The 57,671-nt window shown below is 69.9% G+C and carries 39 protein-coding genes (2 of these 39 cut by a window edge); 13 read left to right on the top strand and 26 right to left on the bottom strand.

What is annotated here, in order from left to right; genetic code table 11:
• Together U5817_RS01150 and U5817_RS01145 are read left to right on the top strand one after the other, a co-directional pair.
• Positions 1-1,146, top strand: the 3' portion of a protein-coding gene (locus U5817_RS01150; RefSeq protein WP_407279436.1) for a calcium-binding protein. 4,722 nt of this gene lie to the left of the window's left edge; the window shows 1,146 of its 5,868 coding nt (coding positions 4,723-5,868); its start codon lies beyond the left edge, outside the window; its stop codon occupies positions 1,144-1,146.
• Between the two features lie 115 nt (positions 1,147-1,261).
• On the top strand, positions 1,262-1,648 hold the full coding sequence (locus U5817_RS01145) for a DUF2145 domain-containing protein (protein WP_407279435.1): 387 nt from the start codon (positions 1,262-1,264) through the stop codon (positions 1,646-1,648).
• A 32-nt stretch (positions 1,649-1,680) separates the two neighbouring features.
• Here U5817_RS01145 and U5817_RS01140 read toward each other — a convergent pair whose 3' ends face one another.
• Both U5817_RS01140 and U5817_RS01135 read right to left on the bottom strand, forming a co-directional pair.
• Positions 1,681-2,541 (bottom strand): SPFH domain-containing protein, encoded by an 861-nt coding sequence (locus U5817_RS01140; RefSeq protein WP_407279434.1) that lies wholly within the window; start codon positions 2,539-2,541, stop codon positions 1,681-1,683.
• Positions 2,542-2,550: 9 nt separating this feature from the next.
• Positions 2,551-2,994: an NfeD family protein gene (locus U5817_RS01135; protein WP_407279433.1), complete on the bottom strand. Its 444-nt coding sequence runs from the start codon at positions 2,992-2,994 to the stop codon at positions 2,551-2,553.
• A gap of 270 nt (positions 2,995-3,264) precedes the next feature.
• Between U5817_RS01135 and U5817_RS01130 the strand changes: the two genes are divergently transcribed.
• From U5817_RS01130 to U5817_RS01095, 8 genes are all read left to right on the top strand, one after another.
• Positions 3,265-5,937 (top strand): hypothetical protein, encoded by a 2,673-nt coding sequence (locus tag U5817_RS01130; RefSeq protein WP_407279432.1) that lies wholly within the window; start codon positions 3,265-3,267, stop codon positions 5,935-5,937.
• Positions 5,934-6,317, top strand: coding sequence for a response regulator (locus tag U5817_RS01125; RefSeq protein ID WP_169132539.1), 384 nt, complete (start codon positions 5,934-5,936; stop codon positions 6,315-6,317). Before U5817_RS01130 ends, U5817_RS01125 begins: the two co-directional genes overlap by 4 nt.
• On the top strand, positions 6,310-9,558 hold the full coding sequence (locus tag U5817_RS01120; protein ID WP_407279431.1) for a poly-gamma-glutamate biosynthesis protein PgsC/CapC: 3,249 nt from the start codon (positions 6,310-6,312) through the stop codon (positions 9,556-9,558). Before U5817_RS01125 ends, U5817_RS01120 begins: the two co-directional genes overlap by 8 nt.
• Entirely contained in the window at positions 9,555-12,137 is a 2,583-nt protein-coding gene (locus U5817_RS01115; RefSeq protein WP_169132537.1) for a hypothetical protein, read from the top strand. Before U5817_RS01120 ends, U5817_RS01115 begins: the two co-directional genes overlap by 4 nt.
• A 142-nt stretch (positions 12,138-12,279) precedes the next feature.
• Complete coding sequence (locus U5817_RS01110; RefSeq protein ID WP_407279429.1) at positions 12,280-13,152, top strand: hypothetical protein; 873 nt, start codon at positions 12,280-12,282, stop codon at positions 13,150-13,152.
• Positions 13,149-18,845: a hypothetical protein gene (locus U5817_RS01105; RefSeq protein WP_407279428.1), complete on the top strand. Its 5,697-nt coding sequence runs from the start codon at positions 13,149-13,151 to the stop codon at positions 18,843-18,845. The genes U5817_RS01110 and U5817_RS01105 overlap by 4 nt, the downstream gene beginning before the upstream one ends.
• Complete coding sequence (locus U5817_RS01100; RefSeq protein WP_407279427.1) at positions 18,842-23,062, top strand: hypothetical protein; 4,221 nt, start codon at positions 18,842-18,844, stop codon at positions 23,060-23,062. The genes U5817_RS01105 and U5817_RS01100 overlap by 4 nt, the downstream gene beginning before the upstream one ends.
• A 346-nt stretch (positions 23,063-23,408) precedes the next feature.
• Positions 23,409-23,612, top strand: coding sequence for a cold-shock protein (locus U5817_RS01095; RefSeq protein WP_015433923.1), 204 nt, complete (start codon positions 23,409-23,411; stop codon positions 23,610-23,612).
• 72 nt (positions 23,613-23,684) lie between these two features.
• Here U5817_RS01095 and U5817_RS01090 read toward each other — a convergent pair whose 3' ends face one another.
• From U5817_RS01090 to U5817_RS00990, 21 genes are all read right to left on the bottom strand, one after another.
• Positions 23,685-24,299: a type II secretion system protein gene (locus U5817_RS01090; protein WP_407279426.1), complete on the bottom strand. Its 615-nt coding sequence runs from the start codon at positions 24,297-24,299 to the stop codon at positions 23,685-23,687.
• Positions 24,300-24,301: 2 nt separating this feature from the next.
• A complete protein-coding gene (locus tag U5817_RS01085) occupies positions 24,302-24,688 on the bottom strand; it encodes a type II secretion system protein (RefSeq protein ID WP_169132836.1) in 387 nt (128 codons plus the stop codon).
• Positions 24,689-24,696: 8 nt separating this feature from the next.
• A complete protein-coding gene (locus U5817_RS01080; RefSeq protein ID WP_169132837.1) occupies positions 24,697-25,167 on the bottom strand; it encodes a type II secretion system protein in 471 nt (156 codons plus the stop codon).
• Between the two features lie 9 nt (positions 25,168-25,176).
• On the bottom strand, positions 25,177-27,498 hold the full coding sequence (locus U5817_RS01075) for a secretin and TonB N-terminal domain-containing protein (protein ID WP_407279425.1): 2,322 nt from the start codon (positions 27,496-27,498) through the stop codon (positions 25,177-25,179).
• A 176-nt stretch (positions 27,499-27,674) separates the two neighbouring features.
• A complete protein-coding gene (locus tag U5817_RS01070) occupies positions 27,675-28,319 on the bottom strand; it encodes a secretion system X translation initiation factor (protein WP_407279424.1) in 645 nt (214 codons plus the stop codon).
• Positions 28,319-28,867, bottom strand: a complete 549-nt coding sequence (locus U5817_RS01065) for a GspMb/PilO family protein (protein WP_407279423.1) — start codon at positions 28,865-28,867, stop codon at positions 28,319-28,321. The genes U5817_RS01070 and U5817_RS01065 overlap by 1 nt, the downstream gene beginning before the upstream one ends.
• Positions 28,854-29,423 carry a hypothetical protein gene (locus U5817_RS01060; RefSeq protein ID WP_407279422.1) on the bottom strand — a complete coding sequence of 190 codons (570 nt, stop codon included), beginning with the start codon at positions 29,421-29,423 and terminating at the stop codon, positions 28,854-28,856. Before U5817_RS01060 ends, U5817_RS01065 begins: the two co-directional genes overlap by 14 nt.
• A complete protein-coding gene (locus U5817_RS01055) occupies positions 29,420-30,217 on the bottom strand; it encodes a hypothetical protein (protein ID WP_407279421.1) in 798 nt (265 codons plus the stop codon). Before U5817_RS01055 ends, U5817_RS01060 begins: the two co-directional genes overlap by 4 nt.
• Positions 30,198-31,922 carry a GspE/PulE family protein gene (locus U5817_RS01050; RefSeq protein ID WP_211167396.1) on the bottom strand — a complete coding sequence of 575 codons (1,725 nt, stop codon included), beginning with the start codon at positions 31,920-31,922 and terminating at the stop codon, positions 30,198-30,200. The genes U5817_RS01055 and U5817_RS01050 overlap by 20 nt, the downstream gene beginning before the upstream one ends.
• Positions 31,923-32,026: 104 nt before the next feature.
• Positions 32,027-32,575 carry a response regulator gene (locus U5817_RS01045; protein WP_169132955.1) on the bottom strand — a complete coding sequence of 183 codons (549 nt, stop codon included), beginning with the start codon at positions 32,573-32,575 and terminating at the stop codon, positions 32,027-32,029.
• Between the two features lie 205 nt (positions 32,576-32,780).
• Positions 32,781-33,500 (bottom strand): SurA N-terminal domain-containing protein, encoded by a 720-nt coding sequence (locus U5817_RS01040; protein ID WP_407279420.1) that lies wholly within the window; start codon positions 33,498-33,500, stop codon positions 32,781-32,783.
• Positions 33,501-33,530: 30 nt separating this feature from the next.
• The gene (locus U5817_RS01035) at positions 33,531-35,081 is read right to left on the bottom strand and encodes an ABC transporter substrate-binding protein (RefSeq protein WP_407279419.1); all 1,551 of its coding nucleotides are present in this window, start codon (positions 35,079-35,081) and stop codon (positions 33,531-33,533) included.
• A gap of 41 nt (positions 35,082-35,122) precedes the next feature.
• A complete protein-coding gene (locus U5817_RS01030) occupies positions 35,123-35,842 on the bottom strand; it encodes an SCO family protein (protein ID WP_407279418.1) in 720 nt (239 codons plus the stop codon).
• Between the two features lie 4 nt (positions 35,843-35,846).
• Positions 35,847-36,584, bottom strand: coding sequence for an SCO family protein (locus U5817_RS01025; protein ID WP_407279416.1), 738 nt, complete (start codon positions 36,582-36,584; stop codon positions 35,847-35,849).
• A gap of 13 nt (positions 36,585-36,597) precedes the next feature.
• On the bottom strand, positions 36,598-38,550 hold the full coding sequence (locus U5817_RS01020) for a cytochrome D1 domain-containing protein (RefSeq protein WP_407279415.1): 1,953 nt from the start codon (positions 38,548-38,550) through the stop codon (positions 36,598-36,600).
• A gap of 285 nt (positions 38,551-38,835) precedes the next feature.
• Entirely contained in the window at positions 38,836-44,670 is a 5,835-nt protein-coding gene (mnxG, locus tag U5817_RS01015) for a manganese-oxidizing multicopper oxidase MnxG (protein WP_407279414.1), read from the bottom strand.
• A gap of 826 nt (positions 44,671-45,496) precedes the next feature.
• Positions 45,497-46,462, bottom strand: coding sequence for a transporter (locus U5817_RS01010; protein WP_407279413.1), 966 nt, complete (start codon positions 46,460-46,462; stop codon positions 45,497-45,499).
• Positions 46,463-46,542: 80 nt separating this feature from the next.
• On the bottom strand, positions 46,543-47,031 hold the full coding sequence (locus U5817_RS01005; RefSeq protein ID WP_407279412.1) for a DUF2946 family protein: 489 nt from the start codon (positions 47,029-47,031) through the stop codon (positions 46,543-46,545).
• Positions 47,032-47,090: 59 nt separating this feature from the next.
• Positions 47,091-47,489 (bottom strand): hypothetical protein, encoded by a 399-nt coding sequence (locus U5817_RS01000; RefSeq protein ID WP_407279411.1) that lies wholly within the window; start codon positions 47,487-47,489, stop codon positions 47,091-47,093.
• Positions 47,490-47,809: 320 nt separating this feature from the next.
• A complete protein-coding gene (locus tag U5817_RS00995; protein WP_407279410.1) occupies positions 47,810-48,250 on the bottom strand; it encodes a hypothetical protein in 441 nt (146 codons plus the stop codon).
• 379 nt (positions 48,251-48,629) lie between these two features.
• Positions 48,630-49,262, bottom strand: a complete 633-nt coding sequence (locus U5817_RS00990) for a lytic transglycosylase domain-containing protein (protein ID WP_407279409.1) — start codon at positions 49,260-49,262, stop codon at positions 48,630-48,632.
• A 210-nt stretch (positions 49,263-49,472) separates the two neighbouring features.
• Here U5817_RS00990 and gspG point away from each other — a divergent pair, with 210 nt between their 5' ends.
• Both gspG and U5817_RS00980 read left to right on the top strand, forming a co-directional pair.
• A complete protein-coding gene (gene gspG, locus U5817_RS00985) occupies positions 49,473-49,892 on the top strand; it encodes a type II secretion system major pseudopilin GspG (protein ID WP_407279408.1) in 420 nt (139 codons plus the stop codon).
• 30 nt (positions 49,893-49,922) lie between these two features.
• Positions 49,923-51,113 carry a type II secretion system F family protein gene (locus tag U5817_RS00980; RefSeq protein ID WP_407279407.1) on the top strand — a complete coding sequence of 397 codons (1,191 nt, stop codon included), beginning with the start codon at positions 49,923-49,925 and terminating at the stop codon, positions 51,111-51,113.
• Positions 51,114-51,297: 184 nt separating this feature from the next.
• Here the strand turns inward: U5817_RS00980 and U5817_RS00975 are convergent, their stop codons facing one another.
• Both U5817_RS00975 and U5817_RS00970 read right to left on the bottom strand, forming a co-directional pair.
• A complete protein-coding gene (locus tag U5817_RS00975; RefSeq protein WP_407279406.1) occupies positions 51,298-52,710 on the bottom strand; it encodes a sigma-54-dependent transcriptional regulator in 1,413 nt (470 codons plus the stop codon).
• A 4-nt stretch (positions 52,711-52,714) separates the two neighbouring features.
• Entirely contained in the window at positions 52,715-54,130 is a 1,416-nt protein-coding gene (locus U5817_RS00970; RefSeq protein WP_407279405.1) for a sensor histidine kinase, read from the bottom strand.
• Positions 54,131-54,464: 334 nt separating this feature from the next.
• On the opposite strand from U5817_RS00970, the gene U5817_RS00965 reads away from it, so the two are divergent.
• The gene (locus U5817_RS00965; protein ID WP_407279404.1) at positions 54,465-56,009 is read left to right on the top strand and encodes an Ig-like domain-containing protein; all 1,545 of its coding nucleotides are present in this window, start codon (positions 54,465-54,467) and stop codon (positions 56,007-56,009) included.
• A 17-nt stretch (positions 56,010-56,026) separates the two neighbouring features.
• Here U5817_RS00965 and recD read toward each other — a convergent pair whose 3' ends face one another.
• A protein-coding gene (recD, locus tag U5817_RS00960) for an exodeoxyribonuclease V subunit alpha (protein WP_407279403.1) crosses the window boundary here: on the bottom strand, positions 56,027-57,671 show its 3' portion. The gene runs 500 nt beyond the window's last position; only the last 1,645 of its 2,145 coding nucleotides appear in the window; its start codon lies beyond the right edge, outside the window; the stop codon is at positions 56,027-56,029.

The raw sequence follows: 57,671 nt of genomic DNA, 5'->3' as shown, positions 1-57,671 counted from the left end.
ATCGACGTCGTCCATAGCAGCCTGAGCACCTACACCCTGGGCAGCAATATCGAGAATGGCCGCATCGTTGTCGCCGGCGCGGCCAATCTGACCGGAAACGCCTTGGACAACGTGCTCTACGCAGGCGCTGGCGACAACGTCCTCAATGGCGGAGCCGGCATCGACACGGCTGACTACAGCGATGCCGCGAGCGCTGTCACCGTGAACCTGTCCCTGACGACCTCGCAAGCGACCGGCGGTTCAGGCTTGGATACCCTGATCGCGATTGAACACATCGTCGGCTCCCGATTCAATGACACCCTGACCGGCGATGCGAACGCCAACATGCTCAATGGCGGGATCGGCGCGGACACGATGAAAGGCGGCAACGGGTCCGACATCTACTACGTGGATAACGCCGGGGACATCGTCAGCGAGAGCAATGCCACGGCAAGCACAGGCGGCATCGATACCGTTATGAGCAACCTGGCGGCTTACACGCTGGGCAGCAACGTCGAGAATGGACTGATTCTGGCAACCAGCGCGGCTAATTTGACCGGAAACGGTCTCAATAACGTGCTCTACGCCGGGGCCGGCGATAACGTGATCAAGGGCGGAGCTGGAACGGATACCGTGGATTATGGCCTCGCAACCGCTGCGGTCACGGTCAGCCTCGCGATCAATACTGCACAGAATACCGGCGGCTCTGCCGTGGATACCCTGTCGTCGATCGAAAACCTCACCGGATCGAGTTTTAGTGACCAATTGACTGGCAGTTCCGCTAACAACGTGCTCACCGGTGGTGCCGGTCAGGACACGCTCACAGGCGGAGGGGGCAGCGACATCTTTGACTTTAATGCTCTCGCCGAAACCGGTGTTACCAGCAGTACTTGGGACATCATTACCGATTTCGTGCGCGGCCAGGACAAAATCGACTTCTCGACCCTGGACGCCGATGCCGCAACAACCGCGATTAATGAGGCTTTCACGTTTATTGGCACCTCCGACTTCAGCGCGACGGACGCTACCGGACAGTTGCGCTACGTCTACGATCCGGAGAGCGCCACCCGTACGCTCTATGGCAGCACCGACAGCGACAGCGACGCGGAGTTTGCGATCACGCTGATGGGGGCGGGTACATTAACCGGAACGGATTTCGTCCTCTAAGCCGGATTTTTACCGTCTGCCCGCTCGTTGCCATCGTTTGATGCATGCGTAATCGGTCTGCGAGCAACCTGCGGGTAGGTCGAATCGTTCCGATTTTGCGGAATCCAGCGGCGCTGTGCTCGCCAACCGGCTGCGCGACAACTTCGTCGTCGCCGCGCTGCACGAGCCGCGCTGCAACATGCTCGCCTACCCGTGGGCGACGCACTACCAGCAGAGCAACCAGTGGGCGCTCGAGACCGTCGCCCACGTGCTGGAGGCGGCCGCCACCGGCCGCAGCCGCGCGCAGGCCTGGCTGCGGTTGCGCGGCTACCAGCCGACCACGCCGCCCATCGACCCGCTGCGGCGCCTGGGCGAGCGGGCTGGGGTCGAGGCGGATCGCGGTGCGCTGAGCAGTCGGTGCGGGGATCGCCCCTGCCGCGGCACGTCGGTCCGCGTCAGTCCGCCCGCCGCGTGGCGGGATGCGCTGCGCTCCTCCCGCCCTACGTCACCGATGATGGAGTGAACACGGCGCCCCGATCTTGCCGCCACCCACGCTCACGCCATCTTGCCGCGCGCGAGCAGGCCCCGCACCGTCTCCTGCAGGTCGGCCGGCAGCACGACGACCTTGGCGCTCTCGGACGAGCCCATGCGCTCCATCGAGGCGATGTACTTCTCGCCCAGCATGTACATCATCGGGCCGGGCTGGTCGCCGACGGCGGCGGCGACGCGGCGGATCGCCTCGGCGGAGGCTTCGGCGAGCATGACCTGGGCGTTGGCGTCGCGCTTGGCGGATTCGAGACGCGCCTCGGCCTCGAGGATCGCCGCCTGCTTCTCACCCTCGGCCTTGGTCACCGCCGCCTTGCGCTCGCGCTCGGCGGCGGCCTGCATCTCCATCGCGCGCTGCATCGACTCGGAGGGCTTGATGTCCTGGATCTCCACCGACTTCACGGTGAGGCCCCAGTCGACGGCCTCGTCGGCGATGCTCTCCCTCAGGCGCGCCTTGATCTTGTCGCGCGACGAGAGCGCCTCGTCGAGCTCCATCTCGCCGACGATCGAACGCAGCGTGGTCATGATCAGGTTGCGGATCGCCTCGGCGAAGTCGGTCACGCCATACACGGCCTTCACCGGGTCGGTAACCTTGATGAAGGCGATGGCGTTGGTGAGGATCACGGCGTTGTCGCGCGTGATGACCTCCTGCTCCTGCACGTCGAGGATGATGTCCTTGGTGACGAGCTTGTAGGCGACGTTGTCGAGGTAGGGAATGATGATGTTGAGGCCGGGCTTGAGGGTGCTGTGGTACTTGCCCAGGCGCTCGACGATCCATTCCTCGCCCTGCGGCAGGATGCGCACGCCCTTGGCGAGCGTGACGACGACGAAGATGAGTAGGGCTACGACGAATATCAGGCTACCGCTCATGAAATCTCCTCAGGCTTTGACGACTTTCAGGAAACTGCCCTCGACGGCGACGACGCGCACGCGCTCGCCGGCGGGAATCGGGTCTTCGGCGAGGCACACCCACTCCTCGGCGCCCAGCAGCGGACGCTGGAAGCGCACCTTGCCGCGCTGGAAGGGCGCGACCGCGCCGACCAGCAGGCCGACTTCGCCGATGACCTCGCCCGCGGAGGTGCCGATGCGGGTCTTGTGGAAGCTGGGCTTGAACACGCGGAACCACAGCACGACCATGACCAGCGACAGGGCGGTCCAGGTGGCGAGCTGGGCCGTCAGCGACAGCTCCGGCGCGACGAGGAGCACGAGCGCCATCGCCAAGCCCGCGATGCCGAACCAGATCAGGAAAAAGGACGGCAGCGCCAGCTCGGCCAGGATCAGGGCGATGCCGATTACGGTCCAGTGCCACCATTCGATGTTCATGACATCCTCCTCGCCGGCGATTGTAGCGGGATGTCATCGACCTGTCCGCGGCGCGGGAGTCGATCATGAAATTGAAAGATTCTTATACAGAACCGCACATTTGACCTCGATCAGTGTAGGGCGCCCCCCTCTACCTATAATTGCGTATATCCGCCGTGACGGATGACACACACAAATTCAATCGATGGCATCTCCTGAGCGGAGGTGGCATGCGTGCGTGCACCCGAGGGGACTCGCCGCACTTTTGGTCTGAAAAGGGGAAGCCAAGGGATGCAACTTGCGATCCTGTGGCAACGCCTGCGCGAGCTTCCGGGCTTCGTCGCCGGCGCCACCGCGGTCGTCGCGGTGTGGCTGATTTCGATGCTGGGGGGACTGCGCGCCCTCGACCACGTCTATTACGACTTCATCGTCGGGACGATGGGCGAACCGTCGAGCGCGCGCTACGAGGTGCTGCTCGTGGAGACGCGCCCCGGCGAGGCACACGACTGGCCGCAACTCGGCGAGCGGCTGTTCGCCGCCGGCGCGCGGCAGCTCATATTCGTTTCGCCGCTCGCGGAAGCGGAGCTGCGCGGGCTCGCGGCGTGGGGCGACGAGCGCGTGCTGGTCGGCCGTGCTCCGCTTGAATCCGGCGATCCCCCGCAGTTGCGCGCCCCCGAGGCGCTGCCCGCCGACCTCGCCGAGCGCCTGAAGACGGCGCTCGTCGCTCTGCCCCTCGGCGAGGGCGGCTCGCAGCGCGGCCAGTTCGGCGATTTCCGCATCAGACCCCGCCTGCTGCCCGGCATCGAGAAGGCGGCGGCGGTGGCGGCGGGCCGTGCGCCGGTTCCGCCGGTGTTCGGCATCAACTACCACCGCGGCACGAGCCTGCCGCGCATCGGCGCCGACCGGCTGGAGCGCGAGTTGCCGGTGCCGGAGCTGGTGCAGGGCCGCACGGTGCTGGTGGGGCATGCGGCGCAGCCCTGGCTCGCGCACTACGACGCCCCGGGCATGCCGCGCGGCAAGCGCCTGTCGCAGCTGGAGGTGCACGGCCTCGCGCTCGACAGCCTGCTGCAAGACAAGGCGGTGCACGACTTCGGCCCGATCGCCAGCGCCCTGGCGCTGATCCTCAGCGGCGTCGCGCTGGTCGTCGCCTTCCAGCCGCTGCGCCTGTTCTCGGCCTTCTGGGTGAGCCTTGCGCTGATCGCCGGCAGCGTTCCGTTCGCGTGGCTGACCATGCGTCTCTTCGACCTGTGGCCGCCGGTGCTCGAGCTGTCGCTGATGACCGCGCTGGCCTTCCCGCTGGTGTATCGCGCCAAGTCGCTCGCCGAGGACCGGCGCCTGCGCAAGCTGATCGGCGAGACCTCGACCAAGCTGCAGAACCGCTACCTGCCGCCGGGCTTCGCGGAGACCGACGAGCACTGGATCTACGTGACCAACCTGGTCGACCAGATCCTGCAGTCGAACCGCACGATCTTCCTCGAGCGCGTGCCGGACGATCATAGGGTGCGCGAGATCCACGCGCTGCGCTGCTCGATCGGCGACATCGACGAGATGCGCCGCGACTACCAGCGCGTGCCCTACACGCTGGCGATCGAACAGCGCGGCGTGGTGGAGATCGACGTCGGGCGGCGGCCCTACCTGAAGGTGCAGCTCGGCCGCGAACGGCAGTTCCTGGCGCCGCTGATCTTCGGCGGCGAGGTGCTGGGCTTCTGGGCCTTCGGCCTGGAGGAGGAACGCATCGGCGATGCCGCGCACTTCCGCGCGATGGTCGACAACATCGCCGGACAGATCGGCGAGCTGCTGTACCAGCGTCAGCTGTGGCAGGCGCGGCGGGCGAGCGAGGGAGCGGCGTGGCGCCGCTACCTGAACGACGATGCGCTTGCGCTGCACCGCCGCCTGTCGCAGGCGATCGTCGCGCTGGAGCGGCGCGTGTCGAGCTTCGAGCACTTGTTTGCGGGCCTGTCAACGGCGGCGATCGTGTTCGACCTGTTCGGCCGCGTGGTGCTGGTGAATGAGCGCATGAGCCGGCTGCTGACCGACGCCGGGCTGGCCCCCTACGGCATGACCGCGGCGGACCTGATCGCGACGCTCTCCGGTCAGGATGCCGGTCGCGTGCGCCAGACGGTGCAGGCGCTGCTCTCCGCCAGCGCTCCGACGGTGCTGCCGGCGCAGCTGCCGGGCGACACCCCGGGCCACTACATCCTGAGCCTGCGATCGCTGGAGCAGGATCCCGAATCGGCGGATGACACCACGCCGTTCCGAAGCCACGGGCTCCTCCTCGAACTGGTCGACGTCACCGACATCCATCGCCTGTATGGCGTCAAAACCGGGCTCGTGAGCTACCTCAACCATCAGCTCAACAATCACCTCACGGCGGTGCTGGGTGCGACGAAACTGCTCGAAATGAATCCCGCCGCGCTGTCCGGGATGATCCCGCTGATCGACGCCCAGTGCCGCAAGGCGGCGACGACCGTGGAGCGCGTGCAGGATCTGCTGACGCACGAGCTGCAGGTGGATTTCGGCGGCAGCTATCCGGTCGACCCGCGCGAACCGGCTGCGCGTGCGGTCGATGAGCTGCGCGCCCGCGCGGCCGAGCGCAGCATCGGCTTCGACGTGCACGTGCCGACGACGCCCCTGCTGGCCTATGCGAATCCACGCGAGCTGCAGGCGACACTGGCGACGCTGCTCGACTTCCTGCTGGACGACGCCGTGGAGGGTTCGCGCATCGGCCTGAACATGACCGACCGTGCGGACCATGTCGAGATCGTGCTGACCAACAGCGGCTTCGGCCTGCCGCAGGAGCGCCTGGACGCAAGCCTCGCAGCCGCGGCCCCCGCGGGCGACGACACCTTCGCCCGGTTGCGCCGCGCGCTGCAGCACATCGGCCACTGGGGCGGCCAGACCCAGGTGTCCACCGCACTGGGCGAGGGTTTCAGGATCGCCCTGGTACTGAGGAGTTTCCAATGAGCGCAACCTCCCTTCCCCGCGTGCTGGTGGTCGAGGACGAGCCGCTGGTCGCGTGCGTCGTCGAAGGCCTGCTGGCCAGCCGCGGCCTCGCGGTCGATGTCGCCCGCGACGGCGACGAGGCGATCGGGAAGCTTGGCGGCACGGCCTACCGGTTGGTCGTGACCGACCTCATGATGCCGGTGCGCGACGGCGAGCAGCTGGTGCGCTGGATGCGCGAGGTCGCCGCGCTCGACACGCCGGTGATCGTGCTGTCGGCGATCCGCGACGCGCGCCAGCGCGAGCGCCTCGAGGCACTGGGCGTGAGCGCGATCCTGCACAAGCCGCTCGACATGGACGGTTTCCTGCAGCGGGCGCTGGAACTGGCGGGTGCCGATGCCTGAGTGGTTACCGCTGCCACTTTTTCCCGAAGGGGGACTTGCCGGCTCGGTCGTGACGACCGTGTGGATCGGCGTCGCGGTCGTGGTGTTCTTCAACCTGCGCCTGGGCTGGGTGCTGTCCGGCCTGGTCGTGCCGGGCTATCTCGTGCCGCTGCTGCTGGCGAAACCGGCCGCCGCCGCGGTGGTCGTCGGCGAGGGCATCCTCACCTACGCGCTGGTGTGGTTCTACTCCGAGTTCCTGTCGCGCCATACGGGCTGGAGCAATTTCTTCGGCCGCGACCGCTTCTTCGCGCTGGTGCTGTGCAGCGTGCTGGTACGCATCGGCATGGACGGCTTCGCGTTGCCGGCGCTGGGGGAGTGGCTGAACGACGCCTTCGGCATGCAGTTCGATTATCGCAACAACCTGCACAGCTTCGGCCTCATCATCGTCGCGCTGATCGCGAACAACTTCTGGAAGACCGGGCTGTTGCGCGGCCTGCTGCCGCTCGTCGTTACGACCGGCGTGACGCTCGTGATCGTGCGCTACGGGCTGATGACGGCGACCAATTTCAACATCAGCTCGCTGTCCTACATGTACGAGGACATCGCGGCCTCCATCCTCGCGAGCCCCAAGGCCTACATCATCCTGATCGCGACGGCCTTCCTCGCGTCGCGCATGAACCTGCTGTACGGCTGGGACTTCGCGGGCATCCTGGTGCCCTCGCTGCTGGCGCTGCAGTGGTACCAGCCGGGCAAGATCCTCGCATCCTTCGCCGAGGCGACGGTGATCCTGCTGCTCGCGCACGCGGTGCTGAAGCTGCCCGCCTTCCGCGGCGTGACGGTGGAGGGCGGGCGCAAGCTGATGCTGTTCTTCAACATCAGCTTCGCCTACAAGTTCGTCATCGCGTGGCTGGTGCTGTGGTTCGTGCCGGAGCAGAAGATCACCGACCTGTACGGCTTCGGCTATCTGCTGCCGACGCTGCTCGCGCTCAAGATGCACGACAAGGGCATCTATGCGCGCATGACGCGGGCGGTGCTGCAGACTTCGCTGGTGGCCGCCTTCGTCGCGACGCTGGCGGGCTTCGCGCTGTCTTTCCTGCCCGATGCGACGGACACCGCCCATGCCGGCAGCACGACGGCAGAGACGCCGCCGACGCGTGACGGGAAGCTCGTCGAGCTGGTGCGGGAGGCGCGCATCGCCGCGTACCGCACGCGGCTGCAGGTGTCGGTGCCCACGCCCAACGCCTTCGAACTCGACCGGCTGCGCCAGGGCTTCTCCCAGCTCGCGGAGTACCGGCGCGACCGCGAGCCGGCGCGACTGTCGGCGGCGATGAAGCAGCTGGAGGGCATCGGTTTCCGCGTCGAACGCATCGAGGGGCGCTACCTGCTGCTGCGCGACGGTGATCCGGCGCGCTTCTGGGGCCTGTACGTGGTCGACCTGGACGCAGATACCGAGCTCGCGATCGAGGTGCCGGCGCCGCTCGACGAGCGCGGCAGCGCGGAATCCGGGGCGTGGCTGTTCCGCTCTATGCGCGCGCAGTCGCTGGCCATCGCGGGCTCGACGCGCAATGCGAACAAGGACGGCAGCGCCGACGTGTTGCGCGCGCCGAATACGGTGTTCCAGATGTTCCACCAGGTGTTCGGTGCCCGCGAAGTGCTGCAGGTGCGCGGCTACACGGCCGAATCGGCGCGCATCGCGCAGGGCTGGCGCAACGAGCTGCAGCGCCCGCCGGAAGGCGAGCCGGCCTCGCTGCTGTGGGTCAAGGGCACGCTGCCCGACGGGCTGGACCTCGCGCGCCTGCGCGAGCTCGCCGGCAGCGTCGCGCTGCGCTGGGGCGAGCTGCCGCTGCCGAACCTGCAACGCGACACGCTGTATGCGGGTTTCGCCGAACTGCAGCTGCACCGCGACGACATGCGCCGCCTGCTCGGGCGCGCACTGGCCACCGAGCGCAGCGTCGGCGAGACGGTGTCCGACAAGAGCATCGAAGGCTACCTGCAGGACTGGCTGCTGTCCGATCCGACACGCATTGCCCCGTCGGGCACCGATCTTTACGCGCAGCCGGCGGTCGAGGACCTGCTGTTTTTCGACGACGAGGTCGTCACGCCGCTGCTGGCCGCGGCCGCCGACCATTACCGCGACGGTGCCTGGACCGCGGACGGCATCGCGGAGCTGCGCGTAATCCAGAGCGCGGCGACGGCGCTGGGCTACGCGCTGCTGCGCTACCGCCACCTCGGCAGCGGCACCGACTACCTGATCCTCGCCGAAGCCGAGCGCCCGCCCGGCGCGACCGACGCGCGGCGCTACTGGGGCACCTACGTGTTCCGCCTCGGGTCCGCGGAAGCCTTCGTCGTCGGCGCGCCGCGGCCGCTGTTCGAGCACAATTCCTTCGAGATGGCGGTGTCGCTGTTCGAGTCGCTGCGCGCCCGGGCGCTGCTGATCGGCGGCGCGAGCCCGGCGGCGAACCGCGACGGCAGCGCCGACATCGTGCGCCTCGCGAACAAGGAGAACGCATTCAACGTGGTCGGCCAGGCCATCCTGCGCCACGCTGGCGACGCGCCGCTGATGACGGTGCAGAGCCGTGCGATGAGCGAACGCTCGGACGCACCACTGCCCGCCGCCGACGTGCTGCTCGCAGCGGGCAATGGCGCACTCGATGTGGCGCAGCTGGGGGAGCGCGGGCGGCGGCTGGTGGAGCTGTTCGGGCGCTACGGTCTGAGCACCGCCTTCGCGGGCGGCGAACTGGCGAGCGCAGGCTACGAGGTCGGGGCGATGCCACAGGTGTTCTACCTGAACGCGACGCAGGACAAGGAGTTCGTAACCTTCTGGGCCTCGCCGCTGGCGCGCGCCGGCTTCCGCCAGCAGACCGGTGCGACCGCGCAGCAGGCGCAGACGATGGCGCTGGGCCTGCGCAGCGTCGAGGAGGATCTCGCCGCCTACGTAGCGCGACATGATCGGCCGGCGGGATCGGTGCCCCCCTCGCTGCGCACGATGCTCGGGCGCTACGTCGCCAGCCAGGACATCGTCGTGCTGCACGCCGCGCTCACCGCGCATCCGCAGCTGCGCTTCGAGCGCATCGTCGATCTCGGCTCGCGCCAGGGTTTCCTCGCGGTTCTCGATCGCGACGGCGGACTGCTCGGCATCGCGAACCTCACGGCGCGCGAGCCGGAACGCGCGGTCGTGCTGAAGCGCGACGCGCTGCGCGCAAGCCTCGATGTCTTCGTCGAGGGCCGCGCAGGCTGGCTGCTGGCGGAGGACGCGCGATGAAATGGCTCGCACGCCTGCTTGCCGTCGCGCTGGTGGCGCTCGCCGCGTGGTGGCTCGCGCCGCGCTTCGCGGCCTTCGACACCTCGTCCCTGCTCTTGCGCGACGGCAACGGTTGGAAGCTGGAGATGGTGCCGCAGGCGACCATCGCGGCGACCTACCTCGCCGAGCGCGAACGCTGGCTCAGCTTCCCGGTGCCGGCTGGCGCGGACCGCGTGCGCATCGTCAGCAACGCCAACCTGTACGACCTCGCGAAAGCGCGCGAGGCGCGCACGGCCGACCCGCGGCGGCGCTGGCGCTACGCGCTCGACATCGAGATCACCGACGGCGAGGGCGCGGTGCTGCTGGGCCGGCGCCACCACCATCGCACCGACCTGGCCGAGCTGCGCCTGCCCGACGAGCGCATCGTCACCCCGTCCTTCTACCTCGACGAGACCCTGAGCCCGGTCACGGGCGTCGTCGTGATGCTGAACCTCGGCGGCCTGCCCCAGGCCGCGCGGCTGCGCATCCGCCTCGCCGACGGCGACCCCGACATCGCCGACGTCGCGGTGCGCGCCTACTTCCCGGAAGCGGCCAGCGAACGTCAGCTCGACCACCTGTGGCAGCGCCTGTCCGAGCGGCAGAAGAGCTCGCTGGCGAAAGGCAGCGTGTATGCGCACGAACTGCTCACGGAAGCGGAACGCCGCAACCTGCTGCACAACCAGTGGCAGCCCGCGGGTCCGCAGGGCGCGCGCGGCGTGGATTTCAGGGGGCGGGACCTGTACGTGCTGCGCGATGTCGAGGGTGAGCCGGTCGACGACCCGGTTCCGCCCGCCGGACTCGTCGCCGCGCCGGGCCGTCCCGTCGTGTTCCCGCTGCCCGAGGGCGGCGGCAAGGTCGAGTTCGAGGCGATCCCGCTGGCCGCCGACGGCGATTCGACCGGGGAGCCCGGCACTCCGCGGCTCGCGGGGCGCTGGCATGCCGGCGACAGCCTCCTGAAGGAAGACGTCGCGATCCCGCTCGCCGCGGCGGAGGGCGCCATGCCGCTGCGCGGCGAACGGCGCTTCGGCGGCGGGCTCGTCGAGCTGGAGGCGAACCGGCCGCTCGCCGTCCGCGCCTTCATGGACATCGCGGGCGCGCGCACCGAGATCACGCCGGAAAGGCTGTTCCAGCGCCTGTTCGTCGCCCACTCGGCGCAGCCGGTGAGCTTCACGATCGCGCATGCAGACGGCGCGGCGACGCCGGTCAGGGTCGAGGCGCGCCATCTGCAGACCGCCGCAAACCCGGCCGCGGCGCCGCTGCTGCATTACGCCTTCACCGCCGCCGACGGCTCGGTGCTGCGCGAAGGCGAGGTGCCGCTGATTGCCGATGGCTCGCGCTACGACGAGCCGCTCGGCGCACTGCGAGGCAGCGTGGTGTCGGAACCCACGGAGCTCTTCTTCTCCGTGCCGCCGCAGGCGACCGCCCTGCGCCTCGGCACCGCAGCGAAAAGCGCTTCGCGCTCGCCGGTGCTGGTGGGCGTCTCGACCCGCCCTGCGCAGCTCCCGCGCCAGATCCGCGCCCCCGAGGACCGCTACGACTTCGACGCGAAGGGACTGCGCGTGCCGGCGTGGTTCCCGATCCTGCCGCAGGACTACGAGCGCCTGATCGCCGGCAACGGCAGCCAGCTCGTCGCGGTGCAGCCGCGTCCACCCAGGGAGCGGCCCGAACTGCAGAGCGGGCGCTTCACCTACGAGGATTTCCGACCCGGCGGACGCTGGCTTGCGCGCCAGTTGCTGACGCCACGGGAAGCCGGCAGCGCGGTGCGCGAGGAGGCATTGCCCTCGACCTTTTCGCCACTGGCTGCGGGCCGCGCGCAACGGCTCGACTTCCCCGCGTGGATGGGCCTGCGCCAGGTTTCCCCGGCCCTGCTGTGGATCTCCCCGGACGACACGCCCTTCAGTGCCACGGTCATGCTCGACGGCCGCCCGCACCACGCCTTCGGCGGCCGTGGCCGGTATGGGGAGACGCGCCTGCCGCCGCTCCCCGCCGGCGCGCACACGCTCAAGGTCGAATTCGCCAGCAATAACGCCAGCAACAGCGCCGGCGACGGCACCCGCGGCGCCACGCGACGGCCGCGACTCTTCATCAACCACGCGACACCGGCTGCGGACGCCTATTCGCTGCGCCTCGCGGCACGCGTCGAGCGCGAGGTCGCGTTCGAGGTCGAGCGCAACACGCGCGACGAGGAGATCCTGAGCGCGCGCCTGTTCCAGCCGGCAGGATGGCAGGGGCGCAGCCGGATCTCCGCACGCATCGAGGGGCCCGCCCCCGCGGCGCTGACGCCGCTGCCGGGCTGGCTGTTCGACGACCGCCGCTATGATGTGCGGCCCGACCCGAGCTGGTCGGCGCCGGTGTTCGACACGCAGGGCGAACGCAGCGACGCCGGCCAGCCGGTGCAGATCGTGATCCCCGCAGGCGCAGCGCCGGGACGCTACCGCGTCGTCTTCCGCATCGAGGAAGGCCCGCCCGGCTATCTCGCGCTGTCACGCATCAGGCCGGGGGTCGAGGCGCGGCGGCGGATCTTCGAGGAAGCGGAGGTGCGCCATGTGGCGGTCGAGTAAACCCGGGCGCAAGAGCGTGCCGTGGGCCCGGCGCCCCCATACCGTTCGGGCTGAGCCTGTCGAAGCCCTGCCAGTGCCCTTCGACAGGCTCAGGGCGAACGGTATTCGCTGTCTCATTGGCCGGTCACTAACCGCCCTGCTGATGGTCTGCACGCCACCTGCCACCGCAGGGGATGACACGCAGGCGGCCTCGAAGACCGGCAGCACGACACTGGCGACGACGATCGCACCGCGCCTCGCGGAGGCGATCCGCGGGGGGCACTACGTCGCCCCGGACAGCGACGAACTCGCGCGCGCGGAGCGCCTGTTCGACCGCCTCACCGCCGGCTCGCCGCCCGACGCGCTGCGCGCGGAGATGCGCGAACTCGGTCTCGTCATCGAACGCGACGGTCCGCTGGTGATCGTGCGCGAGCGCGAGGATGCGCTGCGCGGGCGCGGTTTCTACGTCTTCCGCCACGGCGCGCGCCCCGACGTGCTGCACGTCCCGCACGGCTTCAAGGACGAGATGACGCGCGACATCGGACTGGCGCTGTTCGCCGAGGGCGATTTCGCCGCCGCCGCGTGGAACACGGTGCCGCGTCGCTACGAACGGGACGGCGCACAGGTCGATGCCGATCTGGCGCACCTCCCTGGCACCTGGTTCAACGCCTTCGTGCGCGCCACGGCGCGCGCCTGGCCACAGGGGCACAGCCTGCAGATCCACGGCTACGATCCCGACAAGCGCCGCACCGAAGCCGGCGCCGACGCGGCGCTGATCCTCGCCGACGGAACGGCGGTGCCCGACGACGCGCTGCGCCGCCAGCGCGACTGCCTCGCCTCGCGCCTGGGCCGCAGCGTCGCCCTTTACCCCGACGACGTGCGCGAGCTCGGCGGCACGACCAACGTGCAGGGCCGCACGCTGCGCGGCCTGGGCTACGGCGGCTTCGTGCATGTCGAGATCAGCCGCAGCCTGCGGCTCGCGCTGCGCGACGACCCCGCAGCGCGCGCGAACTTTCTCACCTGTCTCCAGCCATGATCCGCCCGTCCGCTCCCCGCCCCCCGCGCTTTCGCCCGACCCGCAAGCCGCTCGCCTGCTGTGTGGCCGCGAGCCTCGCGCTGTTCGCCGGGGGCAGCGCCGCGCAGGTCGACGAGGTGCAGCTGCGGCTGCTGACGCAGTTCGAGCTGCCGCTGCGCTGGGACAACGTCGGGCCGGGCCGGCCCTACTGGACCCGCGGCGTGCGACCGGCCTGGCGTACCGCTGCCGGGCTGCACGCGGTGCGCCTCGCGCCGGGTGAGTCCGTCACGCTGCGCATCCCGGCGGGCGAGAGCCTGCGCGTGCGCGCCCTGGACGACGCTGCCAAGCACGCGCTCGCGGCACCGGACGGGGCGCTGACGATTGCCTTCTCGAACGGCACCGGCCTGTATGCTGCGCAGCGCCCGCGCCGCAGCGCCGACGGGCTGGACTGGCTCGTCGAAGCCACGGACGCTGCGCTCCAGGCCGGCCCGCAGCTCGCGCGCGTGTCGCTCGCCGCGGGGCACGGCGAGGCGCTCGAAATGGCGCTGTTCGTGTCGCGGCGCGAACCGCTCGGCCGCATCGCCCCCTACCGCCAGCTGCACGAGCTGCCGGGCGAGCCGCTCGACGTGCAGCACCAGCGGGGCAGCCGCCCGCTGCACTACTGGGCGATCGAACCGGCAGCTCCCGTCACGCTGGACGTCGAAGGCCCGGCACGCTTCGCGCTGCGCCTGCGCCTGCGCCACCCGGCGCATGAAGCCGCGAGCGCCCAGCACTGGCGCGCCGTCGCAACGCTGGACGACCAGCCGCTCGCGACGCTGGCGTTCGCGACCGGCGCCGAGAACGCGTGGACGGTGGCGATCGACGGACGCGAAAGCGTCGTCAGCCGCGAGAAGGAAGGCTATTTCGAGGTGCCGGAGGGGCGCCACCGCCTGAGCCTCGCGACCAGCGCGCCGGTGATCGCACGCCTGCTGTCGCAGGCCGACCCCGACTATCTCGTGCCGGCGCTGAACGCCCCCGACACCACGGCCGCCGAGGCACGCGCCGCGATCGTGCAGGAGCCGCCGCTCGCGCTGCGCCTCTCCGGCTGGGGCGACGCGGGCAAGGACGCGGCGAAAATCGTCGCCGCGCGCGAGCGCATCTCGCCGGCCGCGGTGCAGGCCGCGGCGCTGCAGCTCGCGCGCGACAACCGCCATCGTGAGGGCGGGGCCGTCGGCACGGCGGCGATGCGCGAAGTCGCCGCACTGCGCCGCGACGACCCGACGCTGCGCAGCGAGGCAGGCGACTATGCGCTCCACACCTACTATCGCGATCTGCTGCCGCGCGAAAAGAACCAGCCCGGCGCGCTGCGTCACGCATGGTTCCTCGCCCCGCGACTGCGTGCCGATACCGCAGGCGAAGGAGAAGGCCGCGGCACGGTGCTCGCCGGCCAGCATGCGGACGAACTGCCCGGCAGCCTCGCGGCGGGCCGATTCCTGCCCCTGGGCGGCAGCGACGCCGCCCGCGCATATGCCTACGACCTGCCCGAACGCTTCGCGCCATCCGCGCTGCGCGTCGCCGTGCATGGCGACGCGGCCGCCGCGGAAATGGCCGTCTTCGTGCAATACGACGATGCGGCGCCGGTGCCGCTGACGCTCGTACCCTACCCCGAACAGCCCGGCGCGGCCTTCGTCCCTTCGGGCGGCGAAGCCGCGCTGCGCCTGCAGCAGGAGCGCTTCCGCGACACACCGGCCGACGGCGCGGCGCACCCGGCGAACGAGGACGACGGCGACGCCTACGGCACGGGCACCCTCTCGGGTGCCTTCAGCCGCCGCCACCTGCCTGGCCCCCTGGTGGCTGCGCGCATCGCGGAGCTGCCGCTGCCCGGCGGCGTCCGTCGGGTGCGTGTATGGCGCGCAGGTGCAGACGGACAGCCCTTGTGGATCGCGCTCGCCTACCGCGCATCCAAACCCTTCCAGCTCACCGAACGTGCGTGGATCGAAGCGGCGCGCACCCTGCACGGCGGACAGGCGGCGGACGCCGGCGCAATCGCGCCCTTCCTCGCGACGCTGGGCACCGCCCCCGACTTCGCCGCGCCGTCCGCTGCCGAGGCCGACAGCCACTGGCAGCCGCTCGCGCGCCTGCTGCGTGCGCAGGCGGCCCAGTTCGCCATCGGCGTCGCCCCGCCCGACGCCGCCGCAGCCCGTCGCGACGCTGCCCCCGCAACCCAAGCGCTGCGCGAGGCCGAAAAGCTCGCCACCCGCGGTCAATGGCTGGGCGCCCTCGAAGCATGGTCCGCCGCGCTCGCCAGCCCGGTCGCGGCCGAACGCGAACAGGCCTTCGCCGGGCGCGTCACCGCGCTGCGCCAGCTGGGCGAGGACCACGTCGCCGAGCGCCTGCTGCGCCAGCGCATGCTGCACGACGCCGACCCCGCGGCCCGCCACGGCGCGCGCGACAGGCTGATCGCCCTGCATCGCGACGCGCACGACCTCGACGCCGAGCAGGCGACCCGCGCCGCGGCCCTGCTGCGCGAGGGCGAGCGCAGCGCCGCCGAACTCGTCTCCGCGCTGGCGGCGAACCTGCTCGACAACGGCGAACCCGATCTCGCACTGATGGCCGGCCTGCTGCTGCCGCGCCGTGAGCGCCCGCTCGAGACGATGCTGCGCGCCGCACATGCGCAGCAGTGGTGGGCGGTGTTCGACGAACTCGTGGGCGACCTGCCCGACCCGTCGCGACAGGCCTTCTGGCGCGCCCAGCGCGCGCTGGGCGAAGGCCGCATGGCCGACGCCGAAGCGCAATTCGCCCGCGCCGGCGGCGAAGGCGCGGCCTTTGCGGCCCACCTCGCGCGTGCCCGCGGCATCCGCGCGGCGCTGCACGGCGACGCCGCGGACAAGAATGGCGAGCGTGCGCTGGCCGACTGGGCCGACTGGCAGGCAAGCCACCCCGGGCCGCGCATCTGGCAGGACGGCGCCCACCTGGCGACCGATTTCGCCGGCGCGCAGGCGCTGCGATCGATCGACCGCGACCTCGGCTTCACCGCGTTCCGCGCCGAACCCGAACGTCCCCTGCGCCTGCGCGTGGCGGGCCCGGCCAAGCTGCGCATCGAAGCGCGCCCCCTGCATCCGGCGGGCAGCGCCGCGCGCATCGACGGCTGGCTGCGGGTGCGCGAGGCCGGACACCAGACCGGGCAAGAGTGGCTCGCGCCGATCACCGCGAATGCCCCCACGCCCGCCCTTGAGCTCGTCGGCCGCCCGCAGACGTCCGCGGGGCGCGCCGTCGTGCAGGAGATCGCGCTCGGCCCCGGCTGGCACGAGCTCGCGGTCGACGGTGGCGACCGCGCGCTGCTCGTGCGCCTTGCGATCGAGGAAGCGGCCCTGCCCCTGCCGCTCCTGCCCCGTTTGACGCCCGACACCGCTGCCGCGCGCGCCACCGGCACCGGCGTGGGCGTGCAGGATCCGCTGCGCTGGCCGGCGCCCTGCCTCGACTGCTCGACGCTGCTCGATGTGCGCCCCGGCGAAGCCCCGCAACGCGTGCGGCTCGCGCGCAATCTCATCGACGCGAACGCCGCGACGCTCGCGGAACCCGCCCTTCCGCCCCTGCCGGCCGCGCCCGCCCCGGAAAGCGCCGGCAGCGATGCCGCCCTGCGCGCCGCCGGCGACTGGCAGGCGCTGCTCGCCTGGCCGGTCGAACGCACGGAGGCCGCGCTGCGCGAGCGCCTCACCAGCCTCGCCTGGCTCGCCGAACATCGGCCCGAGCGGCAACGCGCCGCCCTCGCGCTCGCCGAGGACATCCGGCACGCGCATCCGGCCGTGCCGGGCCTGTCGGCGCTAGTCGCCCGCATCGCACGCGACGCCGCGTGGACACCCATCGACAGCGTCAGGGCCAGCGCCGGCCTGCGTTCGCGCGAAATCGCCGGCTGGGATCCGGAATCGCCCGCCCTGCGCGTGCGTCGCGCCCTGCTCGCCCCGGCGGGGGCTGACGAACGCTTGCTCTCGGGTGCGAACCGCCTCGTCGTGTCCGCCAACGACACCGCACCGACGCGCATCGAAGTCGCGCTCTCGGCCGAGGACGCGGGCGCGCTGCCACCGCAGGCGATGACCGCCTTGCTGCAGATCGACGAGGCCGCGCCGCTGCCCTTCGTGCTCGAACCCGGCCGCACCACGGCACGCCGCATCGCCATCCCCGCCGGCGCCCACACGCTGCGCGTGTGGATCGCGCAACCGCTCGCCGACCAGTTCCTGCGCGTGCGCCTGTTCGAGCCTGGCCGCCGCAGCTTCGCCGACCGTACCGAGCGCTTCTACCACGTCGCGACACGTGCCGAACCGCTGCGCGTAGCGATCGACGGCCCCGCGTGGCTGCGCATCGACGAATGGGTGGATGGCCGCAGCGAGAGTCGCTACCGGCACATCGCCGCCGGCTGGCAGGAGATCGTGCTCCCGCCCGCCGACGGCCGCACCGAATCGCTCTACCGCCTGCACCTGCGCAGCGTCGACCCGGACCGTCCGCGCAGCCAGCCGCGCACCTACGACGCGGAGCCGCAGCCGGTGCCGCCGCCCGCCGTGACGATCGCAGACCGCCCGCTCGGCACCGGCATCGCCTTCGACGACCACTTTCCGCTCGGCGGCCAGGAGGACGGCACCTGGAGCCTGGGCGTCGCGCGCCGCGACCGCCTGTACGGCTTCGAGGACAGCGCCGGCACGAGCCGTCGCCTGCCGGCCGGGCCGCGGGCGCGCGTCCGGATCGGCCGCTATTTCGACTGGGTCTACGCCGCCCTCGGCAAGGATCCAGAAAGGGTCGCACGCAGCCGCAAGCTCAGCCGTCTCCTGCGCCAGTTCGGCCTGCGCGCGGACGGGACCCGGGAAGACGCCGAGGAGCACGAGCGCTTCACCGAGTTCGCCGCCACGCACCGCTACTTCGCCGAGAGCTGGAACACCCATTACCGCACCGACCTGCTCGTGCGCGAGCGTGAAGGCGGCGGACCGACGCTGGGCCTGCGCGGCGCGGCGACCACCGCGCCGGCCTGGACCAACTGGAACTTCCACGTCGAAGGCAGCGCCTTTGCCCAGAGCCCCGGCAACAACGACTACCTCGAATCCTCGTGGGGCCTGCGCGCGAGCGCGACGCACCTGTTCGCCTTCACCCCGCGCGTGACCATGCAGCCACGCATCTCGCTCTTCTGGCGCGGCCAGAGCCTCGGCGCCAACCGCTTCTTCGCCGCCGGCCGCATCGACCAGGACATCTACAGCCCCTACCGCGACCACCACCCGCGCGGGCTGGAAGTCGCCAAGACCGTCACCTGGCGCCCGTGGCTGGACACCGAGCTGTACGCGGGCGCAGGCGTCACGACCAACCCCGACATGAATCCGCTGAAGTCGCCCGACCACCTCGTTGGCCGCCTCGGCTGGCGCCAGCTGCTCGGCCCGTTGCGTTTCGACGCCAACTGGGACGGCCGCCAGTATTTCGAGGACAGCCACCGCGCCGACGACTCCACCGGCGGCTCGCTGAACCTCGAAGTCGGCTGGGAACACTGGCTGCCGCGACGCGAACGCCTGGAGCTGGGCCTCACGCTGCGCCGCGACCTCGCGCGCGACCGCAACCTGTTCGGCCTCGAACTGACCTGGCACTTCGGCAACGGCCGCGGCTACCGCGACTTCCGCCCGGGCGAGATCGACTTCCGCGAGCTGCGCGAGCGCCGCGCGCCGCAGGACCACAACAACCGCATGCGAGACGAACCGTGATCGCCTGGCAACGCCTGATCGCTGCCCTGCCGCCGCACCAGCGCAAGCTCGAACGACGCGTGCTCGACGCACTCGCCGGCGAACACCTGCGCTGGCTCGCCGCCCGCCGCCGCCAGGGCAGCCTTGCACCCGAGGGCGAGGAGTCCCTGCCGCTGGCCGACTTCCTCGCCGAGACGATCGCCGCCGGCCAGGCCGGCATCGACGAGCTGCGCCAGCGCCACGCCCGCTTCCTGCACGACCTCGGGCTCGCCGCGGGCGACGAGGAGCGCCGCCGCCTGCTGCTCGCCCATGCCCGCGCGCTCGGCGCCAACCGCGCGCAGCTCGCCGGCGACCGCGCCGCGCTCGCCCGCTGGTTCGGCGCCGACGCGCTCGCCGACCGCGTCGACACATGCATCGCCGCGCTCGAGCGGCGCATCACCGTCGCGCTCGATCTCCTCGGTCGCCACGCCCGCGCCACCTTCGCCGCGGCCGACGACCAGAGCCGCCCCTGGCTGTGGCAGCGTCTCGACGTCGAAGCCACGGCGCGCGCGCTGTTCGCCTTCGAGGGCCACGCGCGCGTGCGTCTCGCCGCCTTTTGCTGCCTCGCCGACGCCCTCATGGGCCTGCCGCCGGCACAGCGCGAAGGCGCGGTGCAGCCCGGCAGCGTGCAGTTCATCTACCGCTGCGCCCAGGACGCGCGCCTCTACGTGTGGCAGCAGATCGAGGCCATCGAACTGCTGCGTGAGCTCGCCCCCGCCTCCTTCTTCGAAGTCGTGCGCCTGCGCCTCGCGCGCCCGCACGCGGGCGACGACATCTTCGTGCGTCGGCGCGCCGTGCAGCTCGCCGCAGGCGCGATCGCCACCCTGCCCGGGGCCGCCGCGCTGCTTCCCGCCGCGCTCGCCGACGCCAGCCCTTACGTGCGCCAGGGGCTCGCCCAGGCGCTGCACGCTGCGCCGCCGAAGATCGTCGAGCGATGCCTGCCACCCCTGCTCGCCGACGACGTGCCGCAGGTGCGCGCCCAGGCCCTGCTCGCGATCGCAGAGCACCCGGGCGAGGACCGCCTGCCGCTGCTCGCGTGGCTGCTCGAGCGGATCGAGCGCGAGTACGACGCCTTCGTGCTGCGTACCGCGCTGCACGTCACCGAGCGCCTGCTTGCCGCCGCGACCGGCAGCTGTCCGCGCGGCGCGCGCTTCGCCGGACTGGGCGGACGCGCCATGGAGCTCGCGCGCATAGAGGACGCGGTGCGCCGCCTGCACCAGCGCGCGCCGGACCTGCGCGTGCGTCGCTGGGCCGCGGAGACCCTCGCGCGCTTCATGCTGCTGCACGACATCGAGTTGCGCGAGCTCGTCGCCCGCCTCGGCACCGAGGCGCAGGCCTGCCCGCCCGGCCGCGCCCGCCGCCTGCCCGAGGACTTCGACGCCGTGCCGGCCGAGCGCCTGGGCGTCGCCGCCATGCTGCTCGCGCGCGACGGCTTCCCGCTCGACTTCGAGCGCCGCGGCGGCGGCTGGCGGCTCCACCGCGGCCACCGCTTCGCCTTCCGCCTGTGGCGCTGGCTGCATGAGCTGCGCCACCCCTCGCCGGACAAGCGCCAGGCCTTCCGCCACACCACCGGCCGGGTGTTCCGCGGCAGCCTGCGCGCGCCCTCACGCATCCTCGCCGAACTCGCGCAGACCAAGGTGCCGGGCGAACCGCTGCACCACGCCAGCGAGGCCGGCTCGCGCCCGTGGCTGCCGCTGCCCGACGAGCTGCTGTCCGCGCTCGACCTGCCACGCACGCAACAGCCGCTGCGCCTCGTCACGCCCGAAGGCGTCACCGAGCTCGCCCCGCCCGCGTCGCTCCTGCGCCGCATCGCGATGCGCGCGCGCCTGGTGTGGCACTTCGCCGACTTCGCGCACGCGCGCAACTGGCACGAAGGCTCGCAGCAGGCACCCGACCATTACGCCCGCCGCCTGCGCGAGTTGGGCTTCGAGCTGCGCTTCACGCCGCACCGCGGCGACGCCGCCGACCCGGCCGTGACGCGCTTCTTCCCGGCCGGCTTCGCGCTGGGCGCGGGGGGCGGGGAGGAACTGTGGCAGCGCTTCCAGAACTACTTCTTCTCCGTCTACGGCAACTCGCTCGCGGAGCTCTCGCTCTTCCTCGGCGCTGCGCTCGCGGCCTTCACCGCGCGCCACCTGCTCGTGAACCACCGCCAGCGCCGTGCGCGGCGCGACATCCCGCTGGTGGTGGGCGGCTGGGGCACGCGCGGCAAGTCCGGCACCGAGCGCCTCAAGGCGGCGCTGTTCAACAGCCTGGGCTACGGCGTCGTCAGCAAGACCACCGGCTGCGAGGCCATGTTCCTGCACGCCCACCCGCACCAGCCGCTACGCGAGATGTTCCTGTTCCGCCCCTACGACAAGGCGACGATCTGGGAGCAGCACGCCGTCACGCGCATCGCCAGCGAGCTGCAGGCCGACGTGTTCCTGTGGGAATGCATGGCGCTCACCCCCTCCTTCGTCGAACTGCTGCAGCGGCGCTGGATGCGCGACGACCTCGCGACCATCACCAACACCTTCCCCGACCACGAAGACCTGCAGGGACCGGCCGGCATCGACATCCCGCAGGTGATGACGCACTTCATCCCGCAGGGTTCGACGCTGGTGACCAGCGAGGAGCAGATGCGCCCCATCCTCGCCGAAGCCGCGCAGGCGCTCGGCACGCGCGTCGAGACCATCGGCTGGCTCGAATCCGGCCTGCTCGCGCCCGACGTGCTGGCGCGCTTCCCCTACCAGGAGCACCCCGACAACATCGCGCTGGTCGCACGCATGGCGGCCGAGTTCGGCATCGCCCCCGACTACGCGCTGAAGGAGATGGCCGACCGCGTCGTGCCGGATCTCGGCGTGCTCAAGATGTATCCGCCCGCGCCGGTCGCCGGGCGCACCCTGTCCTTCGCCAACGGCATGTCGGCGAACGAGCGCTTCGGCTGCCTGGGCAACTGGACGCGCCTGGGCTTCGACCGCATCGACGTCGACGGCGAGCCCGGCACGCTGGTCAGCACCGTCGTCAACAACCGCGCCGACCGCATCGCGCGCTCGCGCGTGTTCGCCAGCATCCTCGTCGAGGACATCGCCGCCGACCTGCACTTCCTCATCGGCTCCAACCTCGAAGGCCTGCACGGCTACATCCGCGAGGCCTGGGACGAGCACGCCGCCACGCTCACGCTGTGGCCGGCCAGCGGTGCGACTCCGCTCGCGGTGCTCGAAGGCGAGGCGCGCCGCCTGCGCCAGCCCCACACCGCGGCGCGCCTGCATGCCCGGCTGGCGGCGATGCTGCGGCCGCAGGTGCCGGACGACGCGGCGACGCTCGCGGCGCTGTGGAAGCGCCCCGACGCGCTGGCCGAGGCACTCGCCGCCGCCGGCGTCGCACACGCCGACGAGATCCTCGCCCGCGCGCGCGCCGACCTCGCCGCGCACGACGAATACCACGCCTTCACGCAGCGCCTCGAAAGCGCGCCGGGCACACGCGACGCAGCGCTCGACGCGGACTTCCGCGCGCTGCTGTGGCGCTGGTTCGAACGCAAGCTCGTCACCGTCGCCGACTACCACGCCAGCGGCAACCGCATCGTCGAGATCATCGCCCGGCACACCCCGCCCGGCCTGCACAACCGGGTCATGGGCATCCAGAACATCAAGGGCACGGGCCTGGACTTCGTGTATCGCTGGCAGGCCTGGGGGCAATGCCACGACGCCTGCGCCGATCTGCGCGGGTCCGACGCCACGCGCTTCCGCCGCGGCCTGGCCGCGCTCGCCGCCTTCCAGGACTACGGCCTGCTGTGCGAGGACCACGTGCGCGCCACACTCGCCGCCGCGCGCCACGCGCCGCACGGCCAGGCCGCCGTGGCCCAGGCGCAGATCGCGCAGATCGCCGCCAACCTCGAGCACACGATGGCCGAGGTGCGCGCCCAGCTCGGCGCCACGCGCGAACAGGGCCTGCTCGAACGCCTCGTGCTCGCCATCGAAGGCTTCGTCGATGCCGGCGACGCCGTGCGCCGGCGGCGCGTTGCCAACCGCATCTACAAGGATCTCGTCGCGCAGCGCATCAGCCACGCGCGCGCCGCCATCGAACTGCAACGCCTGACGCAACAGCAGAAGGGCGGCTGGCTGTACGAACGGCTGCGCCAGCGCCTGCGTGCCGTGCAGGAGTCGCTCGCGCGCCCGGGCGAGGTCGCGCCAGCGGAGCTGCGCGGGATACGTGGCCGTTGAAATCGCGACGCCGTGGGAGTGCCGGGGGGAGCGGCTGCGGCCGCAAATGGGCGGATCTCTCCGCAACTCCACGGCTTCGCGGCTGAAGCCGCTCCCACGGAAAAATCGACAAGCGCGCCCGCCGGACACCATCACCGTGCACGATGACACGCATCTACGCGCACCGCGGGGCTCGGGGTAGTTGACCGCGCCGCGGTCTTTCGCCAGACTGCTTGGCGCGCATCAGTCATCGCGTGGCGTTTCGTACTCGAAGTCCTCTGGTACTCAGTTCGTCATCCCCCGATCGCGATTGTCGCAACTCTGGGCAAACGCCCCTTATTTAAACTTTGATTTGGGAAATTCAGAAATGGCAACTGGTACCGTCAAGTGGTTCAACGACGCCAAAGGCTACGGCTTCATCACCCCGGACAACGGCGGCGAGGACCTCTTCGCACACTTCTCCGCGATCCAGGGCAACGGTTTCCGCAGCCTGGCCGAAGGTCAGAAGGTGCAGTACGACGAGACCTCGGGTCCGAAGGGCAAGCAGGCCGGCAACATCCGCCCGCTCTGATCCGCCTCGGCAGGATCCGAAATGAAGAAGCCCGGCCTTGCCGGGCTTTTTGCTTTTGGGCCCGGCCCACGCTCAGCGCGTGAGCTGGAAGGGCGATACGGCGGGCGCCGGGCGCGGCGCGCGGGCGGCGTCGATGAGGCTCTGGCGCGGGTCGATGACAGGTGGAGCGGCCGCGGGCCCCGGTTTCGCATTCGCGCCGGCCTGTGCGGCCGTGGTGCTGAAGGCGCGTTCGGCGACGAATTGCCAGTCCGCGTAGGTTTCCATCCCTTCGAACTCCGACCACTCCGGCGGGAAGCGCCCGCGCTTCAACGGGGCGTCGCGCGACTGGCTATACACGCCGACGATGCCGCCGTCCCCGCCGCGGATCAGGCCCCAGTCGGTGCTGCGCGTGATCGGGTCGGTGTACAGGCGGCGCAGGTGGTGGCGCGGCGTCGGGCTGCGCTGGTCGGTGAGCAGGTCTTCCAGCCGCTGCGGGTACTGCTTCACGTCGGGCGAGGTCTCGTAGTAAAGGCGCAGCGCGCGCGCGTACTGCGAGCCGACCCATAGCAGCTCGCGTTCGCGGGCGCGCAGGCTGGCCGTCGACCACAGCTCCAGCGTGCCCACCAGCGCCAGCGTCATCAGCACCACCAGCATCAGCGCGCCGATGTAGGTGAAGCCGCGCTCGCGCCCGGGCAGGTCGGCCGGCACGGCTACCACTCCGCGTAGGGCGTCCCGTCGCGCGCGTTGCCCTCGGCGCCGCTGCGCACGTCGCCCACCGCACCGCCGACACCGCCCGGCGGCGGCACGATCACCCAGCTGTCGCTGCGCTGCGTGATCGGGTCGGTCGGGACGCTGCGCAGGTAGCGCTTGTCCACGAGCGCCTGCAGCGAGTCGGGATAGGCGCCGGTGTCGCCGTAGTAGTGGTCGAGTGCGTCGCGCATCACCGTGAGGGTCTGGCGCAGCGCGGTGTCCTCGGACTTCTCCAGGCTGCCGAAGTAGCGCGGCGCCGCGATCGCCAGCAGGGTCGCGATGATGGACAGCACGACCAGCAGCTCGATCAGGGTGAAGCCGGCGCGGGTCTTGTGCGGGTTATCCATCGCGGGCCTCACCACTGGCGGTAGGGAACGCCGTTCATGCCCTCGCCGCTGGCGAGCGAGAACACGTCGAAGACGTCGGCGCCCGCGCGCGGGTTGTCGGGCGGGCTGTCGTAGGCGCGCAGGCCCCAGGTCTCCTCGGGCGCCAGCTCGGGCGCGGCGAAGGGGTCGCGCGGGACGCTGCGCAGGAAGTAGATGCGCTTGCCTTCGGCGTCGCGCACGTCGCGCACGCCCTCGGCCAGCACGCGCAGCGTCGGCGGGTAGCCGCTGGCATCGGCCATCTTCTCGATCTGGCCGGAATCGGCCGCGGCCTTGTAGGCGTCGATGGCGTCGCGGATGCGGTACAGCGCGCTCTTGAGTTCCTGTTCCTTGCCGCGGCGCACGACGGTTTCGGTGAGCGGCGCGGCGATGCTGGCGAGCAGCGCGACGATCGCCACCGTGATGACGACCTCGACGAGGGAGAAGCCGCGCGCGCGCCGCATCGTCCGTCCTCAGGGCTGCGCGCCGAGCGCGAGCGCGGCGGGCAGCGGCACCGACAGCGGGCGGTTGCCTTCGCCGAAGGCCGACACGCTGGTCACCTTCAGCTCGGCCGGGGCGGCGCTGCCCGGCAGGGCCACCACGCGCAGGCGCATCAGCGCGCCGTCGCCGCGCGCGCCCTGCTGCGCCGAGCGCGACAGCGCGACGAACATGCGCCCGGACTTGTCGTCGATGCGCGGGGCGAAGGAGGTGATGGCGCCGTCGGCGTTCATGACGTCGCCCTCGGTCACTGCGACGACGCGCAGCGCGGCCGGGTCGTAGGCGAGCTGCACGGTCGCGGTGCTGAGCGGCTGCGCGAGGCTCGCGCGCAGGATCACGTCGGTCTCCTCGCCGGGTTTCAGGCCGGCGGGCGCGGTCCATGACAGGATCGCGGCGGCGGGCGAGGCGGCCACGGCGGGCACGTCGCTGCCGGCCGCGGCGGGCGGCGCGAGCGCGGCCATCGCTGCGGGCGCGGGCGCGATCGCATCGCGCGTCATGGCGTTCGCGGCCGCCGGCGCAGCGCCCACGGTCGGGGCGGTCGTGGTCATGCGCAGCATGGGTTCGCTGCGCGCCTTCAGCACCGCTTCGGTGCCCGACGGGTACTCGATGTCGTAGGGGTTCATGTAGGGCATGTTGCGCACGATGCGCGGCGTGATCGAGAGTACCAGCTCGGACTTGCCGATGGTGTCCTTGTTGCTGCCGAACAGCCGCCCCAGGCCGGGGATGTCGCCCAGGCCCGGGATGCGGTTGCCCGAGACGTCGTGGTCGTTGCGCATCAGGCCGGCGAGGACCTGCGTCTCGCCGTCCTTCAGGCGCAGCGAGGTGGTGGCATTGCGCGTGTCGACCTGCACGGGGATGGTGCCGTTCTTGGTCGGCGTCTGCGCCGTGGCCTTGCTGACCTCCAACCCGATCTTGATCAGCACCTCGTCGTTGAGATGCACGGTGGGCTCGACTTCGAGCTTGAGGCCGACCTCGAGGTACTGGATGCTCTCGGTGATCACCGGTCCCTGTGTCGAGGGCGTGGAGGTCGCGCTCACCACCGGCACGCGCTGGCCGATGTGGATGCGCGCCTTCTCCTTGTTGCTGACGCGGATCACCGGGTTCGCCAGCGTGTTCACGTCGCTGTCGTTGGCGTTGATGCGCAGTTCGGGCGAGGGGCCGATGGTGATGCGGTCGCGGTCGATGCCGCGGTACTGGCTGAGCGTTCCCGGCGGACCGCCGAGATCCGGGCGCAGGATGCCGAAGGTGCTGGGCCATTGCAGGCCGAGGTCGAGGATGCGCTGGCGCGACACTTCCAGCACCTCGACTTCGAGCACGACCTCGGGCTCGGGCAGGCCCTGCGTCGTGAGCAGCTTCTCGGCGAGGCGGATGGCGTCGGGAGTGTCGCGCATCGTCAGCGTGTTGAGGCGCTCATCGATGAACACGTCCTTGCTCTTGAGCAGGGTCTTGATCATGTTCATCGCGGTCTTCGCGTCGGTGTTGGCGAGGTGGAAGGTGCGGATCGTAAGGTCGAGGTAGTCGCGCTGCTTCTGCGGCGTGTCGGGGTAGATCATCACGGTGTTGTCGCTGATGATCTTCTGCTGCAGCTGGTTCTGCAGCAGCAGCAATTCGACCGCCTGCTCGACCGGCACCTGGCGCACGAACAGCGTCGCCTTGAGGTCGGGCTTCACGTCCTTGTCGAAGAGGAAGTTGATCCCCGCGTTGCGCGACAGCACCTCGAAGATCTGCTTCAGGTTGCCGTCGCGGAATTCGAGCGTGACCGGCGCGGACATCTTCGAGCGCAGCTGCGGATAGGGCGTGACGTAGCGCGCGCGAATGTCCTCGATCTCGCGCCTGAGCGCGAGCGCCTCGTCGTTGCGCGGGTCGAGCGCGAGCACCGGGCGCACCAGGCGGTCGGCGCCGTCGGGATCGCCGCGACGCAGTGCGGTCTGCGCTTGGCGCATCGTCTCGCCGGCGTTGCGCAGCTGGTCGAGCTGGCGCAGCGCCTCGCGCGCACGCTCGTTGGCGGGGTCGAGCGCGAGCACGCGCTCGAAGCCGCGCGCGGCGGCGTTGTGGTCGCGCATCAGGCGCGCGCGCTCGGCGGTGGCCAGCAGTGCGGCGATCACGCGCCCGCGCTGCGTCGTCTGCGCCATGTTGACCGCGGCATCGCGCGGCTGTTCGCGCACGGCCTGGTCGAGCTTGGCGAGGCCTTCCTCGTAGCGCCCCTCGTCGATCAGCCGGATGCCGTCGCGCTGCAGGGTGTCGGTCGCGCAGCCGGCAAGCAGGGCCGCCAGCAGCAGGATCGCAACACAGGGCAATCGCACAAACCCGTGTAGGGCGGGAGGAGCGAAGCGGATCCCGCCAATCCGGGCGTCGGAGTCGCCCCGAACGCCGCGTGGTGGGATGCGCTGCGCTCCTCCCACCCTACGGGTCCGTGCCTTCACGAACAATTTCGCGACATGGGGTACGGCACGGCGGAGCATTTTCTCCAACATCATGGCTTGCTTCCCACGGGCAGGGTCTGGGTGATGTCCAGAGGAAGGTAGACGAGTGTCATGGTGGTGTCGGTGATGCTTTTCACCTTGTAGCTGCCATCGACCACATCGCCTTCGGAGACGGTGTAGGGTCGGTCGCCGCGCACGAGGAAGACGCGCACGGTCTGGCCGTCGCTGAGCTTGCCGAGATATTCGTAGGGGATGGGAGGCGCGGTGGGCGCGGGAGGCGGGGGCGGAGGGGGTGCCGGCGGAGGCGGCGGCGGAGGCGGCGGGGGGACGTACCAGCTGTGCGCGGCGAAGAGCTCGGGCGCGGCGCGCGGGGCCGCATCGGCCGGCGCGGCTGCGGCGGCCGGGGCGACATCCGCCGCTCCGCTTCCCGCCGCCGGAGGCGTCGCCGCGCCGGCCTGCGCAGCGGAGGGCGGCGTATTGCCCGATGCCGCGGCGGCAAGCGGGGCCGGAGCGGAGCGCAGCTCGGCGAGCTGGCCGTTCTGCGCGACCGGAGCGAGGGCGGGTGCGACCGCGCGCGGACGGGCGACCGGCTGCACCGGTTCCGCGTCGGGCTTGTCGAAGAATTCGGGAATGACTGCGAGCGCGGCCGCCGCGCCGAGGAACACCACCCAGAAGAGCCTGCGCCGATCCGCCATCAGCGCCTCGACAGATACAGGGTCATGCGGATGCGCCCTTCGAGTTCGGTGTCGGACACCGCCTTGCGCTGCAGGTCGAGGTCTTCCACGCTCAGGCCCGGCACCTTCGCGATCGCGGCGTCGATGAAGCGGCGCAGCTGGGCGTAGCTGCCGCGCACGGGCAGCAGGATCTGGTAGCGCGCCATGTCCGTGCCCTGCTCCACCGCGAGCGCGTATTCGCCGCGCGCGAGCGAGATCTGCTCGGCCTCGGCGGCGGCGTACAGGCCGTCGATCGCGCTCGTCGCGGCGGGCTGAGCCGGCAGCCCGGCGTAGAAGGCGTCGAGCTGGCGTGCGGGCGGCTGGGCGATGTGCACTTCGCCGTTCAGCACCGCGGCGGCCTGGGCCTGGGCGCGCAGCACATGCTGTTCTGCACGTTCGCGCGACTCGATGCCGGGCACCACGACCGCCATGGCCCAGCCCGCGGCGGCAGCAAGCAGCACGGCACCGCCGAGGCCGGGCAGGCCGAGGCGGCGCACCGCTTCGTGCAGCGTCAGCTTATGGACGCGCATGGTCCGTCACCCAGTTCGCGACGAGGCTGAAGCGCACCGGCCGGCCCTGCACCTGCTCGGCGAACTCGTGATTGACGAGCGACACGTCGCGCAGCGCGGCGGTGTCCTCCAGCTGGCGGTGGTAGGCGAGCATCGCGCCGAGGTCGCGCGCCTCGGCGGTGATGCGCAGCTGGCGCTTGCGCGCGTCCGGCGTCAGCGACAGCAGCGCGACGTCGTCGCTGGCGAGCGCTTCCAGGGTCGTGAACAGCGCCTGCCACGGCCGATTGTCGATGCGCGCCTGCACGCGCTGCATGTCCGCGAGCGCATTGTCGCCCTCCTTGTTGTTTCCCTTCCCGCCGCCCTTCGTGCCGGCGCCCGGCGGGTGCTGCTCGAGCAGGGCCTCGGGCAGGCCGGCGACGATGTCGCGCACGGTGGTCTCCAGCGCCGCGGCCTCGGCCTCGACGCGCAGGCCGGCCCAGGCCGCGGAGCCGACCAGCGCGATGCCCGCGACCAGCAGCAACCAGCCGCCGGCGCGGGGCCGCGGCGTGCGCTGGAAGTCGAGTTCGAGCCGGTTCATGACGCGACCGCCAGCGCCATGTCCTGCCAGGCATCGCCGCCACCCAGCGCCAGCGCCTGCGGCGCGATGCCTTCCACGGCCGGCCACTCGCCCGCCGCGCGGCCCGGGGCGTGCACATACACGGTCGGCAGCGGCCCGGCGGCCGGATCGCCGATGCCGGTGAGCTCGCATTCGCGCTCGAGCAGCGCCGCGACGGCGCGTTCGCTGTCGCCGCAGGCGCTGGAACGCACCGACAGCCACTGCCCGGCGCGGGCCAGCAGCATGCTGCAACGGCCCGGCTCGGCCACGGCGAACACGAAGTTGTCGCGCGCGAGACGCGGCTGCAGGCGGTTGTAGGCCGCCATCAGGTGGGGCAGCACCGATTCGAGGCTCAGCCCGGCGCCCTGCGCGATGGACTGCAGGCGCTCGAGCAGCGCCTTGTCGACCGCCGCCGCCACGCGCGGGCGGCCCGCCGCCTCGGGCGAGATGCGCAGCGCCCAGCCGGCCGCGACCGGGCCGTAGATGTCCTCGAAGCCGATGCGGGCGAAGCTCTCGAGCTCGGCCGGCGAGCCGATCGCGTCGCTCCACGGCAGCAGGCGGAAATGCGCGAAGTGGCTCGAAAGCACCACCGTGAGCCGCCCGCGGCGCGCGCCGGCCTCGCGCAGCAGCCCCTGCAGCGCATCGGCGGCACCGCTCCAGCCGCCTTCGCAGTCGCTGCTTGCGCACGGTGCGGCCCCCCCCCGCGCCGCGCGCAGCAGCGTCACCCGCGCCGGGGCGAGAACGGCCACGAAGCTGTCACGCGACAAAGGTGACACGGTTGATCTCCTCCAGCGTGGTCTGGCCGGTGCGCACGAGGTCGAGCGCCGATTCGCGCAGCAGGCGCAGGCCGCGCTTCCGCGCCAGCTCCTTGAGCTCGGCGATGGGCTTGCGGTCGATGATGGTCTGGCGCAGCTCGTCGTCGAGCAGCAGCACTTCGGCGATCGCGCTGCGGCCGCGGTAGCCGGTGCCGCGGCAGCGCCCGCAGCCGGGGCTGTGCACGAAGCGCCAGCCGTGCGTGTCCGCGGGGTCGATGCCGGAGGCGACGAGCTCGTCGTCGCGCGGGCGCAGCTCCACGGCGCAGGACGGACAGGCGAGCCGGATCAGGCGCTGCGCGAGCACGCCGTTCAGGGCCGACACGAAACTGTAGGGATCGACCTCCATCTGCGTGAAGCGGCCGATCACGTCGAACACGTTGTTGGCGTGGATGGTCGTGAACACGAGGTGGCCGGTGAGCGCGGACTGCACGGCGATCTGCGCCGTGTCGGGGTCGCGGATCTCGCCGACCATGATCTTGTCCGGGTCGTGGCGCAGGATGGAACGCAGGCCGCGCGAGAAGGTGAGGCCCTTCTTCTCGTTCACCGGGATCTGCAGCACGCCGGGGAGCTGGTACTCGACCGGGTCCTCGATGGTGATGATCTTGTCCACGCCGCGGTTGATCTCGGTGAGCATCGCGTACAGCGTGGTGGTCTTGCCGCTGCCGGTGGGGCCGGTGACCAGCACCATGCCGTAGGGCTCGCTCGCGAGGCGGCGCAGCGTCTTCATGACGTCGGCCTCGAAGCCGAGCGACTCGAGGCGCACGCCATGCACCTGGTCGGCGAGGTCCTGCTTGTCGAGCACGCGCAGCACCGCGTCCTCGCCGAAGATGCTGGGAATGATGGAGACGCGGAAGTCGATCTGGCGCCCCTTGATCGACACCTTGAAGCGGCCGTCCTGCGGCACGCGCTTCTCGGCGATGTCGAGCTCGGCCATCACCTTCACGCGCGAGATCATCTGTTCGGCGACCTCCGCGCCCTGCACGCGGCTGGCGGTGTTCAGGACGCCGTCGACGCGGTACTTGATGAGCATGCCGGTGCCGGTGGCGCTGAGGTGGATGTCGCTGGCCTTGGCCTTGAGCGCATCGTAGAGGGTCGAATTGACGAGCTTCACGACGACGCTGGAATCCTCGCTGATGCGCGCCAGCGACAGCGTCTCGACGTCCTCGACGGTCTCGGCCTCGTCCTGCGTCGCGGCAAGCGAGTCGATGGCGTGGAAGTCCTCCTCATGGCGCGCGAGGTAGGCGGAAAGGTCCGCCGGGTGAGCGAGGAACAGCTCCGCGCCGGCGAGGCGCTCGTCGATCCACGCCAGCCGCGCGCCGTCGAAGGGGTCGGAGAACACCCCGACGAGGCCGCCGCCCGCCTCGGGCGGACGCTTCACGAGCACGAACTCGTGCTTGATCGCCTCGGCCAGCGGCAGTTGCGAGAAATCCGGCGCGCTGGCGAACAGCTGCTCGCCGCCCATCACCGGGTAGTGCAGCGTGATGCCGAGGCGGCGCGCGAAGTCGCGCGGCTCGAGGCCGGCGAGCTCCTCCAGTTCGTCGATCGCGCGGCGGCCCTGTGCCGCGGCACGTTCGCGCGCCGTACGCAGCAGCGCGGCATCGAGCCGCGCCACCACGCCCTGGCCGTCGTCGGGGACGACCATCGCGGGGGTGACATGCATGTCCATCGCATCGACCTCCTGCGGGCAGCTTCAGACCCGGCCCGCTCCTTGTTATCGCCGCAGCGCGCGCCCCGGCTAGCCCGGGCGCGCGCTGCGGCGCCTCTCTGTTGTCATTGTTCGTCGTCGTCCTGCCGACCATCCACGGCCTTGTGCGCATGACGGCGGTCGGCAAACAGCCACGTTCCGTCATACAGCCGCATCGGGAAGCGGTGGCTCGGATGCTGCCGCCGGTCCGGATGCGTCAAACCGTGCGTGCCGTACTGCTCCGCCCCGCCCGCCACCCGCGTCGGCACGTAGGGCCCGAGGCTGCACACCACTTTCGACAGCTCGGCGAGCGGAAAGGGCTTGAACAGGATGTGCTCGATGCCCCGGCGTGCCGCCTCCTCGCACACCTCGTCGCGCGGCTGCCCCGTCATCAGGATGGCGTTGGCGGTCGCCCCGCGCATCCGGATCGTGTCCAGCACCTGGAAGCCGGACATGTCCGGGAGCCGGTAGTCGAGCACCAGCACCTCGGGCGCGAACTCGTCCAGCAGCCGGATCGCGCTCGCCCCGTCGGAGGCCACGCGGGCCTCGCAGCAGGCGCGCCGCAGGTAGGCCTGGAGGTTCTCCGCGAGGATGTCCTCGTCTTCGACTATCAGTACTCTTCTTGTGGCTGACATGGCCGTCTCCGCTTGCGCACCGCCCCGGTCCTGAATGGCGGTGCTGCTTATGACGGTTGTTCAGCACGCTTTGTGCCAGCTTCTGCGCCCCGCTGACCGCGCCTGTTTCCGCTGGATCCGGCTCGCGGCGGGCCCGCGTCCGCCCCCGAAAGTGGGGAAAAGCCACCCGCCCCCCGGGTCACTCCCCCCAGCGTGGGGCCTCCGATCAGAATTTCTGCAACACCTCCACCTTCGCCGCGCCGCGCAGCTTCTGCAGCGCACTGCTTCCGGCCTCGGCGCGGCGGCTCACCACCAGGTACTCGCGCACCTGGCGCTTCGCCTCGGCCTCCGGCATGCCTGCGGGAGCGGGCTCCTGTTCCAGCGTGCGCCTGACGTCCTCGTCGCTGACCTCGGGCATGCCCGCCAGCGCCTGCAGCGCGCGGCTGGCCGCGAGCTCGTGGCGCAGGTACTCGGCGTAGGTGGCCTCGTTGAAGCCGGCGTCGCGCACGCGGCGCTCGTAGGCCTCGCGGGTCGCGAAGCCCCCCTCGATACCCTTGCGCGCCTCCTCGACGGCGGCGTCGTCGACCTTCATGCCGCGCCGCTGCGACTCCTGCCACAGCAGCTCCTTGTCGATGAGCTGGTCGAGCGCTTCGCGCTTGAGGCGCTTGAACACTTCGGGATTGCGGATCGCGGCGACATTGCGCGCCTGCAGCTTGAGGTAGTCCTCGAAATGGCGTTCGAGGCGGAAGACGGAGATCTCCGCACCATTCACGCGCGCCGCGACGCCGACCTCCTGCGCGGTGGCCGGCGTTGGCAACGCGAGGGTGCAGACCAGGCACAGGGCCGCCGCCCCGAGCCGCAGGCCGCTCAGCACGTGGCGAACGGCCCCTCCTCTCCTCTCCTGCGCCGTGGCGGCGCGCCTGACTTGTGCCTGGTCTGTCCTCACTCGTCTTCCTCCTAACAATAGCCCATCGACTCACTCCTGCACCGCGTCGAGGCGCACGTAGCGTCCGGTCGGGCGGAACACGCGCTTCTGCGCGTCCACGCCGACGATGTGGGCGCCGGGCGCGCCGATGCGCTGCCCGGGGCCGAAGCCGATGGCGGGGGTGACGCCGGTCTGGAAGCCGTGCAGGTTCTCCAGCGCGGCGACCAGCTTGTCGCGGCTGGCGTCGCGCCCCGCACGCTTCAAGCCTTCCGCCATCACCATCGCCGCGGCGTAGGCGCCGACCTGGAAGGCGGGGTGGCGCTCGCCTGCGCCGCTCCTTTCGCGCACCGCGCGCAGTGCGCCCGCGCCCTGCGGGCTCCAGTCCTGCGGCAGCGTCGGGTAGGCGATGAACACGCGCCCGGCCTGCGCCGGCGCAAGCTGCAGCGCAGCCGCGCCGACCTGGTTGGCGGCGGCGAACAGCCACGGCGGCGACTTCTGCAGCGGCGCCTGCGCCGCGAGCGCGCCGAAGTCGGCATCGCGCCCCATGAAGAACACGGCCTGCGCCCCCTGCCCGGCCAGTGCCGTGCCCACGCCGGCCGCGTCGAACGCGCCGGGTACGTAGGCATAGGCGCGCACCTGCGACCAGCCGCGGCGCGCGAGGCGCTCGGCCAGTGCGCGGGCGATGGCGCCACTGCGGGCTTCGTCCGGGTGCACGATCGCGGCGGGCGGGTTCGCGAGCTTGAGCGCCGTGGCGGCGTATTCGCCGAGCGCGCCGAGCTGCTCGCCCAGACCGGGCAGGGGGTCGAACACGAAACGGCCGCCGCTGCCGGTGAGATGGGCGAGCGGACCGACCACGGGAATGCGCGCGGCATCGGCGAGCTCGCCCAGCCGCCCGTCGAGCGCCGGCACCAGCGGCGCGACGACGGCGAACACCTTTTCGTCCTCCACCAGGCGGCGCAGCGCCGCCTCCGCGCCCGCGGCGTCGGTGCCGGGATCCGCGACCACCAGTTCGACGCGCCGCCCATGCACGCCGCCACCGGCGTTCACGGCGTCGAAGGTGCCGCGCAGCAGGGCCGTGACGGTCGCGCCCAGCTCGGCCAGCGGGCCGGCCGCAGGCTGCAGCGTGCCCACGCGCACGGCGTCGGCGAGCAGGCCCGGATCGCCGTCGTCCTCCAGGCGCTTGAGGTAGGCCGTCAGGTCCTCCACGTCGCGCGCCGACATCGTGAAGCGCGGCATCGCGGGGTCGAGCCGGTTGCCGCCCGCATCGACCCCGCTGGTGATGGCGCGCGCGAAGCTCGCGGCGTCGTAGGCCGGCCGTTCGCGCCCGTTTTCCAGACGCTGGCCATAGGAGAGGGCAAGCCGCCGCCAGGTGATGTCGGGCGGGCGCACGCCCCCCTCGCGCCGCCCGCGGCCATCAGCGCCGTGGCAGTTGGCGCACGGCACCACCGTTGCCGGTATCGCCGTGTCCGCACCACCGACGCGGGCCGCTATGTTGCTGCCGGAGGCACTGCGGCCCTCGAGGAAGATCTGCTTTCCGGCCTGTTCGGAAGCAGTCAGCTCGATTGCGGCCACAGGCCCCGCGGCGCATGCCAGCGTGGCCATCACACCCGACCACCGTAAGAGGCGGCGGCTTGCCATGATCGTCACCGTGCCGCGCTCACCTTCGCGACGGGCTCGGTAAGCACCTTCAGCCGCTCGGCGATGGCCGGCGGGGGCGCATCGGGGCGGATCTTGTTCCAGCGCTTGGTCGCGACGTCGCCGGCGATCAGCAGCGTGGAATGCTCCTCGGCGCTCTGGCCGAGCTGGCCGAGGCGGCCCAGCACGAAGTCGACCTTGGCCTTGTCGCCGGTGAGGAAGGTCCAGTTCGGATTGTCGGCCTCGTTCTTCACCGCGAAGGCCTTCAGCGAGGCCGGCGTGTCGTTCAGCGGATCGCTGCTGATCGAGATGAAATGCACCTTGCGCGCGGCCTCCTCGCCCAGCGCATCACGCACCTCCTTGAGCTTGCGCGTGATCAGCGGGCAGGCGTCCTTGCAGCTCGTGTACACCACGTTGAGCATCACCACGCGGTCCTTCAGCACGTCGCTGTAGAACTGCACCCTGCGGCCGTTCTGGTCGACGAGCTCGGTGTCGGTGAAGTAGGCGCGTGCGTCGTGCGTGCCGCCGCCGGTGGCGGGGGCCACGACAGGCTGGGCGGCCGCTTGGGTGCTGGCCGCGGCGGCGCCGTGCTTGTCGGCGTGCCCGGCGTGGTCGCCGTGACCGGCATGCCCGTCGTGATGCTTGCCTTGCGCGAAGGCGCCCGAGGCGACAGCCAGCCCGAGGGCGGCGAGGGATGCGCGGATGAGGGTGCGGCGTGCAGCGATCATTGTCTTACTCCCGGGTGGCGGCACGCGCCGCGATCAGCGATTCGACCTGCGCGACCAGCATCGCGGGGTCCGCGAAGCCGTAGAAGCGCGTCCATTTGCCCGTGCGACCGTCGCCGACCATCATCACGACGGGGTGGTCCTCGAAGTTGGGTGTCCACGTGCCCAGACCCTTGAGCGTGTCGTTGACCGCCGTGGTGCTGCCGGTGAGCCACGACCACCCCGCGCCCGCCCCGCGGGAACGCGCGTAGTCGCGCAGGCGGGCGGGGGTGTCGCGGACCGGATCGACGGTGAGCGAGACCAGCGCGACCTCGCGCCCGACCTTCCCGCCGAGTTTCTGCTGCACTTCGCCCATGATCGCGGAGACCACCGGGCACACCGTGGTGCAGCTGGTGTAGACGAAGTCCATCACGACGATGCGGTCGCCGATGACCTCGGACTTGAGGCGCCGCTCCTTGCTGTTCTGGTCGAGCAGCAGCACGTCGGGGAAACGCACCGACACGTCCTCGGGCAGCTTGATGTCGGAGTTGGCATGGTTGGCATGATTCGCGTGGCCCGCATGACCGGCGTGGGCATCGGCCGCAGCGACCTGCGTGGCCTGCGGCTTCATCGCATGTTCGGAATGCGCCCGCGCCAGGCCCGGCACGATGAAGCTCGCGGCCACCGTCACCGCCAGCGCCAGCAGGCTGGCGCGCATGATCCTGGTCCTGCGATCGTGCTTCGTGTTCCTTGCTCCCTTCTTCATTGCCGCCTCCTCCTCAGTTGCCCGCGGTCTTGCCCGCCACCGCCGACACCGCGCGCAGCGTCAGGTAGGGCTTGTTCTGCGCATCCTTCAACGCGTCCGAGTCCACATGCACGTAGTACGCGCCGGTCTCGCCGAGCAGCACCTGCGCTTCGTACACCCCCTCGCCCACCTCGCGTGCCGCGGCGCTCTGGCGCGTGCCGGACGGGGCGACGAAGTAGCTCACCTTCAGATCCTTGATGCCGGTGCGCGGGGAGTCCTTCTTGCCGGCGACGAGGCGGAAGCGCACCGTCGTCTTGCCCGGCGCCTGCACCGTCACCGGCGCGGGCAGGAACTCGAGGCGCGGCACCGCGAGCTTGGCGTCGCTCACCGCACCCGGCTTCACCTCGGCGCTGAAGCAGTGCAGCACCTGCGGCCGGTCGAGCATGAAGGCGACGTCGAACTTGCCCGACGCCGGCAGCGTCACCTGCGTCGAGAACACCCCCGGCTCGCCCTGCTTCATCGCGCGGTCCACCACCGTCACCGCGCGCGCCGTGTGGCCGCGGTTGAGGTAGCCGGTCATCGGCGCGTTCATGCCTTCCATGTAGAAGTAGGTGGTGTTGTTGGCCGGATTCACGACGAACACCGAACCCTCGTCGTTGCGCGCCGCGAGGCTCGCCGCCAGCGGCAGGTCACCCGCCAGCTTGGGCGCCTCGCCGCCCGCCGCGAAGCTCTGCAGCACCGGCTCGCGCCCCTTGCCCAGCGTGTCGAGCTTCACCATCGTCACGCGCTCGGTGGCGAGGCCGCGCACGTAGGCGTAGCCCGCCGTGAAGGTCACCTGGTAGGGCTCGGAAGCCACCTTGATGTCATGCACCGCCTCGTCGCTGCCGGCATCGACCACCGTCGCGACGCTCTCCATCGTGTTCAGCGCGAAGGCGAAGCGGCCGTCGGCGGTGAAGCGCACCGGCCCGAGGCCGGGCTTGGCCTGGATGACCTTGCGCGTGGCGAGCGTCTTGGCGTCGATCACGGTGATTGTGCCCGCCTGGCCGTCGGCAACGTACACCGCCTTCGACAGCGCGGACTGCGCCACCGAGATCGGCCGCGGACCGGTCTGCAGATCCTTCACCTTCTGCATCGTCGCCACGTCGAACACGCTCACCGTGCCCGTGTCGCGGTTGCTCACGAAGGCGTGGCGCGAGTCGTCGCTGAAGGCGATCTCATGGTGCCCCTTGCCGGTCGCGAAGGTCTTCACCGGCTTGAAGCTGTGGGCGTCGATCACCGTGACGCCGCTGCGGTTCGGGTCGCGCGAGTTGTTGCCGACCCACACGTAGCGCCCGTCCGGCTGCACCGCGACGCGCACCGGTTCGTCGCCCGCATCCACATCCTTGACGACGCGGAAGGTGCCCGCATCGACCACCGCCACCTGGTCGGCGACCGGCATCGACACGAAGAGATGCTTGCCGTCCGGGCTCTTCACCCAGTCCACCGGCGGCCGCTTGAGCATGATGCGCGTCAGCGTGCTGGTCACGCCGCCCACCGAAGTCAGCGGGTCGATCACGCTGATGCTCGGATCCTTGTTGAGCACCAGCAGGTAATAGCTGTTGAGGTCCACCATCGGCCGCACGCCGACCACGCCCTTCAGGTAGAGCGCGATCTTGTCCTTGCATTCCTTCTGCTCGTTGGCCTTGGGGTTCGAGATCACGTGCGCGAGGTCCAGCCACGCGCCCGGCGCGAGTCCCGGCACCCCTTTGCCCGTATTGGCATCGGTAATGCGGAAGCGGATGTCGGCGAGCCCGCCTTCGACCAGCTCGGTAGCATCGCCGGCCGGGCGCGCTTCGAAGTCGATCGCCACGCCGTCGCGCACCAGGCGACCGCTGGCCGCAGGCTTGGCATCCGCCGCGATGGACGCGGGGGCCGGGGCAGCGACAGTGGTTCCGGACAATGCGCACGACACCAGCAGCGAAAGTGTTGCGAAGCGAAGTTTGCTCACGATGATTTCCCCCGGTTTCGGGCCCCACGACTGGGGAGGCCCAGGACTGCCAGTTCATTCGGATGCGCGTCCTGCGACGCGCCGGATGACGCCAACTGCGTGTAGAACGTGGCTGCATCCGTAAAAAGGGCGGCGGGCCTCACTGCCATTAAGTCCCGCCAAATACGCAACAGCCATGTGCTGTTGCAACCAAATGCATGCTTCGTACCAGCGGGATGCGGCCGGCAGCGCCACACCCCGCCCTTGTTGCCTGCTAAGCACTACGCACTGCGAACTGCATGTTGCTTACTGCACCCGCACGATCCCCCAGCGGCCGCCCAGGTTGCCCAGCGACTCGAAGTCGCGGTACAGGTAGTCGCCCGGGATTGCATTGGCGCCGCCTGCGCTGGCCATGTTGAAGGTGAAGTGCGCGGCCGGCAGGATGCTCTCCTGACCGCCGAGGAACATCCCCAGCGGGTTGAACAGGATCCGCGTCGAACCCACACCGAACTTGCGCGACGGATAGCCGTTGGTATCCGTGTTGTTCGCGCGGTACGGATCGCGCTGCCACACGTGGCCATGGAGGCCGAAGGTTCCCATCCGGCTGCCACCCGAGGCCTGCACCAGGTGGATGCGGAAGGGCATCCCGCGACCGACCGTCAGCACCGGCGTTTCCGGATCGGCACCGCCGACCAGGGCATTGCTGTAGGCCATGTTGGCATTGGGCACTGCAGCGAAGCCGGCACCGTTGGCGTGACCGAAGGGCGCGTCCGGAGCCTTCTGGAAGCGATACCACAGCGGTTCGACCTTGTAGTTCACCGCCATCGCCGAGTTGTCTTCCGGATCCTCATGAATCATCGGACCTTCGGCGGCGACGTTCTCCACCGGTTCGCCATTGGCCCAACGCATGTTCAGACCCTTCGCCCACTGCAGCGCGAAGTCACGGTAGGTCGCAAGCTCCGGCTTCGAGGTCTTGGTCACCGTTGCGGCGGCGCGCATGTTGCTGTCCTCGACCCAGGTCGATTCCGGCGGCATGGCGACGAACGCCCCGTTGAGGCCCTTCTGCGTTTGCTTGACCTTGTCCGCCGGGATGATGTTGACCCCGCCGAACTCGATGCCCACCGCGGTGACGGTGTCGGTTGCCTTCTTGATGGTGGATGTTTGCGCAGAGAACGCGCGGCCCAGGTCTCCTACGTAGTATTGATAGGACGTCGTCGGGTACGGATCGGCGGCACTCGCGCGCGGTGCAACCGTCTGCACCGGGTTGATACCCACGTTGGTACCGTCGGACTTGGTCACGTCGTACATCACCAGCTGGGTGTGGAGGCCAGCGTGTGCGGACGGACGCATCAGGTTGTTGTTGAAGCTGGTGGTGCCCACTGCGCCGTAACGGTCACGCACGACGACCGGCGACATCAGGTTGGGCGACGGCAGATCGGGCATCACTGCCGGCAGCCGGTTCTCCAGCACCACATTCACGCACTCGCCGGACGCCGCACGCATCACCAGGGGCTCGACCGGGACGCCGGCTTTGAGCTTGCCGGTGGTCGCATCGAGGTCGTCCTTGCGCACGTACATGATTGCGGTCGGGTCGTGCAGCGGGCCGGACTTGCCACCGATGGTGATCGACTGCCCCGTGACGTCGTCGATGATGGTCGCAGCCGGGATGCTCGTCGGACGCGAGTTGTACACCAGCGTGCCGCCGTTGGCCTTGAGCGGGCCGCCGACATGCTTGCCGTCGCTGCCGGCCATGCCGATGGTCAGGCCGAGCGGGTTGGACAGGACGTCGTTGGCGAGCGCCACCACCACGTTGAAGTTGCGCTGCTTGACCGGCAGCACCCCGAGCTTGGGATCGACATAGTTCTTCGGGCAGATGCCGTTGAAGTCCGCCGCGTTGGTGATACCCACCGGCAGCGGGTTGTTCGGCACCGCGAACAGGTCGGACTGCAGTTCGGCGTAGTTGCGCATCACCCCCCACGTGCCGTTCCAGTAGCCCTCGATCGACGGATTGATCGAGTACATGTAGTCGGCTTCCGTGCGGTTCGCATCCGCATACATCGCCACCGGCATGCCGAGGCTGAACTGCTCGGAGATGCCGACCATCTGGCCGTTACGCCAGCCGGAGTTGCCTGCCGCGCCGAAGGCCGAACCCGCCTGCAGCCACTTCACGCCGTGGATGCTGACGCTGTGCGCCTCTTCCTGGCCACCGGCCTGCACACGGACGCGAACGATGTCACCCGCATAGGTACGCAGCATCGGGGTGAAGGGGTCGCCGGCCTTGTCGCCCGCCTTGTTGATGTGCGGCGGGAAGGTCGTGATGCCTCCGGTCGGGCCGGTCGCCTGCCTGATCGAGCTCGGTGCTTCGTTGAACGCTGCGATCTTGCGGTCGGTGCGGCTCTGCAGTGCATACGCCAGGTCACCCGCGAGCCCGTCCGCCTGCATGCCCGGCTTGCCGTCGGGACCAGTCTTGTTCGGGTCGTAGATGCGCAGCGCCACCGGTTCGTTGCGGTAGTTCACCACGAACATGCCGGGGTCGTCCGCCGAGATCGCCTGCGGGCACGGACGGACCGGGCAACCGATCTTCTCGCCACCAGCGACGATGCGCTGCATGTCGGGGAAGATGGGCAGCGTGGTCTTCTTCGCCGGCGGGTTGATCGCGTAGCGGAAGCTGTCCGGGCTGGTCGGGTACTTGACCGGATTGGGAACGCCGTCCGGACCTGCACCGACATACACGCCGGCTTCATACGCATGCTGGAAGTCGGTGAACTCCAGGTAGAACTCGCGGAAGCTGTCATCGATCTTGTCGCCGTCGATGTCACCGCTGTCGATCACCGCCTGCCACGAGGTCGGACCGCCGTCTGCACGGGTACCCAGCGGCGTGCCGGTCTCGGCCTGGTACCACTTCGAGCCCGCCGGTTCGGTCAGCACGGTTGCGTACAGGCCGATCTGCTGGTGGGTCGAGGGACCATAGTGGTCATGCGTGAAGATGTTGCCCAGACCGCGGTCAATGTTGTACTGGTTCAACAGCGGGTCCGCATACCAGCGCTGCTGCGTCGTGCGCGCGCCCATCCAGTCCGGACGATTGAACTGTCCGAAGTACGGGTGAGCCTTCGGCACGGGGCAGACGTTGCTGCCGTCGCGCGGGTCGGTCGGTTCGGTGCAGTGGTTGAAGTGGCGGACTGCATGGATGCGCTCGACCACGGCTCCCGGCGAGAGCGTGCCGTCCTCATAGTTCCAGCCGTTCGCCGCGCCGTCCGTGGTGGAAAGGTCCCACTTGGGCAGGTGGATGTGCTGGCCGATGATGTCGGTCGGCGTGCGCACCTGGTAGTCGTCCAGCTCGTAGAACTCCGGCACCAGGTTGGTGTGGTCGTACATCGCGCAGTCGTACGTGTTCAGGCGCATCACCAGCGGCTCGGGCGCTTGCTGCTTGTTGATCACCGGCATCACGTCCTCCCACAGCGCGATGATGCGCTGTTGCGGGAAGTGGTAACCGGCCTTGTTGATCACCGCGTCGAACTGGATGTTGGCGCCCTTGTACACGCGCGGCGTGGTCGCGTTGTACTGCGAGGCCTGGCCGGTGTACCACGAGCTCATCGTCGAGCCGCCGTACCAGGTACCCGCGCCGGCGGCCGCAGTGAGCTGCTTCTGCGTGTCGTCGATGCAGGGCTCGGCGAACGGCGCCGCGACCGAGGGCTTGGCGCCGTTGGTCTTGAACGCTGCCGCTGCGACGGTGCTGCCGGACGGGTCGGCCTTGTAGCTCGCGTGCTCCTTCTGCGAGTGGAAAGCCATCGCCGCCTGCTCCGCGTCAGTGCCTTCCTCGGGGAAGAACACCGCCTTGGCCGCCGTGAGCTTCTTCAGGAAGTCGACCGGGCTGGTCGTCACGATCGCGGTGGTGCCGGAGAGCGTACCCTCCAGCGTGTGCCGCGCCAGACCGCCGTCCCAGCCGCCCGCCTGCGCCGGCTCGAGACCGGACCACAGCGCGTTGCCGCTGGCCTTCAGCGCCTGGGCCGTGGCCTGGGTCAGCATGTCGAGCGGCGGGGTCGGCGGACGCTGCCCCATCGTGCTCTCGATGCCGGCGACCCAGAACGGATAGCCCGGGTTCTTCAACGTGCCGTCGGTATTCTTGTTGGCAGCGCTGCGGTCGACCTGCGCCTTGGAACCGGCGATGACCTGGGTGCCGGTGGCAGGGTTGGTGACGTACTTGGTGACGACGCTCACCTTGCCCGGCATCGGCGGCATCGCCTTGCCCGGCAGCGGCACCACCGCGGGGATCGGCGCACCGACCACCAGCTCGCCGTCGGGATAGGCACGCGCGCCCTGGGCCGGCGTGCCGTCCTTCAGCGCGTAGGGCGTGCTGTGATAGCCCTTGGTGCCGTTCGACACCGCGAGCTTCGTGCCGGCCTCGAAGGTGTCGTGGATCCGCCACATGTACCACATCCCCTGCGCGAAGTGCGGGTAGAAGTGGCAGTGGTAGATCGCGTCACCCGGCGAGCGGTTACGGTTGCCGGAGCCGCCGTTGACCATCTCGTAGGTGTAGCCGGAACCCGGCCCGATGCCTTGTGCGTCAAGATAGTTCGAATTGTCGTCGTTGGGGTTGAACAGCCACTGGTGGTTGTGCAGGTGATAGACGTGCTGCTCCTGCCCCACGTGGATGTTGCGGTACTTCACGAAGTCGCCGATGTAGCTGTGGTGCACGTTCGCCGGATCCTGCGGATACAGCGCCTTCGTCGCCTTGATGCCGGTGGTGCCGGCGGGCGGCACCTGGCCCGGCTTGAGCGCTTCGAGGCCGACGTTCGCGGGGATGTCGACCAGCTGCGCCGGATCGCCGACCACGTAGGCGGTGAGGAAGAACTCCTCGTACGCACAGGAGGTGCAGTCATGCATCGGGCCGACGCCGAGGCGGTTGGCGATGATCTCGGAACCGATGCCGCCGGAACCGTAGTTGATCATGAACGCATCGCGCGTCGCCTGCAGCACGTAGCCGAACACCGGGTCGTTGTAGAAGCCCGGGAAGGCCTGCGCGGTCGCGACCTCGTCGTGGAACACGGTGCTGAAGTCGCGGAACGGCTCGAGGCGGTTCGGGTAGGCGGGGTTGCGCTTGCCCATGCTCTCGAGCGGGTAGGTCGAGGCGGGGAAAGTACCGTCGGCGTTGGGTCCGAGGACCACCGCGTCGATCTCGGTATGCACGATGCGCGTGCCGTCGACCGTGTTCACCACCGGCTTGCCGGCCTTGCCTTCGCTGATCCACGGCTGGGCGTTCGGATAACGCGCCTCGTAGTTGATGATCGGCTGGCCGGCCGCCGTCAGTTCCCCTGCCGCCGCCGTCAGGTAGCCGTCGCCGTTCTTGTCGGCGGCGATGCGCATTTCCTCTTCGGACAGCACGTTGCGGTAGGCACGGCCGCCCTTGGGCAGCACGGTGAGTTGGCCGAACAGGCCGCTGGAGATGTTGCCGGCCGTGCCGTCGGCGCCGAAGGTCGCGCCGTAGCTCGTCACCACGAAAGTGCCTTCACGCTCGCCGTACAGCGTGTAGGTCTTCATCTGCCCCGGCGCGGCCAGCGACGAGGCGTTCTTGCCGACGTTGTCGCCCATGTCGGCGATGCTGTTCACCGCCTGCATGCCCTGCGCGAAGAAACCCACGTTGCGGTCGGCGACCTGGTCGTCGATGTGCATCTCGGGCGGCACCGCGTCGCGCGGGTTGGCGGTGGGCGACAGCAGGTTGGTCAGATTCACGGTCAGGCACTCGCCCGCCGCGATGCGCAGCACCAGCGGACGCGGCCGCTTGTCGGCGCGCAGCTTGACGTTGCCGGCGGACTTCGTGCCGCCCGCGGCGAGCGTCTTGCCGCTCGAATCCACCACGTCTTCCTCGAGCGCGTACATCATGCCGTTGATGTTCTGCGCACCGAGCCGGTTGTACATCAGCGGCTGGTCGAGCGCCACCACGTTCGCGACCAGCGTGCGCGTGCACTGGATGCCGGTCGGCGTGGTCGTCGTGCCGCCGCCTTTCGACGGCGCCGCCGCCTGGGCCTGGCCGGCGGCGAACAATGTCGCCCCGGTCAGCATCAGCAGGCCGGCCAGCCTTGTCAGCCGGCCTTGATAGCCGGCTGCGGCTGGCGCCCGCCCTTTCGGATAAAGATACTTCATCGTCGTTCCCCCCACGGTTACAACGCTTTGGTCTGCGGTGCGCTGCAGACCCCGGACCCTCGTCCGGCCAACAACACCAGGCGCGAGCCAAATGGGAAAATCCCGTGGGCGTTCTCGCAATCGTCGTGCCATTACAAAAAATCACGCTTTTTCAATTACTTGATTTTTTTGGAGGGGACAAACGGGGAAACTTCCCCAGTTTTTCCCCGCAACGCGGGTGGGGGATCCCCACGCAATCCCTGCAACGACGCGGCTTACCCGAATCCGCTTGCGACGAAAGTCTTACCGGTTACGCCAATGTCCTTGCTGCCGGTGCGCGACAACTTGTGACAATTTGCCGTTTGACGGCCGATTGCCCAGGTTGGGCGCGCGGATTGTGCCGTGATGCGTTGAAACGGGGACAACGCCCCGGAATTGGGGAATAGTCCCCGATCCGGCGGCAATCACACTTGATGGCAGCCTGGGTCAAGCGCCGTTGCTCCCTCCCCTTGAGGGGGGTGGAGCAGGGGTTTCGCGGAGCACCGCTCCGCGCCTGCGGAACGACGGAGCGAAGCGCAGGCTCCCGGGTTGGGGTGGGGATGGGTGGACTCCGCAGCGCCCGCAAGAAACCCATCCCCATCCTGTCCTTCCCCTTGAAGGGGAAGGAACCTGCTAATCGCGCCTTGCGAACTCCAGTTCGTAGGGCGGGAGGAGCGCAGCGCAGCGCATCCCGCCACACGGCCCCCGGGCTGCCTCCGACCACCGGATTGGCGGGATACGCGGCGCTACTCCCGCCCTACGCCCGTTCGTCGGAGTGACCCGCCACGTCCGCCCCCGACGTTCCGGTTCAGAACGCGACCGTCGTCCCCAGCACCGCACTCCAGCGCGGCGTGAGCTGCACGCCGTTCACATGCTGGTAGATCGGGCGCTGGTAATACGCGTAAAGCTGCCAGTGCGGCGACATCTGCCAGTTGATGCCCGGACTCAGCGCCACCATCGTCGAGCCCGTATCCTCCGGCTCGGCCTCCGCGCCGCGGTCGCGCGCCTTGAAGGCGACGTTGAGCTGCACCGGAATGCTCAGGCGATCGGTCATCGGCTTCACCCAGCCCAAGTCCAGGTGCGTGCGATGACCGGGACGGTAATCGTCATGCTCGGCGGTGGCCAGTTCCGCCGCCAAGCTCGCGAAGGCGGTCGAGCCGCCCGCCAGCTCCCTGCGCCAGTGCGCCCCCAGCAGCACATCGGTGGTACCGCTGCCCGGCTGCAGGCTGCGCTCCGCCTCCTCGCCGTCGCTGTTCTTCACGTCGCTGCGCCCGGTCGGAAGCTTCACGCCGACGCTGACGCCGATCCCCTGTTCGCGGCCGGGGAGCAGCTCGTGCCGCGCCTTGAGGCGCACGTCGCCGAGCTCGCGAAAATCCCAGCTCGCGGGGATGTGATGCACCTCGTCGCCGTGATGATGGTTGTGGACGTGCTGGTGGTCACGGTCGACCAGCGGCAGCGTCATGCCCAGTGTCCACTCCGGCGCGACATCGCGCTCCAGCGTGAGCAGCAGGTTGCGATTGAGCGTGCGCTTCTCGTCATGGTGACGCGGAATCTCGCCCACCGAGACATTGTCGTCGCCATGCATGGCGTGGCGCTGGTCGATGAACTCGAAGCGCAGGTCGAGGCGCGTCTCGCCCGCGAGGCCGGCGTGCATGAAGGCCGAGCTGGTATTGACCGAACAAAAGGTGGCCCCGCAGGACGCCAGGGCGGAAAGGGGTACCGACAGGCCGAGCGCGAGCACGCTCGCAGCCAGCGGACGAAGTACGCAGGACATGATGCCTCCCAGGGCCCGGGCCGCCGTCGGAGCGGGACGGCCCGCGGCCGCATAACGCGGAATCGGAGCGCAGCGGCCGGTCAGCCGATGCGGGGTTCGGTGGCGTCGATTCCGGCTGCGGCAGGCGGCGCGCGCGGCGGCGGCGCGAGGTCGCGCCACTCGAGCCGGCGCGGTGCGTGGGTGGCATCGCCCGCAAGCACGGGCGCGGATGCCGGGAGGAAGAACCAGCCCGCCGTCGCCGGCAGCCCGCCACCGAGGCGGACGACCGAGCAGCAGCATTCGTGGCAGCGATGATCGGCTTCGGCCACCGGCTGCTCGGACGGCGTCTTGGCCGACGGCGTGCGGCAGATGTCGGACCCCGGCAGCGGGCCACGCATCGTCGTGTGGCTCAGCGCAACGAGCGGCGCCAGCCAGATGACGAGAGCCAGCACGGCGATGACGATACGTTCGCCCTGCTGGCTCGAAAAGAAGGATGACGTGCGGCCGGACGCCGTCACGGCTGCCTCGCCGTGCTGTTCGATCCGTACCTGGCCGGAATAGCGCCCATGCTCATCGCATTCGTGCTGCACGAACCGCCTTGCCGGATGGCATCGGCCGGGTCGCCCGCAGCCCTCTCAGCCACCTCGCGCTATTGCTGCCCCATCACACAAGTCATGGCGTCGCCCGGCAGCGTGGCCGCGGCAACGATCCCGGCTGCGTCTGCGCCGGCCAACTTGCCCTGGTTCGCCAGATCGTTCGCCTTGTCCGCCACCTGATACAGCAGTCCTTCCGCCTCCAGCGGCTTGTTCTGGTACACCTTCTGGTCCGCCCCATAGACCTTCGACAGCAGGCCGTCCTTGTTCCCGGTGGCGTTCTTGTCGGAAAAGGCCGACGCGCTGATCACCGCCGCGACGCCTGCCAGTTCCCCGTCGCAGGCACTCACGAACTGGTAGTCGACCGGATTCGGCCGCGCCGCGCTGGCCGCACCGGCGCCGAACACAAAGGGAACAAGGAGGGCGGCGACGAGGGTTCGCATCTTGTTGGCCATTTCAAACCTCTATCGGGGTCAGGGGTTTCGGGCACGAATCCGCGGGCGCACGCCCGGGAATCCGCTGGCTGTTCTGTTTTCTTCGTTTGACAGGCAAGGGACATACCGTGCCGGTACTGCCCGGCGAATTCCTTGATTCGCATCATGCGAGGTCGCCTCGCACACGGCCGCTTCGCCGTGCACGCCGCACACCCTGGGCAAACTCCCTTGCTTGCCTGCGCGGGCATTACGCCCGCCTCCTGCCGACCGGGATGGCGACCCTGTCGCCGCACTCCCGTCATGGGGCAGGGGCTTCCTCCAATCATGACTCTGTCATTGGCTCAGTAGGCGAATTTCTCGTGGATGCACGCGGCCACACCTTCGGCATCTGTCAGTGTCGCCTCGATCGCAATGGCCCCGTCCGGATACAGTTTGCGCTTGTTGGGCGCGAGCGTCGGATCCGACCACGCTTCGATCTTCTGCTGCATGTCGCTAATGATCAGCATTGCATCTCCGGCTTTAGGCGGATTCTCGGAGAGCTTGAGATCGATCCCCATCAGCTTCGTCAGGAGCGCGTCACGATTGGTCGTCCAGTTTGCACTGGAGTAGTAAGCCTGGGTGCGAACTGCGTTCTCAGCTCGGTCCAGGGCATATGCGCAAGCCGTTGTCACAAACGTAATATCTTCGGCAGGCGGTGTCGCCTTCGCGGCATGGGCGGAACCGATCGCAAGGAACAGCGGGGCGGCGGCGATCGCGACGAGCGTACGAACGTTCTTGGCCATTTCAAAATCTCCGAAGGGTTAGATTTTTGGGCTCGGGGTCCGCAGACCCCTCACCTGACACCACGTCGTCCGATGGAACACTGGCAGTTCGGCCCGGCGGATGCATTGCGGGAAGGTCCCGCGGGACATTCAGCAACCCCCGTGCCAGCATTTCCGGCACTACCATTCCTCAGGTATTTCGCGGCTTCCGGCGCCACTGCGGGTGAACTCCCCCAATCTCCACCCCCACTTCCGGGGCCAATTCATCACGAGATCTGCATATACAGAACGGCTTATTCACACCGTCGACATCGGCACACGCCGCGCCGTCAAAGGGTTTAGCCTGGCCGCTGGGGATCATGGGCGCCTTTCCCCAGATTTGGGCTTGATTCCCCACCCCTCATGACACCCGCCCGCCACGGCGTCCGCCGAGGCGCTCGAAATGCTCGATCACGCGCGGCACGTAGCGGCGCGTCTCGGCGAAAGGCGGGGTGCCACCGCTGCGCGCGACCGCGCCGGGCCCCGCGTTGTAGGCCGCGACGGCCATGCCCACATCGTTGCCGAAGCGCTCCAGCAGAAGCTTGAGGTAGCGCGCGCCACCGCGGATGTTGTCCGCCGGATCGCGCGCATCCGCGACCCCCATCTCGCGCGCCGTGTCGGGCATCAGCTGCATCAAGCCGACCGCGCCCTTGGGCGACACCGCCCCCGGGTCGTAGTTCGACTCGGTGCGAATCACGGCGTGGAGGAGCGCCTCGGGCAGGTCGTGCTCGGCCGCGGCCGCGGCGACCAGCGGCGCATAGGGCAGGCTGCCGGTGTCGGCTGCGTTCGCGGCGGCGGGCATGCCGGTCCCGCCGATGGGGGACAGCCCCCCGCTTGCGGGGCCGGGCGAAGCGACGATGCGCTCGAAGCCCCGGCGCGGTTCGTCGGTGAGCGTGACCGAACCGTCGGGCTCGACCTTCATATAGACATCGGCGTGCGCGGCGAGCGGCAGTGCGAGACAGGCGGCGAGGAGCAGCGGAACTGGCGAGGGCATGCGGGATCTCCCGTTCTTGCGTCTTGATTGGGGAAAATTCCCCACTCACACGGGGATTACGCAAGCGCCATGCCGCGCGCCGCCGCGCCGCGACGCGCGTCACGCCACGGGCATGTTTCCTGCTCGCCCAAATTGACGCCGCCGCGAGCCTGTTCCTACACTGGCGGACACCCAATCAACTGAGCGACCAAGCCCATGGATGATCGTCGAATGCTCCGCCGCGGTATCTCGCGCGGCTTCACCCTGCTGGAACTGCTGGTCGTGCTGGTCGTGCTGGGCCTGCTCGCCGGCCTCGTCGCGCCGAAGTATTTCAGCCAGCTCGGCAAGTCGGAAGTGAAGGCCGCGCGCGCGCAGGTCGAGGGCCTGGTGAAGGCGCTGGACCTGTATCGCCTCGACACCGGCCACTACCCCTCGACCGAACAAGGCCTCACGGCACTGGTGACGCGCCCCGGCAACGAGACCAAGTGGGGCGGCCCCTACCTGCAGAAGGCAGTGCCGGCGGACCCGTGGGGCCGCAACTACGCCTACGTGGCGCCGGGTGAGCACGGCGAGTACGACCTGTACTCGCTGGGCAAGGACGGCCAGCCCGGCGGCGACGGCGAGAACGCCGACATCACGAGCTGGGAGTGACGCGCCAGCCGCGTCGCGCCGGGTGCCGCCATGCGCTACCACGTCAAGGGGGTCGGTCGCGATGCGGGGGTCGTCGCGCTGACGCTGGACGCGACCAGCGTCGCCGACGCCCGCCGCCAGGCCGAGGAACAGGGCCTGCGCGTGATGTCGCTGCGTGCGGCGCAACGCCTGCCGGCCCTGCGCTGGCAGCGCAAGGAGACCTTCCCGCTGGTGCTCTTCAGCCAGGAGCTGGCGACGCTGCTGAAGGCCGGCCTCGCGCTGATCGACGCGCTGGAGAGCCTTGCCGAGAAGGAGAGCGACGGCCACGCGCGCAAGGTGCTGGACGACCTGGTGCGCGCGCTGTACGAGGGCAAGTCGCTGTCGCAGGCGCTGGCGCACGCGCCTGAAATCTTCCCCGAGCTGTACGTGGCGCTGATCCAGTCGAGCGAGAAGACCGGCGACGTGGGCGCCGCGCTGGGCCGCTACGTGGCCTACCGCAGCCGCGTCGACGAGGTGCGGCAGAAGATCGTCAGCGCGGCGGTGTATCCGGCGCTGCTGTTCGTGGTCGGCTGCGGCGTGCTGCTGTTCCTGATCGGCTACGTGGTGCCGCGCTTCGCCGCGGTGTTCGAGGACGTGGGCACCAACCTGCCGTGGCTGTCGCGCGTGCTGCTGGCATCCGGCCAGTTCCTGCACGCGCACCAGTTGGAGCTGGGGCTGGGCGCACTCGCGGCGCTCGCGGGCGCGGCGCTGCTGCTGCGCCAGCCGCCGGTGCGGCGCGCGCTGTCGCAGCTGCTGGAGTCGGTGCCGGCGATCCGCAAGCGCCTGTTCATCTACGAGATGGCGCGCTTTTACCGCTCGCTGGGCATCCTGCTGCAGGGCGGCATCCCCATCCTGACGGCGATCGGCATGGTGCGCGGCCTGCTGGGCGTGGCGACACGCACCCGCCTCGACGACGTCGCCGCCCGCATCCGCGAGGGCCACGCGCTGTCGTGGGCGCTGGAGGAGAACCGCATGGCGACGCCGGTATCGCTGCGCATGCTGCGCGCGGGCGAGCACGCCGGCAACCTCGGCGAGATGATGGAGCGCACCGCGGACTTCTACGACGAGGAGATGAGCCGCTTCATCGAATGGTTCGTGCGCCTGTTCGAACCGCTGCTGATGACCTTCATCGGCCTGGTGATCGGCGTCATCGTGATCCTGATGTACATCCCGATCTTCGAGCTGGCGAGCAGTATCCAGTGATCGTGATGCCTCGCCTCACGGGGCATGCTGGATACCGTGGGAGCGGCTTCAGCCGCGAATGGGCGCCGATTCGCGGCTGAAGCCGCTCCCACAGGGAAAGCCCACCGTCCGGTACTTCGCACATCGGAAAAAGGGCGCGGCTTGCACCGCGCCCCCTCTCCCTCCCTTCCCGTATTCCTCCGCGTCAGCGCGACGGGCGCTCCAGGCCGAGCTTCTCGATGCGGTAGCGCAGCATGTCGCGCGTGAGGCCCAGCAGGCGCGCGGACTTGGTGACGTTCCAGTCGGTCTTGTCGAGCATCTTGACGACGAGGTCGCGCTCGACTTCGGGGACGCTGACGCCGTTCGCCGGAACGGACATGCAGTAGCTGTCGAGCGAGTGGAAGTCGCGGTCGCAGGTGCCGTACAGGCCCGGGCAGATCGCGAGCTGGTTGGGCGTGATGGCCTTGCCTGCGGCGAGCAGCACGGTCTGTTCGAGCATGTTGCGCAGCTCGCGCACGTTGCCCGGCCAGGCGTAGCTCTTCAGCACGGCGAGCGCGTCGTCGTTGAAATACAGTCCCGGCTTGCCGTAGCGGCGGGCGTGCTGTTCGAGGTAGTGCTTCGCCAGCGTGACGATGTCTTCGCCGCGCTCGCGCAGCGGCGGCACCTTGATGGTGATGATGCGCAGGCGGAAGTACAGGTCGCTGCGGAACTTGCCCTCGCGCACCATCTGCTCGAGGTCGCGGTTGGTGGCGCTGATGATGCGCAGGTTGACCTTGATCTCCTTGACCGAGCCGAGGCGGCGGATGGTGCGCTCCTCCAGCAGCTTGAGCAGCTTGGCCTGCAGCGCGAGGTCGATCTCGCCGATCTCGTCGAGGAACAGCGTGCCGCCGTCGGCCGCTTCCACGAGGCCGGCGCGGCGGTCGCGGGCGTCGGTGAAGGCGCCTTTCTCGTGGCCGAAGAGCTCGGCTTCCAGAAGATGAGACGGGATCGAGGCGCAGTTCACTTCGACGAAGGGGCCACTGCTGCGCGTGCCATCGACGTGCAGGGCGCGCGCGACGAGTTCCTTGCCGGTGCCGGTTTCGCCGTTGATGAGGACGACCGGCAGCTCGTTCGCGGGCATGTGCTGCTCGGCCTCGAGAAGCTGGCGGATCATGTGCTTCATCGCCTGCATCGGCGCCGATGCGCCGATCAGCGCGCCCACGCCGGCGTCGCGCGTGTCGCGCTCCTGGTAGAAGGACAGGGTCTTTTCCATGCGCCGGGCGTTCAGGGCGCGCTCGATGAGCAGCTTGAGCTCGGCCAGCACGAGGGGCTTGGTGAGGTAGTCGTAGGCGCCGGCCTTCATCGCCTCGACCGCGCGCTGCACGTTGCCATCCCCGGTCATGAGAATGACCTTGGCCTCGGGCTCGGCCTCGCGCACCTTGCCGATCAGTTCGATGCCGGTGATGCCCGGCAGGTTGAGGTCGGTGAGGATGACCTCGGGATGCAGCACCGCAAGCATCTTGAGGGCCTCTTCCGAGGAGCCCGCCAGTTGCGCGTCCCAGCCGTTGCGCTTGAGGCTGGTACAAATGTTGTCGCCCAGGATCTCGTCGTCTTCGACGACCAGGATCGTGTTTGGCATTTCCTTACTCCTGCTCCGCTACCTTGAATGTCAGACTCACGGTGGTTCCCGCCTGCTCCCTGCTCTCCAGCGCGACGCCGCCCCCGAATCGCTCCATTATCCGCTTTACCAGCACCAGACCGACACCCAACCCGTTGCGTTTCGTCGTGTGGAAGGGCTTGAAGGCCAGTTCCAGCTGCTTCTCCGACATCCCGCAGCCCGTGTCGGAAATCTTCACGGCGACGCGCCCGCGCGCGGGCACCTCGACAGCCACGCCGAGACGCCCGCCGCGCGGCATGGCTTCGATGGCATTGGACAGCACGCTGTTGAGCACCTGCTCGAGCAGCGGTCCGTTCGCATGCACCTCGACCGTCGGCGCCGCGTCGGGCGTCCAGTCGACTTCGATGCCGGCGCGGCGGATCTGCACCTCGTAGGTGGACAGCGCGTTTTCCAGGGCCATGTCGATCTTCACCGCCTCGCGTTCATCGCTGATCGGCTTGGAGAATTGAAGCAATTCTCGTACCCATTTTGAGAGACGATCGACCTGGGTGACGATGTCGTTGAGGTTCTTCGCGGTCGAGGGATCGCCGACCTCGAGCGCGACTTCGGCGCTGGAACGGATCGACGCGAGCGGGTTGCGCAGGCCGTGTGCGACCGCGGAAGACATCTCGCCGAGCGCGACGAGGGTCTTGTTCTCGACGATCTCGCGCTGCTGGTCGTCGATCTGGCGCGCGGCGCGGATGATGATCCAGCGCAGGCACACATACACCGCTGCGCCCGACAGCAGCGCGGCGAGCCAGATCAGCAGGTAGCCGCGCTTGAGGGAGTGGATGAGGTCGCGCGGCTCCTTGTAGATCTCGACGACCGAGGCCACCGTGCCGTCCCGGTCGAACAGCGGCACGTAGTTCTCTATATAGAAGTCCTCGGGATAGCGCACGAACTGCTGCTCGACCTTGCCGCCCGCGGTGCCCTTGAGATGGCCGCCGGCCATCGCGTCCCGGCGCTCGATGACCTCCGCCAGCTCGTGGTTGTCGGGCAGCATCTTGCCGATCAGCAGTGCATTGGACGACCACGTCACGTAGCCATCCGGCGCGAACACCGTCGCGAGCAGGGCCTCGGGCATGTTGCGCAGGTGATCGAAGAATTCCTGGCGCGCGCGCGCGAGGTTTTCCGGCTCGAGGCCAAGCTCCCCGGCGGACCGGCGCTCGTCGAGGATGGCGCCGAAGGACACGTTGGCGAGACCGAAACGCGCGTGACGCAGCTCGATCTCGGCGATCGACTGGATGAACTGTTTCGTCAGCAGGGCATCGCGCTTGATCGCTTCGGTGACGAAGAAGTTGGACAGGATCGCGCCCGAGACAATGGCCGCCCCACCCGTCACCAGCAGGCTGACGACGGAAAACCACCTGCGCAGGTTGAAAGGTTTCCGGCTCCCATCCATGACCGTGCGAACTCCTCGAGCGTGCGTGACGGGTCATATCCCCCGGTTACACTTCGTTGCAGTGTGCGCGCAATCGCTACCGGGGGCCGTGAACGACTTAACGTTACAAGATGTCGCCCGCCAAAGTGCATTCATGTGCCATTTTGGGCGAATCGATTTCCCCAATATGGGTGATATTCCCCACCCATTTTTCCCCGCGATTTCCCAGAAAACGAGCGGCAGATACATATATCCGGATACAACTTTACGACCTTGGCGGTATGGCACATGACTTGCGGAAGCCCGATGCGCGCGTAGTTCCCCATAAACATCGGAGTTTCCGAGGAGCCCTGTCATGAACCAACAATCCACGCGCCGGTCGCTGCCGGCCTCTCCGCTGAAACCGCTGGTCCGCACGCTCGCCCTCATATGCGCATTGGGCGCCCCGGTCGCCGCCTTCGCCCAGGCCGCCCCCATCCCCTTCGAGGTCGAAGGTGTCGTGCGGGGCATCTACAACCGCCCCGACGGCACGGGTGTTGAACTGACGATCTTCGGCCGCAGCTTCCTCGTGCCGCCGGGCGCGACGATCCACACGCCAACCAAGACCCTGAGCGCGGCCGAGCTTACGGACCCGACACGCTTCCCCGGCCTGTTCCGAGACGGTTTCGTGGGCGCGACTGCGATCCTGATGGGCGAGGTGACGCTCTCGCCCGACGGCGCGGTGGCGACACCGGTGATCAACGATGTCGCGATCGAACCCGCCGAGACGGTGCTGCTGGGGTCGCTGACGAAGAACGATGCCGGGGTGATGAGCCTGCTCGGCATACCGATGCTGGAGAGCAAGGATCCACGCCTGCTTTCCAAGGGCTACAAGAACGAGTACGGCTTCGCGGTCCAGCCGGCGTCGATCCCGGTCGGCACCTTCGCGGCGCTGGAGGGCTACTTCGGCGACGACGGCAACTTCTACCACTTCTCGCTGGAAGCGGCGGGCGGCACCCTGGTCGATCCGGCCGTACCCAAGACCAGCATCACGAAAGCGGGCTGCGTGCCCGGCTCGCGGCTGCAGGTACAGGGCGCGTCCTACCTGCCCGCGGCCGCGACGATCGAGTTCCGCAACCCGAAGACCAACTACCTGTACGGGTCGATGAGCACGACGGTGGACATCGAGGCGCCGGAGTTCGGCACCTATCGCTACAGCGTGATCGTGAACGAGGGCGAGGTCGATTCGGATGGCGCGTGCCCGTCGCAGGTGCTGGCGGTGAACCTGAGCAACCTGAGCCAGGCCACCGCGACCGTAGACGGCGTGACGGCGCCGCCGCCCCCGCCGCCGGCCGGAACGGTACCGGCCAGCGCGCCGGTCGCGACCGCCGACGCCGCGAACGTGTTCGTCGGCCTGGCGACCGAGGTGCACCTGCTTGCCAACGACACCGACGCGAACGGCAACATGGACAGCACGACCGTGCAGCTGCAGTTCCCGCTGCCCCCCGGGCTCGATGTGCAGAACCCGCAGACGGGCGACGTGCTCGTGACCGCAGCCGCGGCAGGCACCTACACCTTCGGCTACACGGTCGCCGATACGACCGGCCTGGTGTCGCCGGCGACCACCGTGACCATCACCGCGCAGCCGGTGGCGATGGATACCGTCGACCTGACCCGCAGCAACTACCGCGCGGATACGAGCCGGTGGGAAGTGCGCGGGGTGACGAACCAGGCGGGCGCGCAAATCACGGCCGTACTGGTGCGCACCAACGAAACGATCGCGACCGTGACCTCGGATGCCACCGGCGCGTGGCAGATCGACGTGCGCAGTTCGCCGGTACGCGCGGTCGCGGGTGATGTGGTGCGCGTGCAGTCGAGCGGCGGCGGCACGGACGAAGGGGCGGTGAATATCGTCCGCTGAGCCGCTTGTCCGCAGGCTCAGGAGGCGTTACGGGCGGCCATCAGGCCGCTCGCGCGCAGCACGCGCCGGTCGACCGCCTCGTCCAGCACGCGGTCGGATCCCGCCGTCGCCAGCGTCAGCCACCGGCGCGCGCGGGTGATGCCGGTGTACACGAGCTCGCGCGTGAGGACGGGGTTCAGCGCCTCGGGCAGCACCAGCGCGGCATGGGTGAATTCCGAGCCCTGCGACTTGTGCACGGTCATCGCAAACACCGTCTCGACCGCCTGCAGGCGGCTCGGCAGCACCCAGCGCACGCCATCGCTGCCGTCGCCCGCAGGGAAGGCCACGCGCAGGCCCCATTGCAGGTCGCCGTCCGGCGCGGGACGCGGCAATTCGAGGGTCACGCCGAGGTCGCCGTTCATGAGACCCAGGCCATAGTCGTTGCGCGTGACGAGCACCGGGCGGCCGGGATACCAGCCGTGGTCGGCCTCGATCAGGCCGGCCGCATGCAGCATGCGCGCGACTCGCTCGTTAAGCCCTGCGACACCCCACGGCCCGCGGCGCAGCGCGCACAGCAGCTGGAAGCGGCCCTGCGCGGCGAGCACCGCGCGCGCCCAACGCTCGAAGGCATCCTGGCCGGCCGTCAGCCCGGGTCGGCCGTCGTGCATCACCTGCAGATAATGGCCGAAACCCGCCGGCGGCGGGGGCGCATCCTTGCCGGCGAGCAGCCCGCCACCGGGGAAATTCTCCGCGCCGCCGTCGATCGCCAGGGCGCGCAGGTCCGCGTCACCGGCGAGCCGCAGGCGCGCGAGATCGACGCAGCGCTGCGCCCCCGATCCGTTCAACACGGCATGCATCGCCGCCCGGTCGCCGGCATTCACGGCCTCGGCCAGCCGCCCGATGCCGCTGTCGGCCGTGAAGCGGTGGCTCACGCGCAGCATCGCCACGGCCTGGTCGAGCGGCTCGCCCTGCGGGTCGACGAGGGCGTCGTCGAGGCGCGTGCCGGTCACGTCGGCGAGCCAGTCGCGCGTCGCCGGAGTGTAGTAGCCCTCACGCGCACGGGCGCACAGTTCGCCCAGCACCGCACCGGCCTCGACCGAGGCGAGCTGGTCCTTGTCGCCGAGCAGCACGAGACGGGCGCGCGCCGGGAGCGCGGCGAGCACCGCGGCCATCATCTCGAGGTCCACCATCGAGGCCTCGTCGACGACCAGCACGTCGAGCGCCAGCGGGTTTCGCGCATCGTGGCGGAAGTGGCGCGTGTCGGGGCGGCTGCCGAGCAGGCGGTGCAGCGTGCCGACGGCGACCGGGATCGCCGCGCGCACGGCTTCGCCTCCGGGCAGGCGCTCGAGGTCGAGCTGCGCGACCGCCCCGGCGATCGACTCGTTGAGCCGCGCCGCGGCCTTGCCGGTGGGCGCGGCGAGGCGGATGCGCAAGGGGCGGCCTTGCGGGCCGGCGAGCGCGAGGCTCTGCAGCAACGCGAGCAGGCGCACGACGGTGGTGGTCTTGCCGGTGCCGGGGCCGCCGGTGACGATGCCGAATGCGCTGCGCGCGACCAGCGCACAGGCGAGCTTCTGCCAGTCGACGGCGCGGCCCGCACGCGGCGGGAAGAGCGCGTCGAGGGCCTGGCGGAACGCCGCCGGATCGAGGTCCGCGGGCGGCGCGGCGAGGCGCGCGTCGATGCCT

This window comes from Aromatoleum evansii (assembly GCF_045689615.1).
Classification (GTDB): Bacteria; Pseudomonadota; Gammaproteobacteria; order Burkholderiales; family Rhodocyclaceae; genus Aromatoleum; species Aromatoleum evansii.
The sequence above is the reverse complement of the archived record's forward strand: the minus strand, read 5'-3'. Positions and strand labels throughout refer to the sequence as shown.

Coding starts and splice junctions, on each gene's coding strand:
- U5817_RS01140 (WP_407279434.1), bottom strand. CDS start 2,541: ATGAGCGGTAGCCTGATATTCGTCGTAGCCCTACTCATCTTCGTCGTC.
- U5817_RS01135 (WP_407279433.1), bottom strand. CDS start 2,994: ATGAACATCGAATGGTGGCACTGGACCGTAATCGGCATCGCCCTGATC.
- U5817_RS01130 (WP_407279432.1), top strand. CDS start 3,265: ATGCAACTTGCGATCCTGTGGCAACGCCTGCGCGAGCTTCCGGGCTTC.
- U5817_RS01125 (WP_169132539.1), top strand. CDS start 5,934: ATGAGCGCAACCTCCCTTCCCCGCGTGCTGGTGGTCGAGGACGAGCCG.
- U5817_RS01120 (WP_407279431.1), top strand. CDS start 6,310: ATGCCTGAGTGGTTACCGCTGCCACTTTTTCCCGAAGGGGGACTTGCC.
- U5817_RS01115 (WP_169132537.1), top strand. CDS start 9,555: ATGAAATGGCTCGCACGCCTGCTTGCCGTCGCGCTGGTGGCGCTCGCC.
- U5817_RS01110 (WP_407279429.1), top strand. CDS start 12,280: ATGGTCTGCACGCCACCTGCCACCGCAGGGGATGACACGCAGGCGGCC.
- U5817_RS01105 (WP_407279428.1), top strand. CDS start 13,149: ATGATCCGCCCGTCCGCTCCCCGCCCCCCGCGCTTTCGCCCGACCCGC.
- U5817_RS01095 (WP_015433923.1), top strand. CDS start 23,409: ATGGCAACTGGTACCGTCAAGTGGTTCAACGACGCCAAAGGCTACGGC.
- U5817_RS01085 (WP_169132836.1), bottom strand. CDS start 24,688: ATGGATAACCCGCACAAGACCCGCGCCGGCTTCACCCTGATCGAGCTG.
- U5817_RS01080 (WP_169132837.1), bottom strand. CDS start 25,167: ATGCGGCGCGCGCGCGGCTTCTCCCTCGTCGAGGTCGTCATCACGGTG.
- U5817_RS01070 (WP_407279424.1), bottom strand. CDS start 28,319: ATGGCGGATCGGCGCAGGCTCTTCTGGGTGGTGTTCCTCGGCGCGGCG.
- U5817_RS01065 (WP_407279423.1), bottom strand. CDS start 28,867: ATGCGCGTCCATAAGCTGACGCTGCACGAAGCGGTGCGCCGCCTCGGC.
- U5817_RS01060 (WP_407279422.1), bottom strand. CDS start 29,423: ATGAACCGGCTCGAACTCGACTTCCAGCGCACGCCGCGGCCCCGCGCC.
- U5817_RS01050 (WP_211167396.1), bottom strand. CDS start 31,922: ATGGACATGCATGTCACCCCCGCGATGGTCGTCCCCGACGACGGCCAG.
- U5817_RS01045 (WP_169132955.1), bottom strand. CDS start 32,575: ATGTCAGCCACAAGAAGAGTACTGATAGTCGAAGACGAGGACATCCTC.
- U5817_RS01035 (WP_407279419.1), bottom strand. CDS start 35,081: ATGGCCACGCTGGCATGCGCCGCGGGGCCTGTGGCCGCAATCGAGCTG.
- U5817_RS01030 (WP_407279418.1), bottom strand. CDS start 35,842: ATGATCGCTGCACGCCGCACCCTCATCCGCGCATCCCTCGCCGCCCTC.
- U5817_RS01025 (WP_407279416.1), bottom strand. CDS start 36,584: ATGAAGAAGGGAGCAAGGAACACGAAGCACGATCGCAGGACCAGGATC.
- mnxG (WP_407279414.1), bottom strand. CDS start 44,670: ATGAAGTATCTTTATCCGAAAGGGCGGGCGCCAGCCGCAGCCGGCTAT.
- U5817_RS01010 (WP_407279413.1), bottom strand. CDS start 46,462: ATGTCCTGCGTACTTCGTCCGCTGGCTGCGAGCGTGCTCGCGCTCGGC.
- U5817_RS01000 (WP_407279411.1), bottom strand. CDS start 47,489: ATGGCCAACAAGATGCGAACCCTCGTCGCCGCCCTCCTTGTTCCCTTT.
- U5817_RS00995 (WP_407279410.1), bottom strand. CDS start 48,250: ATGGCCAAGAACGTTCGTACGCTCGTCGCGATCGCCGCCGCCCCGCTG.
- U5817_RS00990 (WP_407279409.1), bottom strand. CDS start 49,262: ATGCCCTCGCCAGTTCCGCTGCTCCTCGCCGCCTGTCTCGCACTGCCG.
- gspG (WP_407279408.1), top strand. CDS start 49,473: ATGCTCCGCCGCGGTATCTCGCGCGGCTTCACCCTGCTGGAACTGCTG.
- U5817_RS00980 (WP_407279407.1), top strand. CDS start 49,923: ATGCGCTACCACGTCAAGGGGGTCGGTCGCGATGCGGGGGTCGTCGCG.
- U5817_RS00975 (WP_407279406.1), bottom strand. CDS start 52,710: ATGCCAAACACGATCCTGGTCGTCGAAGACGACGAGATCCTGGGCGAC.
- U5817_RS00970 (WP_407279405.1), bottom strand. CDS start 54,130: ATGGATGGGAGCCGGAAACCTTTCAACCTGCGCAGGTGGTTTTCCGTC.
- U5817_RS00965 (WP_407279404.1), top strand. CDS start 54,465: ATGAACCAACAATCCACGCGCCGGTCGCTGCCGGCCTCTCCGCTGAAA.